Origin of the sequence: Cellulomonas composti, assembly GCF_007990245.1 — a bacterium.
Taxonomy (GTDB): domain Bacteria; phylum Actinomycetota; class Actinomycetes; order Actinomycetales; family Cellulomonadaceae; genus Cellulomonas; species Cellulomonas composti.
Genome location: NZ_BJWG01000017.1, coordinates 1 through 47092, shown reverse-complemented (window position 1 = coordinate 47092; position 47092 = coordinate 1). Strand labels below are relative to the sequence as shown.

Sequence of the window (47092 nt, the reverse complement as noted above, 5' to 3'; positions counted from 1 at the left end):
TCCGTGGGCGGTGGGGGTGTCCGTGGACGGTGGGGGTGTCCGTGGACGGTGGGGATCAGCGGGTCGGGCGGCGGCGGATCAGGAGCAGGGCTGCGCCAGCGGTGAGCAGGACGGCGGTCAGTGCGGCGAGTCCCGGCGCGCCGGCCGCACCGGTGACCGCCAGGTCCGGGTCGTCCGGCGCCGACGTCGGCGTGGGTGTCGGCGCCGGGCCCGAGGTCGGGGTCGACGTGGGTGTCGGCGTCGGGGTCACCGTGGGCGACGGGGTCGGCGTCGGGGTCGGTTCGACGACGACGACCGCGCTCGCGGTGTCGTCCGACGTGCTCTCGTCGTCGCAGACCGCGCACGGGGTGACGGTCGCGGTGTTGGCGAGCTCGCCGGCCGCGTCGGCGACGCCGGTCACGACGATCGTCGCGGTGCCGCCGGCGGGCAGGTCGACCGACGTGTCGACGTCACCGTCGCCCGCGGGTTGTTCGCACGGCACCCCGTCCGGGTTCTCGCAGGTCCAGGAGGCGTCCGCGAGGCCGTCCGGCAGGACGTCGGTGACGCGGGTGGCCGGGGCGGGAACGTCTGCGGCGTTGGTCACCTCGATCGTGAAGGTCACGTCGTCGCCGACGACGGCCCCGGCCGGGCCGGTCTTCGTGATCGACAGGTCGACCGGCACCGAGCAGGTCCCGGTGGACTCGTCGGAGTTGTTCGCCGTGACCAGCTCGCGCCGCGCGCCCGAGACGGTCGCCGTCGTGCGCAGGTCCTGCGCGATGCACGCGTCGAGGTCGCCCGTCACCGCACCGGACACGGAGAAGCCCTGCGACTCGCCCGACGTCATCAGGCCGAGGTCGCACGTCAGGGTCGAACCGGCGACGACACAGCCGGGCACGTCGACCGTCGCGGGGTCGACGACGGGCGGCAGCACGACGACCACGCGGTTGCCCGGTGCGTCGCCCAGGCCGAGGCTCTCGACGTCGACCGTCCAGGACGCCGTGCCGCCGTAGACCACGGCGGCCGAGTCCGGCGTCAGGGTCACGGCCAGGTCCGGGAAGTCGAGCACGGTCGTCGTCCACGTCGCCGTGTTGTCGGCGAGCGCGGTCTCGGTGCGGTCCGCGGGTGCGGTGATGCTCGCGGTCTGCGTCAGGGTGCTGCCCGCGAGCGCGTCCGGGACGGTGGCGGTCACCTCGATCACGACCTGACCTGACCGCACCAGGTCGACGAGCAGCTCCTCGTCGGAACCCGAGGCGGGGCACGACGAGGCACCCACAGCCGTGCAGGTCCACGAGACGTCCGTGACGCCGGCGGGCAGGCCCAGGTCGACGGTCGCGCCGGTCACCGGGTTGGTGTCGTCGTTCGTCGCCGTCACGGTCCACGTGGCGCTCGTGCCCGGCTCGACGACCGCGGGGCCGTCGGTCGTGATCGCGACGTCCGCCGCGGCGGTGGCCTCGAGGTTCGAGACCTCGTAGTTGTTCTGCGCGCCGCCGGTGGACGCCGAGAAGCCGAGCATGAAGCGGGCCGGCCGCGCAGGCTGGCCGCGCACGGGGACCGGCGGGGTCGCGCCGGGGTCGGCGGCGGGTTCCACGGTCCGCACGTCGACCTCGTCGAACACGGTCACGCCGTCGAGCACGACGGTCAGCGTGATCGAGCTGTTCGGCGCGGGGCGCACCTCGAGGTGGACGTGGCGCGGGGTGGTCTCGGTGGTCTGGATCGTCGCGGGCACGCGCGCGAGCACGGGCCACTGCATCGGACCGGTCGCGCCTGCGGCGCCGCGCAGCACCACCGAGTTCGCAAGGCTCGCGTTGAACGGCCCCCACGACCCGGAGTCGGTCGCGAAGTTGCCGGCGTTGTCGAACCCGACCGCGACGTAGCCGCCCTGCTTGCCGGCGTAGCCCGCCGCGCCGCCGTTGATGCCCAGGTTCGGCGCGACGGCGGCGTCCTGCAGGAAGAACGTCATCGCGTCGCCCGGGTTGCCGCCGCCCCACGCACCGAGGTCGAAGTCGACGTCGAACGCGACGTCCGAGTCGAAGCCCTGCGCGAGCGTCGCGTCACCCTGGACGAAGTTGGTGGCCGGCGTCAGGCGCAGCGCACCGTCGACGAACGCCGCGACGTTGGTCGCACCGCCGGGCAGCACCCACGAGTCGCTCGCGAAGCCCGTGGCCAGCGGCTCGTCCACCGGGAACGGGTCCGCGGGCGGGTCGGCGGCCGCGACGGGTGCGGCGACGGCGAGCGCGACCAGCGCGGCCATTCCGACGAACGTGGTCCACAGCCGGGTCCGGGGCATGGGCGACCTCCGAGTACGCGGCAGCCTCACCGCAGTTCCCCGATCCTAACCAGCGCCCCCCGGCGCACGGCATCCCCGGCGGCCGACGCCGATCAGTAGCGCGTGATGCCGTCCTGGGTGCCGGCCTGGGCCTCGAGCCGCGCGATGCGGTCCGCCATCGGCGGGTGGGTCGAGAACAGCCGTGCCGCGCCCGCCGCGTTGAACGGGTTCGCGATCATGAGGTGCGAGACGTTCTCGAGCTTCTGGTCCTTGGGTAGCGGACGCGCCCGGGTCCCCGACTCGAGCTTGCGCAGCGCTGACGCCAGGGCCAACGGGTCGCCCGTGAGCGACGCGCCGTCCTCGTCGGCGTCGTACTCGCGCGTGCGGCTGATCGCGAGCTGGATCATCGTCGCGGCCAGCGGCGCCAGGAGCAGGAGCAGCAGACCCGCGAGCGGGTTGCTGTTGTCCCGACGGTCGCCGCCGAACCAGAACGCCATCTGGGCGAGCGACGTGATCACGCCGGCGACCGCGGCGGCCACCGACGACGTGAGGATGTCGCGGTTGTAGACGTGCTGGAGCTCGTGGCCGAGCACGCCGCGCAGCTCGCGCTCGTCGAGCAGCGTGAGGATGCCCGCGGTGCAGCACACGGCAGCGTTGCGGGGGTTGCGGCCGGTCGCGAACGCGTTGGGCGCCTGCGTGGGGGAGACGTACAGGCGAGGCATCGGCTGACGCGCCTTCGTCGAGAGCTCCCGCACGATGCGGTACATCGCGGGCTGCTGCGCCTCGGTGACGGGCACGGCCTTCATCGTCTTGATCGCGATCTTGTCCGAGTTCCAGAACCCGACGAACGTCATGACGACGCCGAGCACCGTGAAGAACCACAGGAACTTGGGCGTGCCGCCCCCGAGCAGCCAGCCCATCAGGAGCAGGACGGCCCACATCACGCCGAACAGCAGCGCGGTCTTGAGCCCGTTGAAGTGGTGGTGCGTCATGTCCGTCCTCGTCGTGCGTGGTTCGGGTCTTCCCGGCACAACGTACGACGAGAAGGGCCCGTTCCTGCCTCAGCGCGTCGAGCTGCGCCCCAGAGACACGTCGACCATCTCCTCGCGCGGGACGACCTTGACGCGCTCGCGACCCTGCGCGGAGCCGAGCTCGCGCTCGTACGCGTCGAGCAGCTCCCAGCCGGTCCACTGGATGACGTCGACGCCGCGCGACGCGAGGAAGTCCGTGACGGCGTCGGGCTCGCGGTCGACGGCCGTGTAGAACGCGTCGCCGCCGGCCGCGACGTCCTCGCCGAGGTGGCGGATCGTCTCGGACGCGTCGGACTTGGTGTGGCCGATGAGGCCGACCGGGCCGCGCTTGATCCAGCCGGTCGCGTACACGCCGGGCAGGGGCTCGCCGTCGACGTCGATGACGCGACCCTCGCGGTTGGGGATCACACCCGCGACGTCGTCGAACGGGATGTCCACGAGCGGCGAGCCGAAGTACCCGACCGCGCGGTAGACGGCCTGGACGGGCCAGTCGTGGAACTGACCCGTGCCGGTCGAGTTGCCGTCGCCGTTGAGCGCGGTGCGCTCCGTGCGGATCGCGACGACCTTGCCGTCCTCGCCGAGGATCTCGGAGGGCTTGTGCAGGAAGTGCAGGTGGATCCGGCGCGACGCGGTGAACTCCTCGGGCTCCTTGAGCGTCCAGTCCGTGAGGGTCTTGACGACCTGCTTGGTCTGGTTCGACGAGTGGATCGCCGACATCGAGCCCTCGTCGAACTCGAAGTCCTCGGGGTAGACGACCACGTCGACGTCCGGGACGTGGCCCAGCTCGCGCAGCTCGAGCGGCGAGAACTTCACCTGCGCGGGCCCGCGACGCGCGAACACGTGCACGTCGGTGACCGGGCTCGCCTTGAGGATGTCGTAGACGTTGCCCGGCACCTCGGTGGGCAGCAGGTCGTCGGCGTGCTTGGCGAGGATGCGCGCGACGTCGAGCGCCACGTTGCCCGCACCGATCACGGCGACCTGGGTGTCGTCGAGCGGCCAGGTGCGCGGCACGTCCGGGTGACCGTCGTACCAGGAGACGAAGTCCGCGGCGCCGTAGGAGCCCTCGAGGTCCACGCCCGGGATCGGCAGCGCGGCGTCGCGGATCGAGCCCGTCGAGAAGATGACGGCGTCGTAGAACTGGCGCAGGTCGTCGAGCTTGAGGTCCGTGCCGTAGTCCACGTTGGCGAGCAGGCGGATGTCGCCGCGCTCGAGCACCTTGTGCAGCGCGACGATGATCTGCTTGATGCGCGGGTGGTCCGGCGCGACGCCGTAGCGCACGAGGCCGAACGGCGCGGGCAGGCGCTCGTACAGGTCGATGCTGACGTCCAGCCCGGTCTTGGCCAGGATGTCGGACGCGTAGATACCGGCAGGGCCGGCGCCGACGACGGCGACGCGCAGGGTCGGGGTGCTCACGGGGCAGACCTTCCGATCGGGACCAGGGCCCTGCCGGCCCCTCGTGCTGCGGCGCCCCTCGCAGCGGCGGTCACGCAGGCAGTCAGGGGCAGTCACGGCGGGCAGGGCGGTGCTGGCGCCAGTTTAGGGGCCCCACGCCCACGCCTCGGACACCGTGGCCAGCATGCGGACACCGTGGCCAGCATGCGGGCACACGAACGGGGTGGCGTCGGCACCTCCACGCGCCGACGCCACCCCGCCCCGGGACCGGGCCGCCGCGGAGGTGGCGGACCCGGCCGGTCGATCACCGCACCCGGGGCGTCACCCGCGCCACGTGTCGGTGAGCGTGAGGGTGCCCGTCGCGGGCACGGTCACCGTGCGGTTGGACCCGCTCTCCCACGTCACGGCGCCGCTCGCGTCCTTGCGGACGTACTTGTACTGCACGGCCGTGCCCGCGGGCAGCGTCACCGACGCGCGCCACACCGGGTAGGTCGCCGACGAGAGCGCGACGGCCTTCGAGGTGTCCCAGCCGCCGAGCGCCGCGGCGTCGCCGACGACGAACAGGTTCTGTCCCCACGACGTCGTCGCCGTGACGCCGAACGAGACGGCCGCCGTGCTCGCGGTCGGGCTGCTCGTCGGCGAGGGCGTGGCGCTGGGGCTCGTCGTGGGCGTGCTCGTCGTGCCGCACGGGTCGCTCGTCGTGACCACGCCGCCGGAGACCGCCGCGACGGACCCGGACAACGTGTAGTCACGCGAGCCGTTGTTGTCCCAGCTGCCGTTGCCGTCGGTGAACGCCGCGGTCACCGTCGCGCCGTTGCTGTCGACGGTGCGCTGCACCCAGCCGGTGCACGCGGCCGACATGAGCTCGCCCGGGACGGTCGTCCACGCGCCGGTGCCGACGCGGTAGTGGATCCGGTACGCCGACCAGCCCTTCGTGGTCGCGTAGTAGACGGTCAGGTCCTGGCCGGTCGGGGTCGACGTGGACGGGCTCGGCGAGCTCGTCGTGCCCGGTCGCGCCCCGACGTGCAGCGCGACCGCGCCGTTGGCCGGGACGGTGAACGTCGCGTTGCCCGAGCCGTCGACCGTCACGGTCGTCCCCGTGCACGACGACCCGGCGGAGCCGCCGATCACGTCGCAGTACTGACCCGCGGGCAGCTTCGTCGTGAACGTGCGCGTGAGGGCGTTGCCCGTCCGGTTGATCGCGACGTACCCCTTGTCCCCGCGGGCGAAGGCGATCTGGTCGTAGCCGTTGTCCCACCAGGAGGTCACGGACGTGCCTGCCACCGCGTTGCGGAACCCGACCATGTGCGCGGTCTCGTTCCACCGGTGCGCGCACGTGAACGCGCCCGAGGCGCAGACCGCGTCGTTCACCTTGCCGTTCGACTGCTGGGGTGCGCCGGCGTTGTTGTCGGAGAACTCGTAGCCGGAGTAGACCGTCGGCCAGCCGTACGGGTAGGCGAGCATGAACACGTTGGCGAGCCGGTAGGTCGAGCCGTACTTGTAGTTCAGCGTCTCGCCGTTGCGCTCGGTGTCGTGGTTGTCGACGAACACGCCCGCCTTGTCCGAGGGCAGCAGCCACGACGCGCCGGACAGGCCCTGCAACGACGTGAGGTTGCCGCCGTTGAAGACGCTCTTGAGGTTGCGCGCGTAGTTGAACTCGTGCGAGTCGCCGATGCCCAGGTACTCGCTCGGCTGCACGGGCTCACCCGAGGCGCCGATGACCTCCTGCACGATGTAGACGCTCTGGTCGGAGACCTTCGCCTTGATCGCGGCCAGGTCTGTGGCCGAGATGTGCTTGGCGGCGTCGACACGGAACCCGCGCACGCCCAGCGAGATCAGGTCGTTGAGGTAGTCCGCGATCTCCTGGCGGACGTACTCGCTGCCCGTGTTGAGGTCCTGCAGCCCGACGAGCCGACAGTTCTGCACCTGGTCGCGGTCGCCGTAGTTGCTGATGTCGGTGCGGCACGAGTGGAAGTCCTGCGGACCGTAGCCGCCGGCCGGACCCGGGTAGGTCTCCGTGGAGAACACGGTGCCCGCCCAGCCGGTCCCGCCCGTCTGGCCCGACATGTGGTTGATGACGACGTCCGCGATGACCTGCACGCCCGCCGCGCGACAGGTGTCGATCATGGCCTTGTACTGCGCGCGCGTGCCCAGCTTCGACTCGATCTTGTAGCTGACGGGCTGGTACGAGGTCCACCACTGGCCGGCGAGCACGGGGTGCTCCTGCGGCGGGGAGGTCTGCACCCAGGCGTAACCGTCGGGGCCGAGGTGGTCGGTGCACTCGCTGGCGATCGAGGTCCACGTCCACTGGAACAGGTTGACGCCGACGTTGCGGTCGCCCGACGGGGCCGCTGCGGCGGGTGCGGCGTGGCCGAGCGACGCGGCGGCGAGGCCCGCGCCGAGCGCGAGCGTCGCCCCGAGCATCGCGGCGAGCGCGCCGCGCCGGCGCGTGCCGCTCGTGGGTGGGGGCTGCGGGGTGGTGCGCACGGTTCACTCCTCCTGTCGGGCCGACGTCGTCGTCGACCAGGCCTGACCGCCGCACCGTCGCGACGGCCGCACCGGCCGGGGCCGGCTTCGGGGGCGCCGCGCCCGACGAGCGGGCGAGGAGGAGGTACCGGACGCCGGGCGTCCGGGCGCGTCCCCGTGGTCTGCAACTCCATCGCAAGAGCGATGAAAGTTGCTGCAAACGGACAGTAGGGGCGTCGGGGCCCGTCGTCAACAGGTGGCGCCGCGCGCGGTCTAGGGTGCGCAGGTGAGCGACGCCCCCGACCGACGCGGCCTGACCGCGGGGATCGGCGCGTACGTGCTGTGGGGGTTGCTGCCCCTCTACTTCACCGTGCTCGCGCCCGCGACCGCCGACGAGGTCGTCGCGCACCGCGCGGTCTGGTCGCTGCTGTTCTGCTGCCTCCTGCTCGTCGTGACGCGCTCGTGGCGCGCGTTCGTCGTCGTGCTGCGCGACCGCCGAACGCTGGGACTGCTGGCCCTCGCCGCGGTGCTGCTCGCGACGAACTGGCTCGTGTTCGTGTTCGGCGTGCAGTCGGGGCACGTCGTCGACGCGTCGCTGGGGTACTTCGTCAATCCGCTGGTGACCGTCGCGCTCGCGGTGCTCGTGCTGCACGAGCGCGTGCGGACCGTGCAGTGGGTCGCGCTCGGCTGCGGCGCAGCGGCCGTCATGGTGCTCACGGTCGGCTACGGCCGTGTGCCGTGGATCGCGCTGACGCTCGCCGTCTCGTTCGGGCTGTACGGCCTCATCAAGAACCGCGTCGGTCGCACCGTCGGGGCGATGCCCGGCTTCGCGGCCGAGACGCTCGTGCTCGCGCCGGTCGCGCTGGCGTACCTGGCGTGGCTGGGCGCCTCGGGTCGAGGCACGTTCGTCGGGAACGGGGTGGGGCATGCCGCGCTGCTCGCGTTCACCGGCGTGGTGACGACGGTGCCGCTGCTGCTGTTCAACGACGCCGCGCGGCGGCTGCCGCTCACGGTGGTCGGGCTGCTGCAGTACATCACCCCGACGATGCACTTCGTCATCGGCGTGCTCCTGCTCGACGAGCACATGCCGCCCGCGCGCTGGTGGGGGTTTGCGCTCGTGTGGGTCGCGCTCGTCGCGCTCGCGGTCGACGGGTGGCGCACCGGGCGCGCGCAGGTCCTGGCGGCCCGCGCGGGGTGACGCCGCTCAGCCGGGCAGGTGGGCCGGCGCGTCCACGACGATCACCGTGACGTTGTCCCGCGCGCCCGCCGCGAGCGCCGCGGCGACCAGTCGGTCCGCGGCCGCCTGCGGGTCGTCCAGCGCCTTCAGCTCGGCCTCGACGCGCGCGTCGGGCAGCGCGTCGGTCAGGCCGTCCGAGCAGACGAGCATCCGGTCGCCCGGGCTCACGGGCAGCAGGAACACGTCGGGTTCGACGCTGGAGGCTCCCCCGCCCAGGACGCGGGTCACGACGTGCCGCCACGGGTGGCGCGCGGCCTCGTCGGGCGGCAGCAGCCCGTCCGCGACGAGCTCGGCGACCTCGGAGTGGTCGCGCGAGACCTGCTCGAGGACCGCGCCCGCCATCCGGTACGTGCGCGAGTCACCCACGTTCACGACGAGCCAGCACGGCGCACCCGCACGCCGCGTCACGACGACGCCGGCGAGCGTCGTGCCCGGCCGGCGATGACCGCTGTCCGCGAGCGCGCGGACGCTGTCGTGCGCCGCCGCGACGGCCGCCCGCACGTCCTGCTCGGACACACCCGACGGTGCGCCGGCCTGCGCCGCGGCCGTCGCGTCGTCCGCGAGCGCGCGCAGCGCATCCACCGCGGTCGCGCTCGCGACCTCGCCCGCGTCGTGGCCGCCCATGCCGTCGGCGACGAGGAAGACGTCGTCCTGCGCGAGCGTCGCGTCCTCGTTGGTCTCGCGTGGCCCCGCAGCCGACGCCACCCCGAACCGCAGGCCGGGCAGCACGGCGCTCATCGCGGCACCGGTCCGCGCGCCCCTGCCCGTGCACGCGCTCGTGCCGGGCGCACGAGCCGCCACGCGAGCGAGCACGACGTCACCGCCGCGGCCGCGACGAGCAGCCACCACGCCGAGGACGAGCTCGCGCCGGCCAACGGGTCGACGTCCTCGACGACCGCGACCGAGCCCAGGTCGACCGGCGCGGTGTCGGCCCGCGGGTGGGTCGGGCTCGTCGGACCCGGTGCGGTGCCGTCGTCGACGAACGCGAGCGCCGCGTCCGGGCGGATGACGCCCCAGCCGATCGAGTCGTCGCGCGTGTCCGCACCCGGACGCGCCGCCGTCGCCTCGAGCCGGTACGTCCACTGCTGCGGGTCCTCGTCGGGGTAGCGCTCGGCGAGCAGCGCGGCAGCCGCGCTCACGTACGCGGTCGCGAAGCTCGACGAGGGCGTGTCGCTCGCGAGCACGCAGTCGCCGCCGCCCGGGTAGGCGGACACGACGTCCTGCCCCGGCGCGGCGACGTCCACCTGCGGGCCGCGTATCGACGCGTCGGTGGGGGCGAGGTCACGGTCGACCGCGGCGACGCCGAGCACGCCGGGGTAGGCCGCGGGGTAGCGCGGGCCGTCGCCCTTGTCGTCGGCCGTCTCGCGGTTGCCCGCGCTCGCGACGACGAGCACACCTTCCTGCGCCGCGTGCTCGACCGCGCCGCGCAGGTTCGCCGAGTCCTCGAGCGTCGACATCGAGACGTTGACCACCTGCGCGCCGTGGTCGACCGCCCAGCGGATGCCCTCGGCGATCCGCGCCGGCGTGGGTGCGACGCCCTCGTCCTTCGCGCGGTCCCCCTCGTCGTAGAAGACCCGTACGGGCAGCACCTTCGCGTCACGCGCGAGCCCGACGACGCCCGAGCCGCGGATCTTGCGCGCGGCGATCGCCCCGGCGAGCGCCGTGCCGTGACCGAGCGCGTCGGCCTGGCCCGTGGTGTCGGCGTCCAGGCCCACCAGGTCGACGCCGGGCAGCACCGCGTCCGTGAGGTGGGGCGAGGTGGCGTCCACGCCCGAGTCGACGACCGCGACGACGACGCGCGCGCCCGTGGCGACCTGCCACGCCTGCGCCGCCGAGAGCTGCGCGAGTGCGGGCGGGCGCTCGAGGGTCAGGGTCGCGGGGCCGTCGCTGCACGCGACCGCGTCGGCGGCCCGGGCACCCGGTGCGATCGCCGGGGTGACCAGCAACGTCACACCGCACACCGTGGCCAGCGCGCCGGCGACCGCGCGCCCGACGCGGCTCACGACGTCCCCAGGTCCAGCGCGGCCTCGGTCGTCAGGTCCGGGCCGGCCGGGAACAGCGCCGTCCACGCGGGCGGCACCGCGCGCACGTCGGCGGGCACGTAGCCCAGGCGCGCGAGCGTCTCGTCGTCGGCGGTCGGCAGCGCGAACAACCGGCCGGTCTCGTCGACCAGACCGTGCACGCCGGCCCCACCCGTCGTGGTGCGCGCCACCACGAGAGCTCCCGCGCCGGGCGCGACGTGGATGCCGGCACCCGGGCTCGTGTCCGTGGGCGCTGGTACGGCGACCAGCTGCACCGTCGCGTCGGTCGTCGCGTCGGTCGTCGCGTCGGTCGTCGCGTCGGTCGTCGCGTCGGTCTCCGTGCCGGAGGCTGTGCCGGTCCGTGCGCCGCCCGACGTCAGGAGCACGCACGGCACGAGGTCCGCGGGGAGCGGCTCGACGGGTTCGGTGGGCCAGTCGGCCGGGCCGACCGGTCGGCCTGCGTTGGGCAGGCCCGCGATCTGTGCCGCCGTGACGTCGATCTCGGTCGCGTCCTGGCCCGAGCCCAGCTCGTAGAGGCCGAGCGCGAACTCGCTCAGCGGCGCGAGACCGTCCTCGACCACGACGAAGGTCCGCTCGCCCTGCCCGACGCCGGACTGGCGCACGACGGTCCCGATGCGCACGTCGCCGAGCTCGTCGGGCGCGTCGACCCGTTCGCCGGCTCCGTCCACGGTCAGGGGTGTCAGGTCGGAGCCCGCGGGCAGCAGGTTGAGCCACGCCGCGGTCGTCTCGACCGGCGTCGTGGTGTCCAGCCCGAGCGCGCGCAGCACCGCGGTCTCCTGCTCCGGGTCGACCAGGTGCCGCAGCCCGTCGACGACGAGGTAGGTCGCGTCGTCGACGCGCACGAGCGCCGACGAGGCCGGCACCGCGCCGACGTCGATCCCCACGGAGGTCGACACGCCGTCCTCGGCCACGCACGCCGTCCACCCGGTACCGACCAGCGCAGCACGCGCGGGTGGGGCATCGGGTGCGTCGACGATCCCGATCTCGGGCCCGCGGGGTGCGTCGGCGATGTCGTCGGCGTCGACCTGGATCACGGCGAACGTGCTCGACGGCACCGCGAGGTACGCGCTCGTCGCGTTCCGCACCGGGTGCAGCACGCCGTCGATCGCGACGTACCGTGCGCCGTTGTCCGTCACGACGAGCTTGCCCTGGTCCCAGCCGTCGGGCAGCGTCGGCTGCAGCAGCCCCCAGGCCAGCGACCCGAGCACCACGACGACCGTGAGCAGCAGGCCCGCGACGACGCCACGCATCGGCTTGGTCGGTTCGAGCTCCTGACCGCCCGGGGCGCCGCTCGAGAACGCGGTCAGGAGACGACGCCGGCTGTACGCCTGGGCCTCGACGAGGTCGCGCTTGGACGCCATCGCTCGTGCCGGGCCCGCTCAGACCAGTCCGGCGGCGACGACGCCGAGCGGAAGCAGCGAGGCGAGCGCGAGCATCTCGAGGACGTCGCCGAGGCGGGTGAGGGCGATCCGGCGGCGCGGAGCGACGAGCCCGACCCCGACGAGGACCGCGGCCGCGACCGTCGCGAGCGCGACGAGCGTGCCGCGCCGCTCCGGGTGGATGACCGCCGCGACGAGCACCGTCAGCGCGAGCCCGACGATGCCCTCGGCGACGACGAGGAGCACGTCGGCGCGCGGGTAGGACTGCCGCGTCGCGAGCAGCAGACCGACGAACCCGACGACGAGCAGCAGCGTGCCGGCCGTTCCGGCGCCCACGACCTCGGGCGCCGCGAGGAGCGCGAGCACCCCGACGGCGACCCGGAGCGCCACCTGCAGCCGGATGCCGCTATCGAGCTGGCGCCGCACGACCTGGGCGTCGATCGGTGCCGGGTCGAGCAGGATCTCCGCATCGGACCGGGGCGAGACCACCCGCAGCGGTGTGCTCGCGAGCGCGAGCCACGGCACGCCGATGCTCGCGGTGAGCACCACGGCCACCACGATCGCGAGCACCTGCGACGGCTGCGCGTCGGTCGTCCCCACGATCAGGCCCGTGACGGCGAGCGCGAACCCGAGCCCGGTGGGCGCGATCGTGAGCTCGCGGTGCTCGACGAGTGCGGGGATCGCGAGCAGGCCCGCGAGGACGAGCGCGCCGCCGGCCGCGGCGGCGGGCCAGCCCCAGCCGGGAGCCGCGGTCCCGGCGGTCAGGCCGGCGACCGCGGCGGGGACGCCGGCCGCGAGCACCAGGACGTGGCCGGCCGCCGGCTCCCGTCCGACGCGCGCGACGACGGCGCCCGAGACCAGCACGAGCAGCGCGCCGACCGCGGCCAGCACGGGCGGGAACGGGTCGGTGGGGCCGGCCGCGAGCAGCAGCAGCGCGGCGGCCACGACCAGCGCCACCGCGCCCCAGGCCGCACCGAGCGCACTGTCGCGCGGCGTCCACGGCCGGTAGCGGTTCTCGACCGCGTCGGCGACCGCCTCCACGACGTCGTCGTACACGCGCGGCTCGGCCCGCGACGCTCCGGTCTCCAGCGTGAGCACCGAGCCGTCGAGGACCCCCTCCGCCGTGAGGCTACGGGCAGGGTCGAGCACGACGCCGTCGACGGTGACGAGGTGGTACCCGCCGTAGACGGTGGCGGTGTCGAGCAGTCCGAGCGCGCGGGCGAGGCCGGGCACGACGTCGACGACGGCGACGGTGCCCGGCACGCCGAGGTCGATCCGCCGCGTTCCCGCGGCGACGGTCACGCGCAGGATCGTGCCGACGGGCCCGGCGGGCGCGCTCGACTCGGTCATGCGGCGTCCTGCCTCTGCTCGTGGTCGCTCGGGTCGACGTCCGGTGCCCTGCGGGGCCCGGTCGCCCGCCAGCATAACGACGACGGGCATCCGCGGCCGACCGTCGTCCGCAGGCCTGTGGAGTTCGCTCTCACATCGCCTCGTGTCACCCGAACGGGTGATCGGCGCCGGCCGCGTCCCCCTTTGTCCACAGATCGCCCCCGGCTGGGGCGGCGCCGGGATGTCCGATTCGGTTATGGTTCCACCGGTTCGAGATCGCCGGGGAGTTGCCGGTGGCAAGGGCTGACGTGCCCCGTCCGGGGTGCGTCCGGCATCGGCCCGATGGGGTCGGGCACGGGGGAGGTGTCATGGCAGCAGAGGTCTCCGCGGCCGACGGTGCGCTCAAGCAGGGCGCCGACGTCGTCGCACGCACGCGCGGTGAGCTCCAGGGCGAGCTCAGCTCGCTCGAGGGCAAGCTCGCCGGGATCGGCTCGCACTGGCAGGGCCAGGGCGCAGTCGCCTTCAACCAGCTCATGGTGCGGTGGCGCGATGACGCGTCGAAGATCGTGTCGGCGCTGAACGAGTTCGAGCAGAACCTGCTGCAGTCGCAGTCGTCCTACACGGCGAGCGACGACGCGCAGCAGTCCGTCTTCACGCGCCTGTCCGGGCGCCTGGGCTGAGAGGGGGAGTCCCATGAGCGACCTCAAGGTGAACTTCGGCGGTCTGGCCACGGCCGCCGCCGACATCCAGACCGGAGCCAACCAGATCCAGGCCCGCCTGGACGAGATGGACCAGTCCCTGCAGCCGCTGCGGGCCAACTGGTCCGGCGAGGCGTCGGCGTCCTACGAGGCGGCACGTGCCAAGTGGACGTCGGCGATCAACGACATGAAGGCACTGCTCGCCCAGGTCGGCCAGGCGGTCGCCACGTCGGGCGACGACTACCAGGCGACCGAGCGCTCCAACGCCGCACGCTGGTGACCGTGGCGAGGCCGTGGCACTCTCGCGGTGCCACGGTCTCGCACCCGTCCCGCAGGGCCGCGGCCGGCGAGCGTGAGCCGGCGGGGAGGTAAGGCACGGATGACGGCGCAGCAGGACGGTGCCGGGACAGGGGGAGAGATGGCGGCCGACCAGGTCAGCCTCGACCACGATCTGCTCACGGACCGCATCTCCAGGCTCATCGACCTGTACGACGAGATGGATGCGGTTCGTAGCGAGATCGAGGCCGTCCAGGGGCGGCAGGGCTCGTACGTGTGGTCGGCCGAGCCGTCCGTCCAGCGGTTCCGTAGCGCCTACGTCTCCCAGCTCGACGCGCTGCTCGCGACGCTGGGCAAGGTGCAGCAGCACATCGACACGATGCGCACGGCGCTCGCCGATTCGCAGCGCGCGCTGCTGAGCCAGGACGAGGCCGCGGCCGAGCTGTTCGACAGCCTCGTCGACAAGCTCGACGGGGCGGGCGCGCCGGCCGGGCCTCCCGGCCAAGTCTTCGGATGACCCTGGTTCGGATGACTCGCGCGCCACGGACGACCGCGACCGGCGGCCCGCGCGGCCGCCGGGTGGTCCTCGCGTGCGCGCTCGCCACCCTGCTCACCGGGACGGGCCTCACGCCGGCGCTCGCCGCCGACGCGATGGACGGGCTCTGGTACTACGAGCTGAGCGGCATGGCAAAGATCCACGAGCGCACGCAAGGTGAGGGCATCACGGTCGCGGTCATCGACACCGCGCTCAATCCCGACGTGCCCGATCTCGCGGGGGCGGACGTGCACGTTCACGAACCGTCGTACTGCGGCGACGGGGTCGATGGCGAGCCGATGCCGGCCGTCGACCACGGCCCCGCGGGCGCCCACGGCACGGGGATGGTCTCGCTGCTGGTCGGCACGGGCGCCGGTATCGACGGCGAGCCCGGGACGCTCGGCGTCGCACCGAAGGCGCGGGTGAACTTCTACGCCGCGCTCACCAACCCGAGCGCGGAGGACATCGCTCTGCGGTGCGCGACGCCGGCCGGCGCGGCCGACGACTTCGTCTGGCTCTCTGCCGCGATCGACCAGGCTGTCGCGGACGGGGCCGACATCATCTCGGTCTCGCTCGTGCAGGACTTCCCCTTCGATGCGGACGCGATCGCCCGCGCGCTGCGCGCCGGAGTGATCATCGTCGGCGCGATGTCGTCGGACTCGCTCAAGCAGGTCGCCTACCCGTCGAGCTACAACGGGGCGGTCGGCGTCGAGTCGGTCGGCCCCGACGGCAAGCTCTGGGACGGCGCGAACATCACCGCCGACGTCGCGGCGCCGGGTGAGCAGATCCGCCAGATCGACGACGACTACGCGTCGTACTCGCTCATGAACGGCTCGTCGAACGCGGCCGCCTACACCTCGGGGGCGCTCGCCCTCGTCTGGTCGGCCTACCCCGACGCGACCTCGAACCAGATCCTGCAGTCACTCGTGCGCAACACCTACGGTGAGGACCACGAGCCGTCGCAGTCACCCGGCTACGGCGCAGGCGTCGTCAACCCTCGCCACATGCTCGAGTACGACCCGACGACCTACCCGGACGTCAACCCGCTGCTCGACCAGGACCCGAACAGCTTCCCGACGTACGAGCAGGTCATGGGAGCCGACCCGGACGCGAGCCCGACGCCGGACACGGCCACGGCCGAACCCTCGAGCGCACCGCCCGAGTCGCCGACCGCCGCCGCCTCGACGGCGGCACCCGTCACGGCCGCTCCGAGCGACGCGAGCACGGTCCCGGCGTGGCTGCTGGTCCTCGCGGGCGTGGGAGCCCTCGCGCTGGTCGCGGCCGTCGTCGCCGCGATCGTGCTGTCCCGACGACGCTCCGGTGCGCCCGCGCCGCCGGGCGCCGGTGCACCGCCCGGTACTGCCGCACCGCCCGGTACTGCCGGGACACCCACCCCGCACGAACCGCCGGGACCGCCCGGCTTCGACGTCCCGCCCGCCCGTCCGAACGCAGGGGAATGATCATGGATCGCGAGAACGCTGCCCAGCTCGCCGAGACGCATGACGCGCGTCCCGCACTCGCCACGATCGACGCCGACCGCGTCGGACGGCTCAAGGAGCGACTCGAGTCGATCTCCAGCACGCTCGGCCGGATGTGGGGCGAGCTCGGGATGGAGGGCTCCGCTGCGGACGCCGCCGACGAGGGGATCGCCAAGCTGTCGAAGGACCTCGTCGACCAGGCCGACATCGCCACCCAGATGTCGGTGATCGTGCAGAACGCCGCGAACGCCGTGACCCGGGCACAGGACAAGTACGACGAGCTGCCCCGCGGCTCGCTCACCCCCGCGCAGCGCAACCGGTACGTGGAGGACGGTGCGAGCGCGGGACTGCCGTACATCGAGGCGGCGGTCGCGCAGCAACGGGAGGACGCGGCGAGCCGCGCGCTGTCCGTGCTCAGCACCGAGATGGACACGTACGCCGGCCAGATGAGCAGGCTCGCGGCGAGCGAGCACCGCGAGGACGGGTCCGACGGTTCGGGCGGCTCCGGGGGCGGAGCTCCCACTCCGTCCCGGCCACCGCTCCCCGACGGGGGTCCGGGCCTGCCGCCGTACGTTCCCCCGTCGGATCCCCCGGTCGTGAACCCGCCGGACTCCGACGGCCCACCGACCGTCCCGAACGATCCGAACCCGACGGACCCGGGTGGGCCTCCGTCGAACCCCGGCGACCCGACGGACCCGGGTCGGCCGCCGTCGAACCCCGTCGACCCGACGGACCCGACGGACCCGGGTGGCCCCGGCACGCCGTGGGACCCGCCCGGCACGTGGACCCCGCCGGAGGACACGCACGGCGATGGTCCGAGCGACGGTCGACTGCCGGTCGACGGTCCGATCGGCGGCAACCCCGGTGTCCAGCCGGGAGTCCCCGGCTATCCCGGCGCGCCCGGGAGCGGTGGCTCGACGGGCACGATCGGCGGGGTCGGCGGCGTCCTCGCCGGGGGCGCGGCGCTCGGCGCGATGGCCCGCGGCGGACTCTCGACGGGTTCCGCCGGCGCGGTGGGTGGCGTGCCGGTCAGCGGTGCGCTCGGGGGCGGGACGCTCGTCGGCGGGTTCGGCGCACCGGGAGCACCCGTCGGCGGTGCGGGTGCCGGCGTAGGTGCGCGCGGCGCGTCCGGGATCTCGGGGACGACCGGCGGCGGCGCCGGAGGCGGCTCCAGCAGCCGAAAGAAGCGGCGAGCCGGAGCGCTCGGCTACCTCGCGCCCGAGCTGGAAGAGGAGGAGGCCGCGGCGACGCGTTCGGGCGGCATGTCCGCGGGCGACCGCAGCTCCGCACCGCCCGTCGAGCTGCCGCAGGAGGACGACGGCTGGTGACTCAGCGCGGGACGTCGACCGCGAACCACCGGTCGCCGATCCGCACCGTCGCACCGGACGGCACCCGCGACGGGCGGTCCGCGCCGACGACGAGCGCCTGACCCGACGGCAGGACCACCACCGTGCCGTTGCCGGAGCCGGCGTCGCGCACCCAGAAACCGTCGGCGTCCACACCGAAGTGTGCGTGCGTCCGCGACAGCGAACGCTCAGGGTCGTCCATCGAGACGACGTGGTCGCAGCGCTCCCCCGGCGTCGGTCGGGGCGCGCGACCGATCACACCGGGCCCGCCCACGGTCATCGCCTCGCCGGTGTCGAGCGTGAGCACCACGACCGGCACGACGCGCGCGCCGGTCACCGGCGGCGCCGGCCTCGTCGCAGACGTCGATCCCGACGACACCGCGGACACGCCCGACGGCGACGGCACGCGCGACCCCACGGTCGCGACGCTGCCGCCGGTCCCGCTCGCGGCCACGGGGGCCACGGGGGCCAAGGTGGACACGGGGGCCGCCGGGGCCACCGGGCTCGCCGCGGTGGGCCCGGACCGACGGACGTCGACGACGACGGCGCGTGCGACGCGGTCGTGCCAGCCCTGGTGCAGCGCGCCCCGGTCGAAGGCCACCGACCCGATCACGAGCCACTGGCCGACACCCGCCACGAGGTGCCCGGCCGCGACGACGAGCGCCCGAAGCGCACCGCGGCGCAGACCGGGCGCGTACGGCGCCTCCTGACGCGCGGCCCGCAGCCCGAGCGCGAGGTTTCCGAAGGTGCAGCCCGTCCGCGCCTCCCACACGACGACACCGACGGCGATCTCGACGGCCACGAGCGCGGCGAGCACAGGACCGCCGAGCACCAGCACGAGCGTCGCGACCAGCGCGACGACGACGCAGTCCACGAGGAATGCGAGCAGCCGCGGCCCGACACCGACGGTCGCCGCCCCGAAGAACGCCGCGCCCAGGCCGCTCGCGGGCGCCGCCACGGCGCCGGCGCGCGGGTCGGCAGCTCTCGTCGTTGCGCTCGTCGTTGCGCTCGTCGACCCGGGCGTCGCAGCGGGCGTCGGAGCGGTCACCGCCGGCGCGCCGCACGCGGTGCAGAACCGGGCACCGGTGCGCAGGGGCCGTCCGCAGGACCGGCACGTCGTCGTCATGAGGTGACCTTCCGGAGCGTGTCGACGAGATCGGCCGCGACGACAGCCGCGGGCAGGCTGAGCACGAGGGCCAACCCCTCGAGGGCGTCACCGAACCGGGAGGCGACCACCGACCGCCACGACCGCCCGAGCGCGGCGCCCACGAGAGCGACGACGACGGCGAGCACGAGCGCGACGAGCGCCGCCGCGACGTCGCCCGCCGCCGGCAGCGGGCCGAGCACGGCCAGCTCGACGACCGCCGCGCCCGCGGCGGCACGCGGCCACCACCGCGTCACGGTCCCCCTCGTCGTACGGGGCACGAGCGTGAACGCGACCACGACGCACACCGCGAGCGCGACCGCACCCCACGCGGGCACGGTCCCGGGCTCGGCGGCCGCCAGCACGGGACCGAGCAGCACGACCGCGAGCAGGCATGCGGCCACGACCGCAGCGGTCGCGCGCGCCTCGGCACCGTCGACGGATCGCCGCACCGCCGGTCCGGCGAGACGTCCGAGCGGGCGTGGGCGGGGCGCCCGCACGGAACCGGCGGTCCGCGACGCGTGCGAGATGTCGAGGAGCTGGTCGTCGGGCACCACGAGCGAGAAGCGGGGGGCCAGGCGCAGGACCAGGGGGCAGAGCCCGACGACGAACGCGGCGGCACCGAGCGCGGGGCGACCCAGCAGCAGCGCGGCGCCCTGCGTCGCGCCGAGCAGCGAGAGCGCCGCGAGCACGACGACCGCCTCGTCGTCGCCGGAGCGGTCGAGATGGGTCACGACCGCGCGCACGCACGCCGCGACCGTCGCCGACACGAGCGCGACGACCAGCGCGAGGCGACGTTGCGCCGGCGTGGCCGGGAGCATCGCCCAGGCGCCTGCGGCGGCCGCGAGCGCGGGCGACGCGAGCGTGGCCGCCCGCGCGGCGGGGACCCGCGCGAGCGCGAGCCCGGCCGCGCAGAGCGCGAGCACGCACACGAGTGCGGCGAGAACGAGCGCATCGGGCTCGGGGCCGGCCGACGGGACCAGGGCGACGACGGTGAGCACGACACCGAGCGCGCCGACGATCGCGAACAGGCCGGCCTGCGGTGGTGGGCGGCGGCCGGCCGCTCCTGCGGCCAGCTCGCGGTCCGGTGCGGGCGCCGGCCGCACGACGTGCACGGTGGCACCGTCCTGGAGCTGCTCACCGGCGGGTGCGTGCGGGTCCAGACGCGTGCCCGTCGCACCGAGCACGAGCGTGCCGGGCGCGTCCACGGGCAGCAGGGCCGCGCGCAGCGCATCGCCCAGCACCACGTCGGAGCGCAGCGCGACGTGCCGCAGCTCCGACCCGGCCGCCACCACGAGGCGGAGCTGTGGCGCGGCGGGGCGGACGGGTGTCCCGCTCGGTGCCGACACGCACCCACCTCCCCCGGGGTCCAGGACCGGTACGGCCGCCCACATGCTACGGGGCCCGGCCGACCGCGGCTCGGGGCGTCCCCACGTCCGAACCACCCACCACCGGACGGCCGGTCAGCCGGCCCCTTGGCCCGGCTGCAGCACCCGCCGGTCGCCGGCCCCGGAAGCGTCGCACGCGCCCGGCACGCGCCCGGTAACGTGAGCCCGGCCGCGGCGCGACAGGGGATCGCGCACCGGCGAGGAGGCTCATGTCGATCGTCGCCGACGGGGAGACGCACGTCGTCGGACCGCCGCCCGTGCCCACCGGGCAGGTGGTGCTCCAGGCACCACCGGAGCTGCAGCCGGCGGACGGCGTCAGCGGCATGCTCGCGAACCTCGTCCCGATGCTCGGCAGCGTCGGCTCGATCGTGTTCGTGGCGATCGCCCAGCCCGGGCCGAAGGGCTATATCGCGGCAGGCATGTTCCTGGTCGCGTCGCTCGGCTTCGTCGCCGTCAACGGTTGGCGGCAGCGCGCGCAGCACACCGCCACGGTGGTCGGCGCACGGCGTGAGTACCTCGCCTACCTTGCCGACCTGCGTCGCACGGTCCGGCAGGCCGCGCGCGCGCAACGCCGGGCCGCCGAGTGGGATGCGCCGGCACCCGGTGCGCTGCCCGCGATCGCGGAGGAGCGTTCGCGCGCGTGGGAGCGCGGACAGGATCACCCCGAGTACCTGCGGGCGCGCCTCGGCACCGGCCCGCAGCGACTGTGCCTAGCGCTGGAGGCACCCCAGACGCCGCCGCTCGCGCAGCTCGACCCCGTCGCCGCGTCGGCGGCGCACCGCTTCCTCGTCACGCACCGGGTCCAGCAGGACATCCCGCTCTCGCTCGACCTGCGCTCCGCGGCGCGCGTGGAGGTGGCCGGCACCGAGGCCGAGGCTCGCGGCATCGCGCGCGCGCTCGTCGCGCAGGCCGCGACGTTCCACTCCCCCGAGCTGCTGCGGATCGCGGTGCTGGCCGACGACCGCGCGCTGCCCGCGTGGGACTGGGTCAAGTGGCTGCCGCACGCGCACTCGACGACCGAACGCGACGCGGTAGGTGCCGCACGACTCGTCGCGACGTCGCTCGCCGAGATCGAGCAGCTGCTGCCCGAGGGCCTTCGCGAGCGCCCGCGATTCGGCACCGCGCGTGGTGCGACCCCGCTGCCGCACCTGCTCGTCGTCGTCGACGGCGGCCACGTGCCGCCGGGCAACGGGGTGCTCACCGCGGACGGCGTGCTCGGTGTCACGGTGCTCGAGCTGCCCGAGCGGTGGGACGAGCTCGACGACCCGTCGACGCTGCGCCTCCTGCTGGGTGCGCCGCTGCCCGACGGGGGCGTGCCCGTCGAGGTGCTGCGCCTCGGGCTCGAGCCGACGCGGCTGCGTGGCGACCAGCTCTCGGTCGTCGAGGCCGAGGCGACCGCGCGCCGACTCCTGCCGCTGCACGTGGGCTCCGGACCGCAGCGCGACACCGGCCCGGTCTCCTCCGAGCTGGTCGACCTGCTCGGCCTCGGCGACGTACGTGACCTCGACCTCGACACGGCCTGGCGACCGCGGCCGCCGCGCGACCGGCTCCGGGTGCCGATCGGCCTGACGCCGCAGGGGCAGCCCGTCTCGCTCGACATCAAGGAGTCCGCGCAGCAGGGCATGGGCCCGCACGGCCTGATCATCGGCGCGACGGGTTCGGGCAAGTCCGAGGTGCTGCGCACGCTGGTTCTCGCGCTCGCGCTGACGCACTCGTCGGAGGACCTCAACTTCGTCCTGGTGGACTTCAAGGGCGGCGCCACCTTCGCGGGTATGGCGGACATGCCGCACGTCTCGGCGATCATCACCAACCTCGGCGAGGAGCTCACGCTCGTCGACCGCATGCAGGACGCGCTGCAGGGCGAGATGGTGCGCCGCCAGGAGCTGCTGCGCGCGTCGGGCAACTTCGCCAACGTCGCGGACTACGAGCGCGCTCGTCGCACGGACCGCCCCGAGCTCGCCCCCCTGCCCGCGCTGCTCATCGTCGCCGACGAGTTCTCCGAGCTCCTGGCCGCGAAGCCCGAGTTCGTCGACCTCTTCGTCGCGATCGGGCGCCTGGGCCGCTCGCTGCAGATGCACCTGCTGCTGTCGAGCCAGCGACTCGAGGAGGGGCGCCTTCGCGGCCTCGAGTCACACCTGTCCTACCGGATCGGCCTGCGCACGTTCTCCGCCGCGGAGTCGCGCACGGTGCTGGGCGTGCCCGATGCCTACGAGCTGCCGTCGATCCCCGGCATGGGCTACCTCAAGCCGGACCCGGCGACGATGATCCAGTTTCGCGCGGCCTACGTCAGCGGTCCGCCCAAGGCACGCCGCCGTACCGCCACCGGCGCGCCCGTCGCGCGCGGCGCCACCCGGCTCGAGTCCTTCACAGCGGCTCCGGTCCTGGGCCCGGCGGTCCCCGACGAGCCCGACGAGGTGGCGGCTCCCGACGACGAGCGGCGCGCGACGTTCGACATCGCCGTCCAGCTCATGCGCGGCCGCGGTCCCGCCGCGCACCAGGTGTGGCTGCCGCCGCTGGTGGTCCCCGCCACGTACGACGAGCTGATGCCCGACCTCGTGGTCGACCCGAACCTGGGCCTGGTCTCGCCGACCTGGCGCAACGCCGGGCCGCTGACCTTCCCGCTCGGAATCGTCGACCGCCCGCTCGAGCAGCGACGCGAGAACCTGACCGTCTCGCTCGCGGGCGCCGGCGGGCACATGGCCGTCGTCGGCGGACCGCGGTCGGGCAAGTCCACCGTGCTGCGCTCGGTCGTCACCGGGCTGGCGCTCACCTCGACGCCGCTGGAGGTCCAGGTCTACGTGCTCGACTTCGGCGGCGGCACCTTCACGCCGCTCGCGGCGCTGCCGCACGTCGCCGGCGTCGCGACGCGCTCCGAACCCGACGTGGTGCGACGCGTCGTCGCCGAGGTCGAAGGCATCGTCAACGCGCGCGAGCGCTACTTCCGGGCGAACGGCATCGACTCGATCGAGACCTACCGCCAGCGCCGCGCCCAGGGGCGCGCGGACGACGGCTACGGCGACGTCTTCCTCGTCGTCGACGGCTGGAGCACGGTACGCGCGGAGTTCGACGAGCTCGAGCAGCGCCTCCAGGCGCTCGCGGGCCGCGGCCTGACCTTCGGCGTGCACCTGCTCGCCTCCGCGAGCCGGTGGCTCGACTTCCGCACGCAGGTCAAGGACCTGTTCGGCTCACGCCTCGAGCTGCGGCTCGGCGACCCGTCGGACTCCGAGATCGACCGCAAGGTCGCGGCCGCGGTGCCGCGCGAGCGGCCGGGCCGCGGTCTGGTGCAGTCCCGCCACCACGTGCTCGTCGCCCTGCCGCGCATCGACGGCTCCGGCGCCCCGGAGTCCCTCGGTGCCGGGGTGGAGCACCTCGTCGACACCGTCACCGCGTCCTGGCACGGCGCTCCCCCGCCCAAGCTGCGCCTGCTGCCCGAGCAGGTCACGCTCGAGGCGCTGCGCCTGGCCGCACCGGACGCCCCAGGAGTGCTGCTCGGCATCGACGAGAACGCCCTGGCACCCGTCGTGCTCGACCTCGCCGAGGAGCAGCACCTGTACGCGTTCGGCGACGCGGGCTCCGGCAAGTCCGCCGTGCTGCGCCTGGTCGCCACCGAGGTGCAGCGCCTCCACACCCCCGGCCAGGCGCAGATCTTCGCGGTCGACTTCCGGCGAGCGCTGCTGGGCGAGATCCCCGAGCAGTACCTCGCGGGCTACCTGACGACGCAGGAGCAGTCGGTGTCCGAGCTCGCCGACCTGGCCGGCTACCTGCGCACCCGCCTGCCCGGCCCGGACGTCACGCCCGAACAGCTGCGCGCCCGCTCCTGGTGGACCGGTGCCGAGGTCTACGTCCTCGTCGACGACTACGACCTCGTCTCGACCTCGCAGGGCAACCCGGTCGCCGCGCTCGTCCCGCTGCTCGCGCAGGCGGCCGACGTCGGCCTGCACCTCGTCGTGACCCGGCGCTCGGGAGGCGCGTCCCGCGCGCTGTACGACCCCGTGCTGCAGTCGCTGCGCGATCTCGCCGCACCCGGTCTGGTGCTGTCCGGCAGCCCCGACGAGGGTCCGCTCGTCGGGGCCGCGCGTCCCGTACCGGGGGGGCCCGGTCGTGCGCAGCTCGTCACGCGGGGTGCCGGGATCCAGGTCGTCCAGCTCGCGTGGACGCCGCCGACGCTCTGACGGCTCAGGTCGGTCCGGCCCCGCGCGGCGCCGCGGTCAGCGGCGTTCGACGAGCGCGCTGCGCTCGCCCAGCCGGATCGTCCAGCCCACGCCGACCTCGGCGCGCGCGCCCGCCGGCAGCACCGCGCGCGAGCCGTCGGGGCGCACCAGCACGGTGCCGTTGGTCGAGCCGCGGTCGACGACCCAGAGCGTGTCGGGGCCACCGACGCCGAAAGCGACGTGCACCTTGGACAGCGAGCGGGCGGGGTCGTCGATCGCCACGAGGTGCTCGACACCCGGTTGAGCGTCGGGACTGCGCCCGACGAGCCCGTCGCCCGTGACGTCGACCAGCTCACCCGTGTCGAACACCAGCCGCAGCCCCGACGGTCGCGCATCCGGCCGGGGTGCGTCCGGAGCGCTCTCGCGGAGCCGGGTGTGCTCGACGTCGTCCCGGTCCTCGAAGTGCCGCGGCACGGGCGCTGCGGCCGGGTCCGGGAACCCCGTGATGAGGCCGGGCGGTGGCGTCGTCGGGCGCACGGGCGTGGCCGACCCGGCCGGCGGCAGCGGCACCAGCCCGACCGTCGACGTGGGCGCGGACGCCGGGTGCGGTGCCGGAGCCGGCACCTGGTCGGTGCCCGTGACCGGGCCGGTCAACGGCGCCGAACCGTGCGGCGGGACCGGACCCGGAGCCACGGCCAGGTCCGGCGGCAGGACCGGAACGGGAGCCGGGACCGGGCTCGGCGGCGGGGCCGGGACCGGAGCGAGGGCCGGGCCAGGAGGTGGCACCGGACCGGGACCGAGGACCGGGTCCGGCGGCGGGGCAGGAGCGAGGACAGGCTCCGACACCGGGGCCGGGGCGGGCGCGGTCGTCGGGCCGCCCACGGCGCGCGAGACGGCACGGTCCCAGGCGACGGACGGGTCGCTGCTGCGCGCGACACGCGTCGCGGACGCCCGCAGCACGAGCGTCCCGGCCGCCTTGTCGTGCCAGCCGCGCTGCGCGGGCGTCTTGTCGAACGCCCCGGACGCGACGACGAGCCACTGCCCCAACCCGCACGCGAGCGCGCCGAGACCCACGACGACCGAGCGCAGCAGGATCCGCAGGAGACCCGCCGGGCGTCCGGTCTCGAGCCCGACGGTCCGGATACCGAGCAGCGCGCCGCCCAGCGTCGCACCCGTCACCGACTCTGCGACCCACAGCGCCAGGGCGCCGAGGAGCACCAGCACGTCGACGACCAGGACGGCGCCGCCCGGTCCGGCCGGGTCGAGGAAGCCGTCCCGGCCCTCACGCGACGCGACGACGGCGCTTGCGACGGCCGCGCCGACGACGGCGAGCAGGACGAGCGCCGCGACGTCGATCGCATACGCGGCGACGCGCCGCCCGACGGGAGCGATGCTGCCGGGCACCACCGGGTACCCGGTGTGCCGCGGCAACGCGGTGGAGCGCCGCTGCTCCGGCGCGACGGGCTGCGCGGCAGCGATCGGCGGCGGCACCGGAGCGACGCGCGCGTCCGGCGACGGCACGACCGCAGGAGGTGGTGGCGGCACGGGCGCGGGCACGCGCGATCCGCACTCGGCGCAGAACATCGCGCCGGGCTCGAGTGCCGCCCCGCACGTCGGACAGGTGCTCACCATGCCTCCAGACCGCGTCGCCCCCCGACGACCTGGGCAGCATGCTGCCAGATCGCGGCGTCAGGTCCCCGACCCGGTCACCCGCACGGGCGACTCAGGCCCGAGCTGTGCGTCACCCGGCCGGGCGTAGCTCAGGCGGCGCGGTCCACCAGCGCGTCGGCGAACGACACGAGCGCGTCCTTGACCGGCCCGTCGGGCAGGGGCCCGAGCTCGCGCACGGCCTCGCGCGCGAGCGCGACGGCTCGGTCCCGCGTCTGCCCGACCACGTCGTGCGTGCGCAGCGCCGCGACGGCGGCGGCGAGCGCGTCGTCACCCGTGAGGTCCGCATCGAGCAGGGCGAGCACCGCGCGGTCGTCGTCGGTGGCGTCGGGACCCGCGACGCGCGCGCGCAGCAGGAGCGCGGGCATCGTCGGGACGCGTTCGCGCAGGTCCGTGCCGGGGGTCTTGCCCGTGACGGAGCCGTCGGAGGCGAGGTCGATGACGTCGTCGGCGAGCTGGAACGCGACGCCGATCTTCTCGCCGAACTCGGTCACGGTCGCCACGACGTCCGGCGGGCAGCCGGCGAACATCGCGCCCAGACGCGCGGAGGTCGCGATGAGCGAGGCCGTCTTGTCCGCGAGCACCTGCAGGTAGTGCTCGACGGGGTCCTCGCCCTCGCGCGGGCCGACGGTCTCGTGCAGCTGGCCCAGGCACAGCCGCTCGAACGTGCGCGCCTGGATGCGCACGGCCTCGGGGCCGAGGCCCGCGACAGTCGAGGACGCGCGCGCGAACAGCAGGTCACCCGTGAGGATCGCGACGGAGTTGCCCCAGACCTCGTGCGCGGAGGGTGCGCCGCGGCGCAGCGGCGCGGAGTCCATCACGTCGTCGTGGTACAGCGTCGCGAGGTGGGTGAGCTCCACGACGACCGCGGCGTCGATCACCTCGCGGCGCGCACCGTCCCCGAGCTCGGCGACGAGCAGCGCGAGCATGGGCCGCAGTCGCTTGCCGCCCGCGTTGACGAGGTGACGCGACGCCTCGTCGGCCAGCGAGTCGGCGTGCGCGACAGCCGTGCGCAGGCTCTCCTCGACGAGGGCGAGCCGCGCCGCGAGGCGCTCGGTCAGGTCCGGGTCGGCGAGCGGGAACGCCGTCGTCGAAGTCACCGGGTCAACCTACCCTCGCCGGGCCTCAGCGCAGGAACGTGGCCATGTCCGCGATGAGGTCCAGCACGGGCTGCGGGAACACGCCGAGCAGGATCGTCGCGGCCGCGCACAGCACGATCGCGACGGCCGCGAACCCTTCGGACGGGACCACGGTGGTCGTCGTCGTGACGGGTCGCACCGCGACGAGCGTCGCGACACCACCCTCCGGGGTCGCGACGTCCGCTCCGGTCTCGACGACGCCGGCCTCGACGACGCCGGTCCCGACGAGGGCGGGCTCGGCTGGTCCGGGCTCGGGTGAGAGCTCGTCCGCCGCAGCAGCCGCCGCGGCCTCGTCGGACTCGCCGTGCGGTGCCGTGAAGAACATCAGCACGATGATCCGGACGTAGAAGAACGCCGCCGCGGCCGAGGCCAGCACGCCGATCAGCGCGAGCGGCCACGCGCCGCCGTCGACGGCCGCCGAGAACACGGTGAACTTCCCGATGAAGCCTGCGGTCAGCGGGATGCCGGCGAACGAGAGCAGGAAGAGCGTGAACGCCGTGGCCAGCGCGGGGTGGGTGCGCCCGAGCCCGGCCCACTGCGAGATGTGGGTCGCCTCGCCGAGCACCGAGCCGCGCGGGTCGTCGTCGTCGGAACCGCCCGTGCGCTCCCGCACGAGCCAGATGACGGCGAACGCGCCGACGGTCGCCACGCCGTAGACCAGCAGGTAGAACAGCACCGACGAGACGCCGGCCGGGTTCAGCGCGACGATGCCGGTCAGGATGAAGCCCGCGTGCGCGATCGACGAGTACGCCAGGAGCCGCTTGACGTCGGTCTGCACGAGCGCGACGACCGTGCCGACGACCATGGTGGCGATCGCGACCGTCCACATCATCACGTCGAGGTCCCACTGCAGCCCGGGGACCACCGTGTAGTAGATCCGCAGCAGCGCGCCGAAGGCGGCGACCTTGGTGCACGCGGCCATGAAGCCGGTGATCGGCGTCGGCGCGCCCTGGTAGACGTCGGGCGTCCAGGTGTGGAACGGCACCGCGCCGACCTTGAACAGCAGGCCCGCGAGCACGAGCACCGCGCCGACGAGCAGGAGCGTGTCGAGACCGGTCGGGTCCTCGGTGACCGCGGCGATCTCGCCGTAGTTGAGCGTGCCGGCGTACCCGTAGACGAGCGCGATGCCGAACACCAGCAGCGCGGACGCGAATGCGCCGAGCAGGAAGTACTTGAGCGACGCCTCCTGCGAGAGCAGCCGACGCCGACGCGCCATGCCCGTGAGCAGGTACAGCGGGAGCGAGAGCACCTCGAGCGCGACGAACAGCGTCAGCAGGTCGGCCGTCGCGGGGAAGATGAGCATGCCGCCGGCGGCGAACAGGACCAGCGGGTAGACCTCGGTCTGCTCCAGGCCCTTGCGCCGCGCGAGCTCCTCGTAGTCGGAGCCCGGCACCGACGCCGCGGTGGGCGCGAACGCGTCCTCCCCCGTGGCGGTGCGGTCGGCGATCACGAGCAGCGACAGGATCGTCAGGACGGCGATGCTGCCCTGCAGGACCAGCGCCGGGCCGTCCACGACGAGCGCCCCGCCGAGCACCATGGTGCCGCCGTCACGACGCGTGCCGCTCCACAGTGCCGCGACCGCGACGATAGCGCCGATCGTCGCGGCGAACGCGATCGCGAGCTGGGTGATCCGCCGCGCACGCGCGGGCACGAACGCCTCGACGAGCACGCCGACGACGGCCGCACCGAGCACGATGATGACCGGCGACATCGCCGCCCACTCGATGCTGTCGGGCTGCGTGAAGCTCACTGGTCGCTCCCTTCGGCGGCGGCGGGTACGTCGGTGACGCCCACCTGGTCGAGCGTGACGGCCGCGGGCGGGCGCACGAGGTCGAGGGCCGGGCCGGGCACGAAGCCGAGCACGAGCATCGCGGCGATCAGCGGCGCGACGGCCCAGCGCTCACGCGCGCGCAGGTCGGGCATGCCCTCGAGCTCCTCGCGCGGCGGCCCGGTGAAGATCCGCTGGTAGGTCCACAGGATGTAGATCGCGGCGAGCACGACACCGGTCGACGCGACGATCGCGGCGGCGGGGTGCCGCGCGAACGTCCCGACGAGCACCATGAACTCGCTGACGAACGTCGACAGACCGGGCAGCGACAGCGCGGACAGGCCGGCGACGAGGAACAGGCCCGCGAGCACGGGCACGATCTTCTGCAGGCCGCCGAAGTCCGCGATCTGCTGCGAGCCGCGTCGCGCGACCAGGAACCCGGCGAGCAGGAACAGCGCCCCCGTCGAGAGCCCGTGGTTGACCATGTAGAACGACGAGCCGGCCACCGACGTGCTGGTGAACGCGAAGATGCCCAGGACGATGAACCCGAAGTGCGACACCGAGGTGTACGCGATCAGGCGCATGAGGTCCTTCTGGCCGATCGCGAGCAGCGCGCCGTACAGGATCGAGACGACCGCGAGCACGATGATCACGGGTGCCGCCCAGCGCGACGCGTCCGGGAACAGCGGCAGGCACAGCGTGAGCATCCCGAAGGTGCCGACCTTGTCGAGCACGCCGACGAGCAGCGTCGAGGTGCCGGCGGGGGCCTGCTCGGCCGCGTCGGGCAGCCAGGTGTGCACCGGGAACATCGGCGCCTTGATCGCGAACGCGATGAAGAACGCGACGAACAGCCACTTCTCGGTGGTCGGCGCCAGGTCGGCCGTGACGAGGTTGTCCGTGAGGAAGCCCTCGGGTCCGCCGGGGCCCTGCAGGTACAGCGCGATCACGCCGACGAGCATGATCAGGCCGCCCGCGAGCGAGTAGAGCAGGAACTTCACGGCGGCGTACCGCCGCTGCGCCCCGCCGAACGCGCCGATCATGAAGTACACCGGGATGAGCATCGCCTCGAAGACGACGTAGAACAGGAACACGTCGCGCGCCGCGAAGACCGCGACGATGAACGCCTCGAGCAGCAGCACGAGCGCGAGGTAGCCCCGCAGCCGGTCGCTGACGCCTTCCTGCGAACCCTGCTCACGCCAGGCGGCGAGCACGACGAGCGGCACGAGCAGCGCCGACATCGCGATCAGCGCGAGCCCGACGCCGTCGACGCCCACGGCGTACGACGTGCCGATCGCGGGGATCCAGCGATGGGTCTCGGTGAGCTGGACGGTCCCCGAGTCGCCGGTGTCGAACGCGGTGAACGCGAGCCCGACGAGCACGAGCTCGACGAGCGACCAGGCCAGCGCGATCATGCGCGCGTGCGCCCGCAGGCCGCGCGGGGCGAGCCACAGCAGGAGCGCTCCGAGGACCGGCCACGCGATGAGCGTGGTCAGCCAGGGGAAGTCGGGCGACATCGCTCTCCTCAGCTCTGCACGGCCAGGACGACCACCAGCAGGACCACGAGGCCCGCCAGCATCGTCGCGGCGTAGGTACGGACGTAGCCGGTCTGGGCCCGGCGGAACAGCGACCCGAGGCCCACCGTGACGCGGGCGACCCCGGTCACGGCCCCGTCGACGACCGTGCGGTCGGCGAACACGAGCGAGCGGGTGAGGTGCTCGCCGGGCTCCACCAGCAGCGCGTCGTTGACCGCGTCCTGGTAGAGGTCGACGCGTGCCGCACGGGTCAGCGCGGTGCCGACCGGCGGGACGACCGGGACGGTCGAGACCGCGTACCGGCGCCACGCGAGCACCAGCCCGACGACGACGAGGCCGAGGGTCAGACCCATCAGCACACCCGCGGGCAGCACGGGCTCACCGTGCTCGGCGTGCCCGGTCACGGGCGAGAGCCAGTCGACGAAGCGGCTGCCCGTGGCCAGCACGAGGCCGAGCCCGACCGAGCCGACCGCCAGGATGATCATCGGCCAGGTCATCAGGGCCGGGGACTCGTGCGGGTGCTGCTCGGAGCCGTCCTTGCGGGCCGACCAGCGCCGGTCCCCCTCGAACGTCATGAAGAACAGCCGCGACATGTAGAACGCGGTGACGCCCGCGCCCAGCAGCGCGACGCCGCCGAACACCCACGCGCGCCACTCCTGCCCGTCGGTCGGGATGAAGGCCGCCTCGATGATCTTGTCCTTCGAGAAGAACCCGGAGAACGGCGGGATGCCGAGGATCGCGAGCCAGCCCATCATGAACGTCAGCCACGTGACCTTCATGTACCGCGCGAGGCCGCCGAACCGGCGCATGTCGACCTGGTCGTCCATGCCGTGCATCACCGAGCCGGCCCCGAGGAACATGCCGGCCTTGAAGAAGCCGTGCGTGACCAGGTGGAAGATCGCGAACGCGTACCCGACGGGGCCCAGGCCCGCGGCGAGCACCATGTACCCGATCTGCGACATGGTCGAGGCGGCGAGCGCCTTCTTGATGTCGTCCTTCGCACAGCCGACGATCGCCCCGAACAGGAGCGTGATTGCGCCGACGATCACGACGACGAGCTGCGCGTCGGGCGCGGCCTCGAACACCGCCCCCGAGCGCACGATCAGGTACACGCCGGCGGTGACCATGGTCGCGGCGTGGATGAGCGCGGACACCGGGGTCGGGCCGGCCATCGCGTCCCCGAGCCAGGACTGCAGCGGGAACTGCGCCGACTTGCCGCACGCGGCGAGGAGCAGCATGAGGCCGATCGCCGTCATGGTGCCCTCGCTGACGCCGGCCAGCGCCGGGTCGGCGGCGCCACCGAGCACGGTCTCGAAGTCGAGTCCGCCGAAGTGCGCGAACATCAGCCCCATCGCGACGATCAGGCCGACGTCGCCGACGCGGTTGGCGACGAACGCCTTCTTGGCCGCGACCGCGTACGGCGTGTGGTGGTTCCAGAACCCGATCAGCAGGTACGACGCGAGACCCACGCCCTCCCACCCGACGAACAGCAGCAGGTAGGAGTCGGCGAGCACCAGCAGGAGCATCGCGGCGACGAACAGGTTGAGGTACGCGAAGAACCGGCGCCGGTCGCGGTCGTGGTCCATGTAGGCCACGGAGTACACGTGGATGAGCGACCCGACGAACGTCACGAGCAGCACGAACGTCAGCGACAGCGGGTCGAGCCGGATGCCCGCGTCGACGTGGAACGAGCCCGCGTCGATCCAGGTGCCGATCGGTACGAGCAGCGTGCGCTGGTCCGAGGGCCGCTCCACGAGGCGCAGGAACGCGACGACGCCGAAGACGAAGGCGGCGCTGGAGGCCAGCACGCCGAGCCAGTGGCCCCAGCGGTCGGCCCGGCGGCCGAGCAGCAGCAGCACCGCCGCCGAGGCGAGCGGTAGTCCGACGAGCAGCGGCGTGACCAGGAAGATCCCGGCCTGCACCGTCTCGGTCGCAGGGGCGAGCGTGTCCGCGGGCAGGCTCGCCGCGAGCGCGGTCAGGGTGTGCACGGGCCGCCCCTCAGCTCTTCAGGAGATTCACGTCGTCGACCGAGGCCGAGCGGCGGGTACGGAAGATCGCGACGATGATCGCGAGGCCGACGACGACCTCGGCGGCGGCGACGACCATGACGAAGAAAGCGAGCACCTGGCCGGTGAGCTGGCCGTGCATGCGGCTGAACGTGACCAACGACAGGTTCGTCGCGTTGAGCATCAGCTCGATGCCCATGAACACGATGATCGCGTTGCGCCGCAGCAGCACGGTGCTCGCGCCGACCGAGAACAGGATCCCGGACAGCACCAGGTAGTGGGTGAGCGTCACTTCGCCTCCTGCGGCTGTGCGGCGTCGTCGGCCGGCTCGTCGGGGCTCGTCGTGAGCGCGTCGGGCGGGTCCGCCTCGTGGCCGGCGATGACCCGTTCGATGCGCGCGGCGTACTCGGCGGCGTCGGCCTCCTGGCCGCGCACCCGCAGCACGCGCGGCACCGAGCTCTCGATCGGCCGGCCCTGCGGGTCGAGCGCGGGCACGTCCATCGCGTTGTGCCGGGCGTACACGCCGGGCGCCGGCAGCGGCGCGAGGTGCTGGCCCGAGCGCACGCGCGCGTCGGCGAGCTCGCGCTGCCCGACCTTGGGCGTCAGCCGCGGGCGGTGCGTGTAGACGAGCGCGCCGAGCGCGGCGGTGACCAGCAGCGCGCCGACCACCTCCATCGCGAACACGTGCTCGCCGAAGATCACGCGCGCGATGCCGATCGGGTTGGTGTCGGCGTTCGCGCTCTCGAGGCCCACCGGCTCGTCGTACAGCGCCGTGCCGACGACCCCGACGAGCACGACCGCGAGCCCCAGGCCCGCGAGCCAGGCGATCCAGCGCTGCCCGCGGATCGTCTCGACGAGCGAGTCGGCCGAGCCGACCCCGACGAGCATGAGCACGAACAGGAACAGCATCATGATCGCGCCGGTGTAGACGACGACCTGGACGACGCCCAGGAACACCGCGCCCTGCGCGACGTAGATGAACGCCAGGCAGATCATCACGAGGATCAGCGACAGCGCGGCGTGCACGGCCTTGCGCACGAACAGCAGGCCGAACGACGCGATCACCATGACCGGCGCGAGGATCCAGAACAGCACCGCCTCTGCGGTACTCGCCTGCCCTCCCTCGAGGACGGCGGGCAGCATCGCGTTCATCGCATCCCCTGCCGGTTCGCGGCGGCGACGGTCTCGGCCATGACGGCGGCGGCGGGGCCGAGGACGTTCGCGGCCTCCAGGCCGGCACCCTCGGGCAGCGTCGGGTCGTCGGGCCGGTGCTCGCGTACCCAGTCGCGCTGCGCGTCGGTCGCGCCCGTGACCTCGCCTCGGTAGTACTCGGTGTCCGTCGTGCCCTCCACCATCGGGTGCGGGGCCGCCAGCATGCCCTCGCGCAGCGGCGCCAGCAGGTCCTGCTTCTCGTAGATCAGCCCGGCCCTCGTCGGGCCCGCGAGCTCGTACTCGTTCGTCATGGTGAGCGCACGTGTCGGGCAGGCCTCGATGCACAGGCCGCAGAAGATGCAACGCAGGTAGTTGATCTGGTAGACGCGGCCGTAGCGCTCACCGGGCGAGTGCTGCTCGTCGGGCGTGTTGTCGGCGCCCTCGACGTAGATCGCGTCCGCGGGGCAGGCCCACGCGCACAGCTCGCAGCCGATGCACTTCTCGAGCCCGTCCGGGTACCGGTTGAGCTGGTGCCGGCCGTGGTAGCGCGGCTTCGTCGGGACGCGCTCGGACGGGTACTGCTCCGTGACCGTCTTGCGGAACATGTTCGAGAGCGTCACGCCGAACCCGCCCACGGGGGCGAGCGCGGACCGCAGGCCCGAGGCCGGTGGGATCACCGACGTGTAGCCGCCGTCCGCCGGCGCGCTGACCTCACCCGTCGCCGGCCGCTTCGCGACCGCGCCGGGCTGAGGCTTCTTCTTCGGCTCAGCCACCGTGGACCTCCTGGTCGGGGTCGGACTGGGGTTCGGAGATCTCGTCGGGGGCACCCACCGGGACCGTGGCGCGCACGCGACCCGCACGCGGCGACGGCGGCAGCACCTGGCCCGGCAGCGGCGGCACGGGGTAGCCGTCCCGGAAGGCGTCGAGGACCTGCGGGCCCTCGGCCGCGGCGGCGGCAGCCTTCTTCTCGGGGACGAACATCGAGATCACGATCCCGACGACGAACACCCCCGCGAGCCCGAACAGGATCGTGCGGAGCTGCACGTCCTCGAACTGCGGGAACACGCGCAGACCCTGGACCACCGAGACGCACACGAGCCAGACGAGCGACGCCGGGATGAGCACCTTCCAGCCCAGCTTCATGAACTGGTCGTAGCGGAACCGCAGCACGGAGCCGCGCACCCACACGAAGAAGAACATCAGGCCCCACAGCTTGACGAGGAACCACAGCACGGGCCACCAGCCCTCGTTGAACATGCCGTCGTTGATCGTCGAGACCGGCCAGGGGGCGCGCCAGCCGCCGAGGAACAGCGTGGTGGCGACGGCCGAGACGTTGAGCATGTTGATGTACTCGGCGAGGAAGAACCACGCGAACTTCATCGACGAGTACTCGGTGGTGTACCCGCCGACCAGCTCGCCCTCGGCCTCGGGAAGGTCGAACGGGAGCCGGTTGGTCTCGCCGACCATCGAGATCACGTAGATGACGAACGCGGGCAGCAGCGGGAGGAACCACCAGACCTGCGTCTGCTCGTTGACGATCGTCGAGGTCGACATCGACCCGGACAGGATGAACACGCTCACCAGGGACAGGCCCATCGCGAGCTCGTAGCTGATGACCTGGGCGGTGGAGCGCACCCCGCCGAGCAGCGGGTAGGTCGAGTTCGACGACCAGCCGCCGAGCACGATGCCGTACACGCCCACGGCCGCGCAGGCCAGGATGTAGAGCACCGCGACCGGGAAGTCCGTGAGCTGCAGCGGCGTCTCGTGGCCGAACATGCTCACCGACGGCCCCAGCGGGATCACGGCGAACGTCAGCAGCGAGCAGAACACCGCGATCATCGGCGCGACGATGTAGACGACCTTGTCGGCCGCCTTGACGGTCATGTCCTCCTTGAACAGGAGCTTCATGGCGTCGGCGAGCGACTGCAGCAGGCCGAACGGGCCGTGCACGTTGGGGCCCGGCCGCACCTGCATGCGGGCGACGACCTTGCGCTCGAACCAGATCGCGATGAGCACGCTGGTGAGCAGGAAGATCACGATGACCACGGCCTTGATCAGCCAGATCCACCACGTGTCGTTGCTGAAGTCCGCGGCGACGCCGGGGATCGGTTCGGTGAGCACGATCAGACCTCCTCGTCCTGCGCCGGGTCCGCGGTGCCGGCGGCGATGCGCACCAGGGCACCGCCGTCCGCGTGCAGCGTGTCCCGCACCGCGCTGCCGGGGCTGTTCGTCGGGAGCCAGACCACCAGGTCGGGCATGTCCGTGACGAGCGCCGGCAACGTGATCGTCCCGGCGTCGGTGCTCACCGCGAGCGGTGCGCCGTCCGCCACGCCGGCCTGGGCCGCGGTCGCCGCGGACACCCGCGCGACCGGACGCTTCGCGGTACCGGCCAGGAACGGCTCACCGTCCTGCAGACGACCCGCGTCGAGCTGCAGGTGCCAGGTCGCCAGCACCGCATGACCCGGCGGGACCTGCGGCGGCTCGTCGCCCGCGACGTCGGGCGCCGCGACGCGCTCGCCGTCCCAGCCCCCGAGCTGGTCGAGCTCGGCGTGCACGTCCGCGAGCGAGTGCAGGCCCAGGTCGACGCCCATCGCGGCGGCCAGGCCGTCGAGCACGCGGTGGTCGGGCAGCGCGTGCGAGACGAGCGCCTGGCCGAACGGCCGGGGCCGGCCCTCCCACGTCACGAACGTGCCCGGCTTCTCGACCGGGGGCGCGACGGGCAGCACGACGTCCGCACGGCGCGTCACGTCGGACTCGCGCACCTCGAGCGAGACGACGAACCCGACCTTCTCGAGCGCGTCGCGCGCGAGCGCCGGGTCCGGCAGGTCGCCAGGGTCCACCCCGCCGACGACGAGCGCGCCCAGCGACCCGTCGCGGGCACCCGCGACGATCGCGGCGGTGGACCGGCCCGGCGCGTCCGGCAGGTGGTCGACGCCCCACACGGCGGCCAGGTCGACGCGGGCCGCGGCGTCGGCCACGGGCCGCCCGCCGGGCAGCAGCGACGGCAGCAGTCCGGCCTCGAGGCCACCGCGCTCGCCCGCGCGCCGCGGCACCCAGGCCAGGCGTGCACCCGAGCGCTCGGCGAGACGAAGCACGGCGCTCAGAGCGCCGGGCACACCCGCGAGCCGCTCCCCCACGAGGATCACGGCACCGGGCTCGCCCAGCGCGGCACCGGCCGCGGCGAGGGCTTCGTCGGACGCGTCGGCGACGATGCCGTCGAGCACCTCCGCCTCGGTCCCGGGCGCGGCGGCCAGCAGCGTGCCGGCGACCCGCGCCAGTCCGCGGCTCGCGAACGGCGCCACCGCGACCACGCGCGTGCGGTGCTGGGTCGCGGCCTTGCGCAGCCGCAGGAACAGGACGCCACCCTCCTCCTCGGGCTCCAGCCCGACGAGCAGCACGAGCGGAGCGCGGTCCAGGTCGGCGAACGTGACCTCGAGCGTGCGACCGGCAACCCGGTGGCCGAGGAACGCCGCCTCCTCGTCGGAGTGCGGACGAGCACGGCCGTCCACGTCGTTGGTGCGCAGCGCGACCCGCGCGAGCTTGCCGTAGGCGTACGCGTCCTCGAGCGTGAGGCGGCCGCCAGGCAGGACCCCGACTCCCGTGCCGGCGTCGATCGCGGCCCGCAGGCCGGCGGCCGCGGCGCCGAACGCCTCGACCCAGCTCGCCGGGACGAGCTCGCCGCGCGTGCCGTCCTCGTTGCGGTGCCGCACGAGCGGCGTCTCGATCCGGTCCGGCGCGCTCTGCCAGCGGAACGCGAAGCGGTCCTTGTCGCTGATCCACTCCTCGTTGACCGTCGGGTCCTCGCCCGCGAGGCGACGCAGCACGACGCCGCGACGGTGGTCGATGCGGATCGCGGAACCGTTCGAGTCGTGCTCGGAGATCGACGCGGTCGAGACGAGGTCGAAGGGCCGCGCACGGAACCGGTACGCGGCGCTGGTCAGCGCGCCGACGGGGCAGATCTGCACGACGTTGCCCGAGAAGTAGGACGCGAACGGCCGCCCGCTGAGGTCTTCGGCGGCCGCACCCGCGGGCGTCTCGCCCGCGAAGCCCAGCACCTGCGTGTCGAACGTGCCGATCTGCTGCTGCGCACCGCGCTTCTGCAGGTCGATGAACACGTCGCCCGCGATCTCCTCGGAGAACCGCGTGCAGCGCTGGCACAGGATGCACCGTTCGCGGTCGAGCAGGATCTGGGTCGAGATCGAGATCGGCTTGGGGAACGTGCGCTTGACGTCGACGAACCGCGACGTCGCGCGGCCGTTGCTCATGGCCTGGTTCTGCAGCGGGCACTCGCCGCCCTTGTCGCAGACCGGGCAGTCGAGCGGGTGGTTGATGAGCAGCATCTCCATGACGCCGTGCTGCGCCTTGTCCGCCTCGGGCGACGAGTGCTGCGTCTTGACCTGCATGCCGGGGCCGGCCTCGAGCGTGCAGGACGCCTGGGGCTTCGGCATCTTGGCGAGGCTGCCGTCGCGGCCCGGCGCCCACACCTCGACGAGGCACTGCCGGCACGCGCCGGCGGGGGCCAGCAGCGGGTGGTCGCAGAACCGCGGGATCTGGATGCCCAGCTCCTCGGCGGCCCGGATGACGAGCGTGCCCTTCGGCACGGTCGTCTCGATGCCGTCGATGCTGAACGTGACGGTCGCCGTCGGTTCGGCCGGCGCCGGGACCGGCGCGGCCGGGACGAGCGGTGTGCTCGTCGAGCGGTCGGCCGGGGCACCTGCCGTGGAACGGTCCGAGGTGATCGTCATGCGTGCACCCCCGCGAGGGCCGCTGGGGAGCGGCGTGGCGTGTAGTCGAACAGCGAGCTGCGCTCGGGCGGGAACAGGACGTCGGCGGGCGTGTGCGTGCCCGCCTCGAACTCCTCCCGGAAGTACTGGATCGCGCTGGTCACGGGGCTCGTTGCACCGTCGCCCAGCGCGCAGAACGCGCGGCCCAGGATGTTGTCGCACAGGTCGAGCAGCAGGTCGATGTCCTCGGTCGTGCCCTGACCGCGCTCGAGCCGCTGCAGGATCTGCGCGAGCCAGAACGTGCCCTCGCGGCACGGCGTGCACTTGCCGCACGACTCGTGCTTGTAGAACTCGGTCCACCGCGTGACGGCGCGCACCACCGAGGTCGTCTCGTCGAAGATCTGCAGCGCGCGCGTGCCGAGCATCGACCCGGCCGCACCCACCGACTCGTAGTCGAGCGGCACGTCGAGGTGCTCGGCCGTGAACAGCGGCGTCGAGGAGCCGCCCGGCGTCCAGAACTTGAGCTCGTGGCCCTCGCGGATGCCGCCCGCCATCTCGAGCAGCTCACGCAGCGTGATGCCCAGCGGCGCCTCGTACTGCCCGGGCCGCGTGACGTGGCCGGACAGCGAGAACAGCCCGTGACCGGTCGAGCGCTCGGTGCCCATCTGCTTGAACCAGTCGGCACCGCCGACCAGGATCCCGGGGACCGACGCGATCGACTCGACGTTGTTGACGACCGTCGGGCGTGCGTACAGGCCCGCGACCGCTGGGAAGGGGGGCTTGAGCCGCGGCTGGCCGCGCAGGCCCTCGAGCGAGTCGAGCAGCGCGGTCTCCTCGCCGCAGATGTACGCGCCGGCGCCGGCGTGCACCGTCACCTCGAGGTCGTATCCCGAGCCGAGGATGTTCTTCCCCAGGTAGCCCGCGGCGTACGCCTCCTCGACCGCGCGCAGCAGGCGGCGGTACACGTGCACCACCTCGCCGCGCACGTAGATGAAGGCGTGGTGGCAGCCGATCGCGAAGGACGTGATGATCACGCCCTCGATCAGGTGCTGCGGGCTCGCCATCATCAGGGGGATGTCCTTGCACGTCCCGGGCTCGGACTCGTCCGCGTTCACGACGAGGTAGCGCGGGCCGCCGTCCGGCGCAGGCAGGAAGCCCCACTTCATGCCCGTCGGGAAGCCGGCGCCGCCACGGCCGCGCAGGCCGGAGTCCTTGACCGCCGTCACGACGTCGGCCGCCGGCATGCCGAGCGCGCGGCGCAGGCCGCGGTAGCCACCGTGGTCCTCGTACGTCGCCAGGGTCCACGAACGGTCGGCGTCCCAGTGGTCGCTCAGCACCGGAGCGAGGGTCGTCGCCATCACTGCTCCTTCGCGTCGGAGGAGGCCTGCTTCTTCTCCCGCTGCTCGGACGACGAGTCCGCGGCCGTGGTGACCGGCCGTTCGGCGCTCGACTGCACGTCGCCGGTGCGCGGGGTGCCTGCCCCACGGGCCGGCGCCTTCGCGCGCGACGACGCGGCACGCGGGGGCTCCTCGCCCGGGAAGGGCGGCGCGGTCCAGCCCTGCTCGTGGGCGAGGACGGTGCCGCGCAGCGTCGGCTCGCCGGCCCCGACGCCCTCGTCGGCCCGGCCGTCCAGGAAGCCCGCGAGCACGCGGGACATCTCCTTGAACGGCACGACCTCGGCGGCGCCGCGCGTCGGGACGACCTTCTCGCCCGCGCGCAGCGCGTCGACGACCGCGGCCGCCGACTCCGGGGTCTGGTTGTCCAGGAACTCCCAGTTCACCATCACGACGGGTGCGTAGTCGCACGCCGCGTTGCACTCGACCCGCTCGAGGGTGACCTTGCCGTCCGGCGTCGTCTCGTCGTGCCCGACGCCGGTGTGGTCGCACAGGTGCTCCCAGATCGCGTCGCCACCCATCACGGCGCACAGCGTGTTGATGCACACGCCCACCGTGTACTCGCCGTTGGGGTGGCGCTTGTACTGCGTGTAGAACGTCGCGACGGCGCTGACCTCGGCCGTCGTCAGGCCGAGGGTCTGCGCGCAGAACGCGATCCCGCGCGGGCTGACGTACCCGTCCTCGGCCTGCACCAGGTGCAGCATCGGCAGCAGCGCCGAACGCTCCTGCGGGTAGCGCGCGACGATCTGCGCGGCGTCGGCGGCGAGCCGGGCGCGCGTCGCGTCGTCGTACGACGTGCGGTGCGCCTGACCCTCGCCGCGCGGCGTGAGCTCCTCGACGGACATCAGCGGTCCACCCCTCCCAGCACCGGGTCGATCGACGCGACCGCGACGACGACGTCGGCGATCTGCCCGCCCTCGCACAGGATCGACGTGGCCTGCAGGTTGTTGAAGCTCGGGTCGCGGAAGTGCGCACGGTAGGGACGCGTGCCGCCGTCGGAGACCAGGTGCACGCCCAGCTCACCGCGCGGGTGCTCGACCGTCTGCCACGCCTGTCCGGCCGGCACCCGGAAGCCCTCGGTGACGAGCTTGAAGTGGTGGATCAGGGCCTCCATCGAGGTGCCCATGATCTCCTTGATGTGCGCGAGCGAGTTGCCCATGCCGTCCGACCCGATCGCGAGCTGCGCGGGCCAGGCGATCTTCTTGTCGGCGACCATCACGGGGCCGGGGGTGCGGTCGAGCCGGTCGAGCGCCTGGCGGCAGATCTTCAGCGACTGATAGATCTCCTCCATCCGCACCTCGACGCGCCCCCACGCGTCGGCGGTCGAGGCCGTCGGCACGTCGAAGTCGTAGGTCTCGTAGCCGCAGTACGGCGCCGTCTTGCGCACGTCGTACGGCAGGCCCGCCGAGCGCAGCATCGGCCCCGTCACGCCGAGCGCCATGCAGCCCGCGAGGTTGAGGTGGCCGACACCCTTGAGCCGCAGGTGCAGGATCGGGTTGGCCATCATGAGGTCCTCGAGCTGGCGCAGGTAGTGCTCGACCTTGACCAGCGCCTCGCGCGTCGCCTCGACGCCACCCGTGGGCACGTCCTGCGCGACACCGCCGGGGCGGATGTACGCGTGGTTCATGCGCAGGCCGGAGATCAGCTCGAAGATCTTGAGAATCTCCTCACGTGCCGTGAACCCCTGGGTCATGATCGTCGTCGCGCCCAGCTCGTTGCCGCCCGTGGCGAGGCACACCAGGTGCGACGTGATGCGGTTGAGCTCCATCATCAGGACGCGGATGATGCTCGCCCGCTCAGGCACGTCGTCGGTGATGCCCAGGAGCTTCTCGACCGCGAGGCAGTAGCCCGCCTCCTGGAACAGCGGGGCGACGTAGTCCATGCGGGTGCAGAACGTCACGCCCTGCGTCCAGGTGCGGAACTCCATGTTCTTCTCGATGCCGGTGTGCAGGTAGCCGATGCCCGCGCGGGCCTCGGTCACCGTCTCGCCGTCGATCTCGAGCATCAGGCGCAGCACGCCGTGCGTCGACGGGTGCTGCGGACCCATGTTGACGACGATGCGCTCCTCGCCGAGGCGCGCGGCCTCCTCGGCGATGTCGGACCAGTCGCCGCCGGACGCCTCGAACGACGGGATGCCCACCGTCTCGTCGTCGACGATGTGGCCGGTGGAGTGGGGGGCGGGGCGTGTGGTGCTCATCAGCTGTAGGACCTCCGCTGGTCCGCGGGCGGGATCGACGCGCCCTTGTACTCGACCGGGATGCCGCCCAAGGGGTAGTCCTTGCGCTGCGGGTGGCCCGGCCAGTCGTCGGGCATCTCGATGCGGGCCAGGCCCGGGTGGCCGTCGAAGACCAGGCCGAAGAAGTCGTACGTCTCGCGCTCGTGCCAGTCGTTGGCCGGGTAGACGGACGTCGTCGACGGCAGGTGCGGGTCGGTCTCCGGCACCGCGACCTCAAGACGCAGGGTGCGGCTGTGCGTCACCGAGGTCAGGTGGTAGACGGCGTGCAGCTCGCGGCCCTCGTCGTGCGGGTAGTGCACGCCCGAGACGCCGAGGCTGAGCTCGAAGCGCAGGTCCTGGTCGTCGCGCAGGTGCTGCGCGACCTCGACGACGTGCTCGCGCACGACGTTCACCGTGAGCTCACCGCGGTCGACGACGACGGACTCGACCGCGTTCGCGTACCCGGTGCCCGACTCGTCGAGCAGCTCGGCGAGCACGTCGACCACCTCGTCGAACCAGCCACCGTACGGCCGCTCGCTCGGCCCCGGCATGACGATCGTCGTGACCAGGCCGCCGTAGCCCGAGGTGTCGCCGCTGTCGTGCGCGCCGAACAGGCCCTGCCGCACGTCCACGACGTCCAGCGGCGTGCGCGCGACCTCCGGGCCACCCTGCGCGCCCGCCTCGAGCGCGACCTCGGTCGTGCTCTGCGCGGTCGCGCCCGTGCCGGGGGCGACCGCCTTCGCGGCGTCCTTCTTCTCGTCGCTCATCGCAGCAGACCCGTCAGCTGGGACGTCGGTGTCGCCTCGAGGGCCGCGCGCTCGGCCGCCGCGGCGGCCTCCTTGCGGTTCACACCCATCGGCTCCTTCGAGATCTGCTCGTGCAGCGTGAGGATCGCGTTGAGGAGCATCTCCGGCCGCGGCGGACAGCCCGGCAGGTAGATGTCGACGGGGACGACGTGGTCGACGCCCTGCACGATCGCGTAGTTGTTGAACATGCCGCCGGACGACGCGCACACGCCCATCGACAGCACCCACTTCGGGCCGGCCATCTGGTCGTAGACCTGACGCACGACCGGGGCCATCTTCTGGCTCACGCGGCCCGCGACGATCATGAGGTCCGCCTGGCGCGGCGACGCGCGGAACACCTCCATGCCGAACCGCGAGATGTCGAACCGGGGGGTGCCCGCCGCCATCATCTCGATCGCGCAGCACGCCAGGCCGAACGTGACCGGCCACAGCGAGTTCTTGCGGAAGTAGCCGACGAGGTCCTCGATCGTCGTCAGCAGGAATCCCGAGGGAGCTTCCTCGATACCCATCAGGCCCTCCTCGTCGTCGTGCTCGTCGTGCGTGAGGTGCTCGTGACCGTCAGTCCCACTCGAGGCCCCCGCGGCGCCACTCGTAGACGAACGGCACGGTGATGAGGACCAGGAAGCCGACCATCGCGACGAGCCCGAAGACCGCGAGCTCCAGGAAGTCGACCGCCCACGGGTAGAGGAAGACGACCTCGATGTCGAACACGATGAACGTCATCGCCACCAGGTAGTACTTCACGGGGAACCGGCCGCCACCGATCGCGTGCGGCGTCGGCTGGATGCCGCACTCGTAGGCCTCGAGCTTGGCGCGGTTGTAGCGCTTGGGGCCGATGATCGCGCTGGCGCCGACGCCACCGAGCGCGAGGACCGCGCCGATCCCCATCAGCCACAGCAGCGGCACGTACGGGTTGGTCATCGCGCACTCCTCGGCGAGTCGTGGGGGGCGGGGCGGGGGGTCATGCTGCCGGTGCGATCCGGGCGAGGGCGGAGATCGTCCGGTCGACGAGATCGCCGCCGTGGGGTTCGTAACAGTCGGACAGGAGCTTGAGCACGAAGCGCATGAGCAGCGGCCGGGGCAGGCCGTGGCGCGTGCAGATCCGCATGACCTCGGGGTGCTCGATGATCTTCACGAACACGCGACCGAGCGTGTAGTACCCGCCGAGGTCGTCCTTCATGCGGCGCTGGTAGGTGGCGAACGCGCGCTCGCGGCCCGCGGCCGTGCCGCGCGCGAGGCCCTGCGCGATCGCGTCCGCCGCGACGCGGCCGGCCTGCAACCCGTACGCGATGCCCTCGCCGTTGAACGGACTGATCATGCCGGCGGAGTCGCCCGCGAGCATGAGGCCGTTGCCGTACAGCGGACCGCGGTTGAAGCCCATCGGCAGCGCGGCGCCGCGCACCGGCCCGAGCTGGTTGTCGGGCGTGAACTCCCACTCGGCGGGGGCGTTGGCCATCCACGCCGCGAACAGGGTCTTGTAGTCGACCTTCGTCGCGGCGGCAGTCGAGCTCACCGAGCCGAGGCCGACGTTGGCGGTGCCGTCGCCGAGCGCGAAGATCCAGCCGTACCCGGGCATGAGGTTGCTGCGGCCGGGCTCGCCGTCCCACAGCTCCAGGTGGGACTCCATCCACGCGTCGTCGTGCCGCGGCGTGCGGAAGTAGGTGCGGACGGCCACGCCCATCGGGCGGTCGTCGCGCTTGGTCAGGCCCAGGCCCGTGGCGAGCCGCGCGCTCACCCCGTCGGCGGCGACGACGACCCGGGCCCGGTAGGTGACGTCGTCGCCCGCTCGGCGCCCGTCGTCGTCCACGGGGCGTGCGGTCACGCCGATCACGCGACCCGTGCGCTCATGGCGGATCGCGCCGGTGACGTTGGTGCGCTCGTGCAGCTTGGCGCCCGCCGTGCGCGCGTGCTCGGCGAGGATCTGGTCGAGGCTCGTGCGGGCCCGCGCGAGCCCGTAGGAGGGGTACGACGAGATCTCGGGCCACGCGAGCTCGATGCGGTGCCCGCCGCCGATCACGCGCAGGCCCTTGTTGCGGATCCAGCCCTCGCGCTCGCGCACCGGCACGGCCATGCGGACCAGCTCGGCCACCGCGCGCGGGGTCAGCCCGTCGCCGCAGATCTTGTCGCGCGGGAAAGAGGCCTTCTCGAGGAGCAGCACGTCGAGCCCGGCGCGCGCGCAGTGGTACGCGGTCGCGGAGCCCGCAGGGCCCGCGCCCACGACGATGACGTCTGCGTCATCGGTTGCGTCCACCACCTGCGACTCCACTTGTGACGATGTTCACGTACGGCTCCGGCGAGTGTAACCACGCTCTCCGGGAGTGTCTGCGAAGGCTTACCTCACCTCGTCGGAGGCCTTCGCGACGGGGTGAAGAACGCCCGGTGAACTGCACATTCCTCTCTTCCGGGGCCTTCGTCCGGGCCCGTGCGTCAGGCGCTCGCCCTCGTCGCGCGGTGCAGCGCGACGATGCCGCCCGACAGGTTGCGGTAAGCCACGTCCTGCCAGCCGGCCCGCTTGATCGTCAGCCCCAGCTCGCGCTGGTCCGGCCAGTCGCGGATCGACTCCGCGAGGTAGGTGTAGGCCTCCGACTCCTTGCTCACCGCGCGTGCCACGCGCGGGAGTGCCTGGGTGAGGTAGCCGTTGTACACGGCCCGGAACGCCTTGCGCCTCGGCGTGGAGAACTCGCACACGACGAGCCGCCCGCCCGGTCGTGCGACGCGCAGCATCTCCGCCAGCGCGGTCTCGACGTCCGGCACGTTGCGCAGGCCGAACGAGATCGTCACGGCATCGAACGACTCGTCGGCGAACGGCAGCGCGAGCGCGTTGCCCGCGACGAACGGCAGGTCCGGCCGGCGCTGGTGGCCCACCGTGAGCATCCCGACCGACAGGTCGCACGGGATCACGCGGACGCCGGCGTCCGCGAGCGGCTCCGACGACGTGCCCGTGCCGGCGGCGAGGTCGAGCACCGTCTCGCCGGGTTGCGCGTCGATCGCGGCGATCGTCGCGCGCCGCCACGCCCGGTCCTGGCCCATCGACATCACGTCGTTGGTCCGGTCGTACTTCCCGGCGACGGCGTCGAACATCGCCGCGACCTCGGAGGGCTCCTTGTCCAAGCCTGCACGCGCCATGGGCCCCATCGTGCCAGCCTCGTCGGGCGGCCGCCCCCGTCGGGCATACCCTGGACGGCGATGAGCACGCTGACGTCGGTCCCCGAGGACCTCCCCCACCCGCTCGTCGTGCGGACCGTCGCGCTCGACCTGCCCGTCCGGGCACCCGACGCCGCGGGCCTTCCGCACGCCGACGACCTGCTCGACCTGCTGCCCCCCGACGCCCCCCTGGCGTGGGTGCGGCGCGGCGACGGCCTGGTCGCGTGGGGCGAGACGCTGCGCGTCGAGGTCGGTGGCGCGCAGCGGTTCGCGGACGCTGAGGCCGTCTGGCGCGCGGTCGTCGCGCACGCGGTGGTCCGCGACGAGGTGCAGGTGCCCGGCACGGGTCCCGTCGCGTTCGCGTCGTTCGCGTTCGACGACGAGTCGCCCGCGGGCGGCGTCGTCGTGGTCCCCTCGGTCGTCGTGGGGCGGCGGGCCGGCCGGACCTGGCTGACGACCATCTCGACCGGCGCGACCCTGGGCCCGGCGCCCGTGCTCGCCGACCTCGTCGGGCTCGCGCAACCGCCCGTCTCGCCCGGCGTCGTGACGTACGACGACGGCGCGGTGTCCGCCGACGGCTGGCGTGACGTGGTCGCCGCGGGGATCGCCGCGATCCGCCGCGGCGAGGTGGACAAGGTGGTGCTCGCGCGCGACGTGGTCGCGACCACCGAACGGCCCCTGGACGCCCGCTGGGCCCTGTCCCGGCTCGCCGACCGCTACCCGTCGTGCTGGACCTTCGCCGTCGACGGCCTGCTCGGCGCGACCCCCGAGCTGCTCGTGCGCTCCGAGAAGGGGCTGGTCACCTCGCGCGTGCTGGCCGGCACCATCCGCCGCACGGGCGACGACGCCGCCGACCTCGCGCGCGCCGCGATCCTCGCCCACTCCTCCAAGGACCTCGAGGAGCACGAGTACGCCGTGACGAGCGTCGCGCAGGCGCTCGAGCCGTTCTGCTCGTCGACGAACGTGCCCGACGTCCCGTTCGTCCTGCACCTGCCCAACGTCCTGCACCTCGCGTCCGACGTGACCGGCGTCCTGACCGCCCCCGTCGACACCGACGCCCACCCCACCTCGCTCGCCCTGGCCGCCGCGCTGCACCCCACCGCCGCGGTGTGCGGCACCCCGACCGTGGCCGCGCGCGAGCTGATCCGCGCCGTCGAGGGCATGGACCGCGCGCGCTACGCCGGGCCCGTCGGCTGGTTCGGTGCCGACGGCGACGGCGAGTGGGGCATCGCGCTGCGCTCCGCCCAGACCTCGTCCGACGACCCGCACCGCGTGCGCCTGTTCGCCGGCTGCGGCATCGTCGCCGCCTCCGACCCGGCCGCCGAGCTGGCGGAGTCCGAAGCCAAGCTAGAACCCATGCGCCACGCCCTCACCACAACCCCATAACCCCCCCCCCCCCCCCCCCCC

General features: G+C 73.5%; 36 protein-coding genes and 1 pseudogene. 8 read left to right on the top strand and 29 right to left on the bottom strand.

Features of this window, described 5'->3' with window-relative positions:
* Positions 1–55: 55 nt before the first annotated feature.
* The 4 genes from CCO02nite_RS14890 to CCO02nite_RS14875 all read right to left on the bottom strand — a co-directional run bounded on the left by CCO02nite_RS14890 (position 56) and on the right by CCO02nite_RS14875 (position 7155).
* Complete coding sequence (locus CCO02nite_RS14890; RefSeq protein WP_146843963.1) at positions 56–2266, bottom strand: LAVTG motif-containing sortase-dependent surface protein; 2211 nt, start codon at positions 2264–2266, stop codon at positions 56–58.
* A 92-nt stretch (positions 2267–2358) separates the two neighbouring features.
* Positions 2359–3237 (bottom strand): zinc metalloprotease HtpX, encoded by an 879-nt coding sequence (htpX, locus tag CCO02nite_RS14885; protein WP_146843962.1) that lies wholly within the window; start codon positions 3235–3237, stop codon positions 2359–2361.
* 69 nt (positions 3238–3306) lie between these two features.
* On the bottom strand, positions 3307–4689 hold the full coding sequence (locus CCO02nite_RS14880; protein WP_146843961.1) for an FAD-dependent oxidoreductase: 1383 nt from the start codon (positions 4687–4689) through the stop codon (positions 3307–3309).
* Positions 4690–4989: 300 nt separating this feature from the next.
* Positions 4990–7155 (bottom strand): carbohydrate-binding module family 20 domain-containing protein, encoded by a 2166-nt coding sequence (locus tag CCO02nite_RS14875; RefSeq protein WP_246117581.1) that lies wholly within the window; start codon positions 7153–7155, stop codon positions 4990–4992.
* 265 nt (positions 7156–7420) lie between these two features.
* Here CCO02nite_RS14875 and rarD point away from each other — a divergent pair, with 265 nt between their 5' ends.
* Positions 7421–8332, top strand: coding sequence for an EamA family transporter RarD (gene rarD, locus CCO02nite_RS14870; protein WP_146843960.1), 912 nt, complete (start codon positions 7421–7423; stop codon positions 8330–8332).
* A 6-nt stretch (positions 8333–8338) separates the two neighbouring features.
* Here the strand turns inward: rarD and CCO02nite_RS14865 are convergent, their stop codons facing one another.
* From CCO02nite_RS14865 to eccD, 4 genes are read right to left on the bottom strand one after another with little or no spacing between them, the layout of a single operon-like run.
* The gene (locus tag CCO02nite_RS14865; protein WP_146843959.1) at positions 8339–9109 is read right to left on the bottom strand and encodes a PP2C family protein-serine/threonine phosphatase; all 771 of its coding nucleotides are present in this window, start codon (positions 9107–9109) and stop codon (positions 8339–8341) included.
* On the bottom strand, positions 9106–10374 hold the full coding sequence (locus CCO02nite_RS14860) for a S8 family serine peptidase (protein WP_186812725.1): 1269 nt from the start codon (positions 10372–10374) through the stop codon (positions 9106–9108). Before CCO02nite_RS14860 ends, CCO02nite_RS14865 begins: the two co-directional genes overlap by 4 nt.
* On the bottom strand, positions 10371–11774 hold the full coding sequence (gene eccB, locus CCO02nite_RS14855) for a type VII secretion protein EccB (protein ID WP_146843957.1): 1404 nt from the start codon (positions 11772–11774) through the stop codon (positions 10371–10373). Before eccB ends, CCO02nite_RS14860 begins: the two co-directional genes overlap by 4 nt.
* Positions 11775–11792: 18 nt before the next feature.
* Positions 11793–13142, bottom strand: coding sequence for a type VII secretion integral membrane protein EccD (eccD, locus tag CCO02nite_RS14850; protein ID WP_146843956.1), 1350 nt, complete (start codon positions 13140–13142; stop codon positions 11793–11795).
* Positions 13143–13489: 347 nt separating this feature from the next.
* Between eccD and CCO02nite_RS14845 the strand changes: the two genes are divergently transcribed.
* The 5 genes from CCO02nite_RS14845 (at position 13490) to CCO02nite_RS14825 (ending at position 17436) form a co-directional block, all read left to right on the top strand.
* A complete protein-coding gene (locus CCO02nite_RS14845; protein WP_146843955.1) occupies positions 13490–13801 on the top strand; it encodes a WXG100 family type VII secretion target in 312 nt (103 codons plus the stop codon).
* Positions 13802–13814: 13 nt separating this feature from the next.
* Positions 13815–14099: a WXG100 family type VII secretion target gene (locus tag CCO02nite_RS14840; protein WP_146843954.1), complete on the top strand. Its 285-nt coding sequence runs from the start codon at positions 13815–13817 to the stop codon at positions 14097–14099.
* Positions 14100–14198: 99 nt separating this feature from the next.
* On the top strand, positions 14199–14612 hold the full coding sequence (locus CCO02nite_RS14835; protein ID WP_146843953.1) for a hypothetical protein: 414 nt from the start codon (positions 14199–14201) through the stop codon (positions 14610–14612).
* 11 nt (positions 14613–14623) lie between these two features.
* On the top strand, positions 14624–16090 hold the full coding sequence (locus tag CCO02nite_RS14830) for a S8 family peptidase (RefSeq protein ID WP_186812724.1): 1467 nt from the start codon (positions 14624–14626) through the stop codon (positions 16088–16090).
* A 2-nt stretch (positions 16091–16092) separates the two neighbouring features.
* Complete coding sequence (locus CCO02nite_RS14825; protein WP_146843951.1) at positions 16093–17436, top strand: WXG100 family type VII secretion target; 1344 nt, start codon at positions 16093–16095, stop codon at positions 17434–17436.
* A 1-nt stretch (position 17437) separates the two neighbouring features.
* Here CCO02nite_RS14825 and CCO02nite_RS14820 read toward each other — a convergent pair whose 3' ends face one another.
* Positions 17438–18580: an RDD family protein gene (locus CCO02nite_RS14820; protein WP_146843950.1), complete on the bottom strand. Its 1143-nt coding sequence runs from the start codon at positions 18578–18580 to the stop codon at positions 17438–17440.
* Positions 18577–19947, bottom strand: coding sequence for a hypothetical protein (locus CCO02nite_RS14815; RefSeq protein WP_146843949.1), 1371 nt, complete (start codon positions 19945–19947; stop codon positions 18577–18579). Before CCO02nite_RS14815 ends, CCO02nite_RS14820 begins: the two co-directional genes overlap by 4 nt.
* A gap of 248 nt (positions 19948–20195) precedes the next feature.
* Here CCO02nite_RS14815 and eccCa point away from each other — a divergent pair, with 248 nt between their 5' ends.
* Positions 20196–24158 (top strand): type VII secretion protein EccCa, encoded by a 3963-nt coding sequence (eccCa, locus tag CCO02nite_RS14810; RefSeq protein WP_146843948.1) that lies wholly within the window; start codon positions 20196–20198, stop codon positions 24156–24158.
* 36 nt (positions 24159–24194) lie between these two features.
* On the opposite strand, the gene CCO02nite_RS16255 is transcribed toward eccCa, so the two are convergent.
* The 19 genes and pseudogenes from CCO02nite_RS16255 to CCO02nite_RS14720 all read right to left on the bottom strand — a co-directional run bounded on the left by CCO02nite_RS16255 (position 24195) and on the right by CCO02nite_RS14720 (position 45667).
* The gene (locus tag CCO02nite_RS16255) at positions 24195–25694 is read right to left on the bottom strand and encodes an RDD family protein (protein ID WP_281284614.1); all 1500 of its coding nucleotides are present in this window, start codon (positions 25692–25694) and stop codon (positions 24195–24197) included.
* 3 nt (positions 25695–25697) lie between these two features.
* Positions 25698–25769, bottom strand: a pseudogene (locus tag CCO02nite_RS16400) (zinc-ribbon domain-containing protein); the annotation flags it as partial.
* 128 nt (positions 25770–25897) lie between these two features.
* Entirely contained in the window at positions 25898–26905 is a 1008-nt protein-coding gene (locus tag CCO02nite_RS14800; RefSeq protein ID WP_146843947.1) for a polyprenyl synthetase family protein, read from the bottom strand.
* Positions 26906–26930: 25 nt separating this feature from the next.
* The gene (gene nuoN, locus CCO02nite_RS14795) at positions 26931–28694 is read right to left on the bottom strand and encodes an NADH-quinone oxidoreductase subunit NuoN (RefSeq protein WP_146843946.1); all 1764 of its coding nucleotides are present in this window, start codon (positions 28692–28694) and stop codon (positions 26931–26933) included.
* Complete coding sequence (locus CCO02nite_RS14790) at positions 28691–30226, bottom strand: NADH-quinone oxidoreductase subunit M (RefSeq protein ID WP_146843945.1); 1536 nt, start codon at positions 30224–30226, stop codon at positions 28691–28693. The genes nuoN and CCO02nite_RS14790 overlap by 4 nt, the downstream gene beginning before the upstream one ends.
* A gap of 8 nt (positions 30227–30234) precedes the next feature.
* Positions 30235–32232 carry an NADH-quinone oxidoreductase subunit L gene (gene nuoL, locus CCO02nite_RS14785; protein ID WP_146843944.1) on the bottom strand — a complete coding sequence of 666 codons (1998 nt, stop codon included), beginning with the start codon at positions 32230–32232 and terminating at the stop codon, positions 30235–30237.
* Between the two features lie 10 nt (positions 32233–32242).
* Positions 32243–32542 (bottom strand): NADH-quinone oxidoreductase subunit NuoK, encoded by a 300-nt coding sequence (gene nuoK, locus CCO02nite_RS14780; protein WP_146843943.1) that lies wholly within the window; start codon positions 32540–32542, stop codon positions 32243–32245.
* Complete coding sequence (locus tag CCO02nite_RS14775; RefSeq protein ID WP_371862525.1) at positions 32539–33402, bottom strand: NADH-quinone oxidoreductase subunit J; 864 nt, start codon at positions 33400–33402, stop codon at positions 32539–32541. Before CCO02nite_RS14775 ends, nuoK begins: the two co-directional genes overlap by 4 nt.
* Positions 33399–34175, bottom strand: a complete 777-nt coding sequence (gene nuoI, locus CCO02nite_RS14770; RefSeq protein WP_146843942.1) for an NADH-quinone oxidoreductase subunit NuoI — start codon at positions 34173–34175, stop codon at positions 33399–33401. Before nuoI ends, CCO02nite_RS14775 begins: the two co-directional genes overlap by 4 nt.
* Positions 34168–35523: an NADH-quinone oxidoreductase subunit NuoH gene (gene nuoH, locus CCO02nite_RS14765; RefSeq protein ID WP_246117580.1), complete on the bottom strand. Its 1356-nt coding sequence runs from the start codon at positions 35521–35523 to the stop codon at positions 34168–34170. The genes nuoI and nuoH overlap by 8 nt, the downstream gene beginning before the upstream one ends.
* A 2-nt stretch (positions 35524–35525) precedes the next feature.
* The gene (locus tag CCO02nite_RS14760) at positions 35526–38147 is read right to left on the bottom strand and encodes an NADH-quinone oxidoreductase subunit G (RefSeq protein ID WP_146843940.1); all 2622 of its coding nucleotides are present in this window, start codon (positions 38145–38147) and stop codon (positions 35526–35528) included.
* Positions 38144–39484 carry an NADH-quinone oxidoreductase subunit NuoF gene (gene nuoF / locus CCO02nite_RS14755; RefSeq protein WP_146843939.1) on the bottom strand — a complete coding sequence of 447 codons (1341 nt, stop codon included), beginning with the start codon at positions 39482–39484 and terminating at the stop codon, positions 38144–38146. Before nuoF ends, CCO02nite_RS14760 begins: the two co-directional genes overlap by 4 nt.
* Positions 39484–40365 carry an NADH-quinone oxidoreductase subunit NuoE gene (gene nuoE / locus CCO02nite_RS14750; protein ID WP_146843938.1) on the bottom strand — a complete coding sequence of 294 codons (882 nt, stop codon included), beginning with the start codon at positions 40363–40365 and terminating at the stop codon, positions 39484–39486. Before nuoE ends, nuoF begins: the two co-directional genes overlap by 1 nt.
* Positions 40365–41717 (bottom strand): NADH-quinone oxidoreductase subunit D, encoded by a 1353-nt coding sequence (locus CCO02nite_RS14745; protein ID WP_146843937.1) that lies wholly within the window; start codon positions 41715–41717, stop codon positions 40365–40367. The genes nuoE and CCO02nite_RS14745 overlap by 1 nt, the downstream gene beginning before the upstream one ends.
* On the bottom strand, positions 41717–42502 hold the full coding sequence (locus tag CCO02nite_RS14740; RefSeq protein WP_146843936.1) for an NADH-quinone oxidoreductase subunit C: 786 nt from the start codon (positions 42500–42502) through the stop codon (positions 41717–41719). The genes CCO02nite_RS14745 and CCO02nite_RS14740 overlap by 1 nt, the downstream gene beginning before the upstream one ends.
* On the bottom strand, positions 42499–43050 hold the full coding sequence (locus CCO02nite_RS14735) for a NuoB/complex I 20 kDa subunit family protein (RefSeq protein ID WP_146843935.1): 552 nt from the start codon (positions 43048–43050) through the stop codon (positions 42499–42501). The genes CCO02nite_RS14740 and CCO02nite_RS14735 overlap by 4 nt, the downstream gene beginning before the upstream one ends.
* Positions 43051–43099: 49 nt before the next feature.
* Positions 43100–43462 carry an NADH-quinone oxidoreductase subunit A gene (locus tag CCO02nite_RS14730; protein ID WP_146843934.1) on the bottom strand — a complete coding sequence of 121 codons (363 nt, stop codon included), beginning with the start codon at positions 43460–43462 and terminating at the stop codon, positions 43100–43102.
* 40 nt (positions 43463–43502) lie between these two features.
* On the bottom strand, positions 43503–44795 hold the full coding sequence (locus CCO02nite_RS14725) for a geranylgeranyl reductase family protein (RefSeq protein ID WP_146843933.1): 1293 nt from the start codon (positions 44793–44795) through the stop codon (positions 43503–43505).
* 173 nt (positions 44796–44968) lie between these two features.
* On the bottom strand, positions 44969–45667 hold the full coding sequence (locus CCO02nite_RS14720) for a demethylmenaquinone methyltransferase (RefSeq protein WP_146843932.1): 699 nt from the start codon (positions 45665–45667) through the stop codon (positions 44969–44971).
* A 60-nt stretch (positions 45668–45727) separates the two neighbouring features.
* Here CCO02nite_RS14720 and CCO02nite_RS14715 point away from each other — a divergent pair, with 60 nt between their 5' ends.
* The gene (locus CCO02nite_RS14715) at positions 45728–47071 is read left to right on the top strand and encodes an isochorismate synthase (protein ID WP_146843931.1); all 1344 of its coding nucleotides are present in this window, start codon (positions 45728–45730) and stop codon (positions 47069–47071) included.
* Positions 47072–47092 lie beyond the last annotated feature (21 nt).

Coding starts and splice junctions, on each gene's coding strand:
- CCO02nite_RS14715 (WP_146843931.1), top strand. CDS start 45,728: ATGAGCACGCTGACGTCGGTCCCCGAGGACCTCCCCCACCCGCTCGTC.
- CCO02nite_RS14825 (WP_146843951.1), top strand. CDS start 16,093: ATGGATCGCGAGAACGCTGCCCAGCTCGCCGAGACGCATGACGCGCGT.
- CCO02nite_RS14720 (WP_146843932.1), bottom strand. CDS start 45,667: ATGGCGCGTGCAGGCTTGGACAAGGAGCCCTCCGAGGTCGCGGCGATG.
- CCO02nite_RS14830 (WP_186812724.1), top strand. CDS start 14,624: ATGACTCGCGCGCCACGGACGACCGCGACCGGCGGCCCGCGCGGCCGC.
- eccD (WP_146843956.1), bottom strand. CDS start 13,142: ATGACCGAGTCGAGCGCGCCCGCCGGGCCCGTCGGCACGATCCTGCGC.
- eccB (WP_146843957.1), bottom strand. CDS start 11,774: ATGGCGTCCAAGCGCGACCTCGTCGAGGCCCAGGCGTACAGCCGGCGT.
- CCO02nite_RS14790 (WP_146843945.1), bottom strand. CDS start 30,226: ATGTCGCCCGACTTCCCCTGGCTGACCACGCTCATCGCGTGGCCGGTC.
- CCO02nite_RS14730 (WP_146843934.1), bottom strand. CDS start 43,462: ATGACCAACCCGTACGTGCCGCTGCTGTGGCTGATGGGGATCGGCGCG.
- nuoF (WP_146843939.1), bottom strand. CDS start 39,484: ATGGCGACGACCCTCGCTCCGGTGCTGAGCGACCACTGGGACGCCGAC.
- nuoE (WP_146843938.1), bottom strand. CDS start 40,365: ATGTCCGTCGAGGAGCTCACGCCGCGCGGCGAGGGTCAGGCGCACCGC.
- CCO02nite_RS14775 (WP_371862525.1), bottom strand. CDS start 33,402: ATGAACGCGATGCTGCCCGCCGTCCTCGAGGGAGGGCAGGCGAGTACC.
- CCO02nite_RS14745 (WP_146843937.1), bottom strand. CDS start 41,717: ATGAGCACCACACGCCCCGCCCCCCACTCCACCGGCCACATCGTCGAC.
- CCO02nite_RS14890 (WP_146843963.1), bottom strand. CDS start 2,266: ATGCCCCGGACCCGGCTGTGGACCACGTTCGTCGGAATGGCCGCGCTG.
- CCO02nite_RS14865 (WP_146843959.1), bottom strand. CDS start 9,109: ATGAGCGCCGTGCTGCCCGGCCTGCGGTTCGGGGTGGCGTCGGCTGCG.
- htpX (WP_146843962.1), bottom strand. CDS start 3,237: ATGACGCACCACCACTTCAACGGGCTCAAGACCGCGCTGCTGTTCGGC.
- CCO02nite_RS14820 (WP_146843950.1), bottom strand. CDS start 18,580: ATGACGACGACGTGCCGGTCCTGCGGACGGCCCCTGCGCACCGGTGCC.
- eccCa (WP_146843948.1), top strand. CDS start 20,196: ATGTCGATCGTCGCCGACGGGGAGACGCACGTCGTCGGACCGCCGCCC.
- CCO02nite_RS14740 (WP_146843936.1), bottom strand. CDS start 42,502: ATGAGCGACGAGAAGAAGGACGCCGCGAAGGCGGTCGCCCCCGGCACG.
- CCO02nite_RS14835 (WP_146843953.1), top strand. CDS start 14,199: ATGACGGCGCAGCAGGACGGTGCCGGGACAGGGGGAGAGATGGCGGCC.
- CCO02nite_RS14760 (WP_146843940.1), bottom strand. CDS start 38,147: ATGACGATCACCTCGGACCGTTCCACGGCAGGTGCCCCGGCCGACCGC.
- CCO02nite_RS14840 (WP_146843954.1), top strand. CDS start 13,815: ATGAGCGACCTCAAGGTGAACTTCGGCGGTCTGGCCACGGCCGCCGCC.
- CCO02nite_RS14735 (WP_146843935.1), bottom strand. CDS start 43,050: ATGGGTATCGAGGAAGCTCCCTCGGGATTCCTGCTGACGACGATCGAG.
- CCO02nite_RS14845 (WP_146843955.1), top strand. CDS start 13,490: ATGGCAGCAGAGGTCTCCGCGGCCGACGGTGCGCTCAAGCAGGGCGCC.